This is a genomic window from Seohaeicola saemankumensis (genome assembly GCF_021021435.1).
Classification (GTDB): Bacteria; Pseudomonadota; Alphaproteobacteria; order Rhodobacterales; family Rhodobacteraceae; genus Seohaeicola.
On record NZ_JAINWI010000005.1, the window covers coordinates 56,018 to 113,688 of the forward strand.

At 59.3% G+C, this 57,671-nt stretch carries 55 protein-coding genes (2 of these 55 running past the window's edge); 34 read left to right on the forward strand and 21 right to left on the reverse strand.

Annotation, left to right across the window (positions count from 1 at the left end):
• The 3 genes in view from K7H22_RS03840 to K7H22_RS03850 are tightly spaced (at most 57 nt apart) and all read left to right on the forward strand, a layout consistent with a single transcriptional unit that may run on beyond the window.
• Positions 1-1,274, forward strand: the 3' portion of a protein-coding gene (locus tag K7H22_RS03840; RefSeq protein ID WP_230799420.1) for a methyl-accepting chemotaxis protein. The gene continues 715 nt to the left of window position 1, outside the view; 1,274 of the gene's 1,989 nt are visible here — the last part of the coding sequence; the start codon falls outside the window, past its left edge; the stop codon is at positions 1,272-1,274.
• Between the two features lie 57 nt (positions 1,275-1,331).
• The gene (locus K7H22_RS03845; protein ID WP_230799421.1) at positions 1,332-1,736 is read left to right on the forward strand and encodes a response regulator; all 405 of its coding nucleotides are present in this window, start codon (positions 1,332-1,334) and stop codon (positions 1,734-1,736) included.
• A gap of 38 nt (positions 1,737-1,774) precedes the next feature.
• Positions 1,775-4,933: an Hpt domain-containing protein gene (locus K7H22_RS03850; RefSeq protein ID WP_230799422.1), complete on the forward strand. Its 3,159-nt coding sequence runs from the start codon at positions 1,775-1,777 to the stop codon at positions 4,931-4,933.
• Positions 4,934-5,082: 149 nt separating this feature from the next.
• On the opposite strand, the gene fliS is transcribed toward K7H22_RS03850, so the two are convergent.
• Both fliS and K7H22_RS03860 read right to left on the reverse strand, forming a co-directional pair.
• Positions 5,083-5,472, reverse strand: a complete 390-nt coding sequence (fliS, locus tag K7H22_RS03855; RefSeq protein ID WP_230799423.1) for a flagellar export chaperone FliS — start codon at positions 5,470-5,472, stop codon at positions 5,083-5,085.
• A 96-nt stretch (positions 5,473-5,568) separates the two neighbouring features.
• Positions 5,569-6,273 carry a response regulator transcription factor gene (locus K7H22_RS03860; protein WP_330165829.1) on the reverse strand — a complete coding sequence of 235 codons (705 nt, stop codon included), beginning with the start codon at positions 6,271-6,273 and terminating at the stop codon, positions 5,569-5,571.
• 659 nt (positions 6,274-6,932) lie between these two features.
• On the opposite strand from K7H22_RS03860, the gene K7H22_RS03865 reads away from it, so the two are divergent.
• A complete protein-coding gene (locus tag K7H22_RS03865; protein ID WP_230799424.1) occupies positions 6,933-8,255 on the forward strand; it encodes an NAD(P)-dependent oxidoreductase in 1,323 nt (440 codons plus the stop codon).
• Between the two features lie 33 nt (positions 8,256-8,288).
• Entirely contained in the window at positions 8,289-9,593 is a 1,305-nt protein-coding gene (preA, locus tag K7H22_RS03870; protein WP_230799425.1) for an NAD-dependent dihydropyrimidine dehydrogenase subunit PreA, read from the forward strand.
• Between the two features lie 75 nt (positions 9,594-9,668).
• Here preA and K7H22_RS03875 read toward each other — a convergent pair whose 3' ends face one another.
• From K7H22_RS03875 to K7H22_RS03885, 3 genes are all read right to left on the reverse strand, one after another.
• Positions 9,669-10,742 (reverse strand): helix-turn-helix domain-containing protein, encoded by a 1,074-nt coding sequence (locus K7H22_RS03875; protein WP_230799426.1) that lies wholly within the window; start codon positions 10,740-10,742, stop codon positions 9,669-9,671.
• Positions 10,742-11,365 carry a hypothetical protein gene (locus tag K7H22_RS03880; RefSeq protein WP_230799427.1) on the reverse strand — a complete coding sequence of 208 codons (624 nt, stop codon included), beginning with the start codon at positions 11,363-11,365 and terminating at the stop codon, positions 10,742-10,744. The genes K7H22_RS03875 and K7H22_RS03880 overlap by 1 nt, the downstream gene beginning before the upstream one ends.
• A 167-nt stretch (positions 11,366-11,532) precedes the next feature.
• Entirely contained in the window at positions 11,533-12,189 is a 657-nt protein-coding gene (locus K7H22_RS03885) for a TetR family transcriptional regulator C-terminal domain-containing protein (protein WP_230799428.1), read from the reverse strand.
• Between the two features lie 232 nt (positions 12,190-12,421).
• On the opposite strand from K7H22_RS03885, the gene K7H22_RS03890 reads away from it, so the two are divergent.
• The 17 genes from K7H22_RS03890 to K7H22_RS03970 all read left to right on the forward strand — a co-directional run bounded on the left by K7H22_RS03890 (position 12,422) and on the right by K7H22_RS03970 (position 28,640).
• The gene (locus K7H22_RS03890) at positions 12,422-13,672 is read left to right on the forward strand and encodes a Zn-dependent hydrolase (protein ID WP_230799429.1); all 1,251 of its coding nucleotides are present in this window, start codon (positions 12,422-12,424) and stop codon (positions 13,670-13,672) included.
• Positions 13,673-13,753: 81 nt separating this feature from the next.
• Positions 13,754-15,214 carry a dihydropyrimidinase gene (gene hydA / locus K7H22_RS03895; protein ID WP_230799430.1) on the forward strand — a complete coding sequence of 487 codons (1,461 nt, stop codon included), beginning with the start codon at positions 13,754-13,756 and terminating at the stop codon, positions 15,212-15,214.
• Positions 15,215-15,307: 93 nt separating this feature from the next.
• Positions 15,308-16,093 carry an ABC transporter ATP-binding protein gene (locus K7H22_RS03900; RefSeq protein ID WP_230799431.1) on the forward strand — a complete coding sequence of 262 codons (786 nt, stop codon included), beginning with the start codon at positions 15,308-15,310 and terminating at the stop codon, positions 16,091-16,093.
• Positions 16,094-16,129: 36 nt separating this feature from the next.
• On the forward strand, positions 16,130-17,062 hold the full coding sequence (locus K7H22_RS03905; protein WP_230799432.1) for an ABC transporter permease: 933 nt from the start codon (positions 16,130-16,132) through the stop codon (positions 17,060-17,062).
• Positions 17,059-17,904 (forward strand): ABC transporter permease, encoded by an 846-nt coding sequence (locus K7H22_RS03910; RefSeq protein ID WP_230799433.1) that lies wholly within the window; start codon positions 17,059-17,061, stop codon positions 17,902-17,904. The genes K7H22_RS03905 and K7H22_RS03910 overlap by 4 nt, the downstream gene beginning before the upstream one ends.
• Positions 17,905-17,969: 65 nt before the next feature.
• A complete protein-coding gene (locus K7H22_RS03915; RefSeq protein ID WP_230799434.1) occupies positions 17,970-18,959 on the forward strand; it encodes an ABC transporter substrate-binding protein in 990 nt (329 codons plus the stop codon).
• Between the two features lie 320 nt (positions 18,960-19,279).
• Positions 19,280-19,930, forward strand: coding sequence for a maleylacetoacetate isomerase (gene maiA / locus K7H22_RS03920; protein WP_230799435.1), 651 nt, complete (start codon positions 19,280-19,282; stop codon positions 19,928-19,930).
• A gap of 83 nt (positions 19,931-20,013) precedes the next feature.
• Positions 20,014-21,048, forward strand: a complete 1,035-nt coding sequence (locus tag K7H22_RS03925; RefSeq protein WP_230799436.1) for a TRAP transporter substrate-binding protein — start codon at positions 20,014-20,016, stop codon at positions 21,046-21,048.
• An 86-nt stretch (positions 21,049-21,134) separates the two neighbouring features.
• Complete coding sequence (locus tag K7H22_RS03930; RefSeq protein ID WP_230799437.1) at positions 21,135-21,716, forward strand: TRAP transporter small permease; 582 nt, start codon at positions 21,135-21,137, stop codon at positions 21,714-21,716.
• Positions 21,713-23,038, forward strand: a complete 1,326-nt coding sequence (locus K7H22_RS03935; protein WP_230799438.1) for a TRAP transporter large permease — start codon at positions 21,713-21,715, stop codon at positions 23,036-23,038. Before K7H22_RS03930 ends, K7H22_RS03935 begins: the two co-directional genes overlap by 4 nt.
• A 97-nt stretch (positions 23,039-23,135) precedes the next feature.
• On the forward strand, positions 23,136-23,912 hold the full coding sequence (locus K7H22_RS03940) for a crotonase/enoyl-CoA hydratase family protein (protein ID WP_230799439.1): 777 nt from the start codon (positions 23,136-23,138) through the stop codon (positions 23,910-23,912).
• A gap of 4 nt (positions 23,913-23,916) precedes the next feature.
• Positions 23,917-24,402 carry a MarR family winged helix-turn-helix transcriptional regulator gene (locus K7H22_RS03945; RefSeq protein WP_230799440.1) on the forward strand — a complete coding sequence of 162 codons (486 nt, stop codon included), beginning with the start codon at positions 23,917-23,919 and terminating at the stop codon, positions 24,400-24,402.
• 15 nt (positions 24,403-24,417) lie between these two features.
• A complete protein-coding gene (locus tag K7H22_RS03950; RefSeq protein WP_230799441.1) occupies positions 24,418-25,290 on the forward strand; it encodes an amidohydrolase family protein in 873 nt (290 codons plus the stop codon).
• Positions 25,291-25,402: 112 nt separating this feature from the next.
• Positions 25,403-26,722: an NAD(P)/FAD-dependent oxidoreductase gene (locus K7H22_RS03955; RefSeq protein WP_230799442.1), complete on the forward strand. Its 1,320-nt coding sequence runs from the start codon at positions 25,403-25,405 to the stop codon at positions 26,720-26,722.
• Between the two features lie 15 nt (positions 26,723-26,737).
• Positions 26,738-27,109: a DUF5368 domain-containing protein gene (locus K7H22_RS03960; protein ID WP_230799443.1), complete on the forward strand. Its 372-nt coding sequence runs from the start codon at positions 26,738-26,740 to the stop codon at positions 27,107-27,109.
• A 73-nt stretch (positions 27,110-27,182) separates the two neighbouring features.
• On the forward strand, positions 27,183-28,172 hold the full coding sequence (locus tag K7H22_RS03965) for an SLAC1 anion channel family protein (RefSeq protein WP_230799444.1): 990 nt from the start codon (positions 27,183-27,185) through the stop codon (positions 28,170-28,172).
• Between the two features lie 27 nt (positions 28,173-28,199).
• A complete protein-coding gene (locus K7H22_RS03970; RefSeq protein WP_230799445.1) occupies positions 28,200-28,640 on the forward strand; it encodes a hypothetical protein in 441 nt (146 codons plus the stop codon).
• 100 nt (positions 28,641-28,740) lie between these two features.
• Here K7H22_RS03970 and K7H22_RS03975 read toward each other — a convergent pair whose 3' ends face one another.
• The 12 genes from K7H22_RS03975 to K7H22_RS04030 all read right to left on the reverse strand — a co-directional run bounded on the left by K7H22_RS03975 (position 28,741) and on the right by K7H22_RS04030 (position 40,553).
• Positions 28,741-29,784 (reverse strand): NADP-dependent oxidoreductase, encoded by a 1,044-nt coding sequence (locus tag K7H22_RS03975; protein ID WP_230799446.1) that lies wholly within the window; start codon positions 29,782-29,784, stop codon positions 28,741-28,743.
• Between the two features lie 75 nt (positions 29,785-29,859).
• Entirely contained in the window at positions 29,860-30,267 is a 408-nt protein-coding gene (locus tag K7H22_RS03980; protein ID WP_230799447.1) for a PaaI family thioesterase, read from the reverse strand.
• A complete protein-coding gene (locus tag K7H22_RS03985) occupies positions 30,264-31,304 on the reverse strand; it encodes a phosphotransferase (RefSeq protein ID WP_230799448.1) in 1,041 nt (346 codons plus the stop codon). The genes K7H22_RS03980 and K7H22_RS03985 overlap by 4 nt, the downstream gene beginning before the upstream one ends.
• Before the next feature lie 14 nt (positions 31,305-31,318).
• Positions 31,319-31,984, reverse strand: coding sequence for a histidine phosphatase family protein (locus K7H22_RS03990; RefSeq protein ID WP_230799449.1), 666 nt, complete (start codon positions 31,982-31,984; stop codon positions 31,319-31,321).
• On the reverse strand, positions 31,977-32,960 hold the full coding sequence (locus K7H22_RS03995; RefSeq protein WP_230799450.1) for an NAD(P)H-dependent flavin oxidoreductase: 984 nt from the start codon (positions 32,958-32,960) through the stop codon (positions 31,977-31,979). Before K7H22_RS03995 ends, K7H22_RS03990 begins: the two co-directional genes overlap by 8 nt.
• Positions 32,960-34,162, reverse strand: coding sequence for an acetyl-CoA C-acyltransferase (locus tag K7H22_RS04000; RefSeq protein ID WP_230799451.1), 1,203 nt, complete (start codon positions 34,160-34,162; stop codon positions 32,960-32,962). Before K7H22_RS04000 ends, K7H22_RS03995 begins: the two co-directional genes overlap by 1 nt.
• Before the next feature lie 18 nt (positions 34,163-34,180).
• Positions 34,181-35,110 (reverse strand): SDR family NAD(P)-dependent oxidoreductase, encoded by a 930-nt coding sequence (locus K7H22_RS04005; protein ID WP_230799452.1) that lies wholly within the window; start codon positions 35,108-35,110, stop codon positions 34,181-34,183.
• Positions 35,107-35,589, reverse strand: a complete 483-nt coding sequence (locus K7H22_RS04010) for a MaoC family dehydratase (protein ID WP_419248143.1) — start codon at positions 35,587-35,589, stop codon at positions 35,107-35,109. Before K7H22_RS04010 ends, K7H22_RS04005 begins: the two co-directional genes overlap by 4 nt.
• A gap of 2 nt (positions 35,590-35,591) precedes the next feature.
• Positions 35,592-36,422, reverse strand: coding sequence for an SDR family NAD(P)-dependent oxidoreductase (locus K7H22_RS04015; protein WP_230799453.1), 831 nt, complete (start codon positions 36,420-36,422; stop codon positions 35,592-35,594).
• 16 nt (positions 36,423-36,438) lie between these two features.
• Positions 36,439-37,581, reverse strand: a complete 1,143-nt coding sequence (locus K7H22_RS04020) for an acyl-CoA dehydrogenase family protein (protein ID WP_230799454.1) — start codon at positions 37,579-37,581, stop codon at positions 36,439-36,441.
• Positions 37,578-38,756, reverse strand: coding sequence for an acyl-CoA dehydrogenase family protein (locus K7H22_RS04025; RefSeq protein WP_230799455.1), 1,179 nt, complete (start codon positions 38,754-38,756; stop codon positions 37,578-37,580). Before K7H22_RS04025 ends, K7H22_RS04020 begins: the two co-directional genes overlap by 4 nt.
• Positions 38,757-38,921: 165 nt before the next feature.
• Positions 38,922-40,553 carry a long-chain-fatty-acid--CoA ligase gene (locus K7H22_RS04030; protein WP_230799456.1) on the reverse strand — a complete coding sequence of 544 codons (1,632 nt, stop codon included), beginning with the start codon at positions 40,551-40,553 and terminating at the stop codon, positions 38,922-38,924.
• A gap of 192 nt (positions 40,554-40,745) precedes the next feature.
• Here K7H22_RS04030 and K7H22_RS04035 point away from each other — a divergent pair, with 192 nt between their 5' ends.
• Complete coding sequence (locus tag K7H22_RS04035) at positions 40,746-41,711, forward strand: NADPH:quinone oxidoreductase family protein (RefSeq protein WP_230799457.1); 966 nt, start codon at positions 40,746-40,748, stop codon at positions 41,709-41,711.
• A gap of 4 nt (positions 41,712-41,715) precedes the next feature.
• On the opposite strand, the gene K7H22_RS04040 is transcribed toward K7H22_RS04035, so the two are convergent.
• The 3 genes from K7H22_RS04040 to K7H22_RS04050 are packed head-to-tail and all read right to left on the reverse strand — an operon-like array spanning position 41,716 to position 45,021.
• A complete protein-coding gene (locus K7H22_RS04040) occupies positions 41,716-42,543 on the reverse strand; it encodes an IclR family transcriptional regulator (protein WP_230799458.1) in 828 nt (275 codons plus the stop codon).
• The gene (locus K7H22_RS04045) at positions 42,540-44,252 is read right to left on the reverse strand and encodes a long-chain-fatty-acid--CoA ligase (RefSeq protein ID WP_230799459.1); all 1,713 of its coding nucleotides are present in this window, start codon (positions 44,250-44,252) and stop codon (positions 42,540-42,542) included. The genes K7H22_RS04040 and K7H22_RS04045 overlap by 4 nt, the downstream gene beginning before the upstream one ends.
• A gap of 4 nt (positions 44,253-44,256) precedes the next feature.
• Complete coding sequence (locus K7H22_RS04050) at positions 44,257-45,021, reverse strand: SDR family NAD(P)-dependent oxidoreductase (RefSeq protein WP_230799460.1); 765 nt, start codon at positions 45,019-45,021, stop codon at positions 44,257-44,259.
• 228 nt (positions 45,022-45,249) lie between these two features.
• Here K7H22_RS04050 and K7H22_RS04055 point away from each other — a divergent pair, with 228 nt between their 5' ends.
• The 4 genes from K7H22_RS04055 to gph all read left to right on the forward strand — a co-directional run bounded on the left by K7H22_RS04055 (position 45,250) and on the right by gph (position 48,777).
• Positions 45,250-46,212, forward strand: a complete 963-nt coding sequence (locus K7H22_RS04055; protein WP_230799461.1) for a class 1 fructose-bisphosphatase — start codon at positions 45,250-45,252, stop codon at positions 46,210-46,212.
• A 70-nt stretch (positions 46,213-46,282) separates the two neighbouring features.
• Entirely contained in the window at positions 46,283-47,362 is a 1,080-nt protein-coding gene (gene fba, locus K7H22_RS04060) for a class II fructose-bisphosphate aldolase (RefSeq protein ID WP_230799462.1), read from the forward strand.
• Between the two features lie 57 nt (positions 47,363-47,419).
• On the forward strand, positions 47,420-48,112 hold the full coding sequence (gene rpe, locus K7H22_RS04065; protein WP_230799463.1) for a ribulose-phosphate 3-epimerase: 693 nt from the start codon (positions 47,420-47,422) through the stop codon (positions 48,110-48,112).
• On the forward strand, positions 48,109-48,777 hold the full coding sequence (gph, locus tag K7H22_RS04070; protein ID WP_230799464.1) for a phosphoglycolate phosphatase: 669 nt from the start codon (positions 48,109-48,111) through the stop codon (positions 48,775-48,777). Before rpe ends, gph begins: the two co-directional genes overlap by 4 nt.
• Here the strand turns inward: gph and K7H22_RS04075 are convergent.
• Positions 48,758-49,312: a PAS and helix-turn-helix domain-containing protein gene (locus K7H22_RS04075; RefSeq protein WP_230799465.1), complete on the reverse strand. Its 555-nt coding sequence runs from the start codon at positions 49,310-49,312 to the stop codon at positions 48,758-48,760. The genes gph and K7H22_RS04075 overlap by 20 nt on opposite strands.
• An 86-nt stretch (positions 49,313-49,398) precedes the next feature.
• Here K7H22_RS04075 and K7H22_RS04080 point away from each other — a divergent pair, with 86 nt between their 5' ends.
• From K7H22_RS04080 to K7H22_RS04110, 7 genes are all read left to right on the forward strand, one after another.
• Entirely contained in the window at positions 49,399-50,682 is a 1,284-nt protein-coding gene (locus tag K7H22_RS04080; protein WP_230799466.1) for an acetylornithine deacetylase/succinyl-diaminopimelate desuccinylase family protein, read from the forward strand.
• A gap of 28 nt (positions 50,683-50,710) precedes the next feature.
• Positions 50,711-52,195, forward strand: coding sequence for an ABC transporter substrate-binding protein (locus K7H22_RS04085; RefSeq protein WP_230799467.1), 1,485 nt, complete (start codon positions 50,711-50,713; stop codon positions 52,193-52,195).
• 137 nt (positions 52,196-52,332) lie between these two features.
• Positions 52,333-53,280, forward strand: a complete 948-nt coding sequence (locus K7H22_RS04090) for an ABC transporter permease (protein ID WP_230799468.1) — start codon at positions 52,333-52,335, stop codon at positions 53,278-53,280.
• Complete coding sequence (locus K7H22_RS04095) at positions 53,277-54,122, forward strand: ABC transporter permease (protein WP_230799469.1); 846 nt, start codon at positions 53,277-53,279, stop codon at positions 54,120-54,122. Before K7H22_RS04090 ends, K7H22_RS04095 begins: the two co-directional genes overlap by 4 nt.
• Positions 54,119-55,711 carry an ABC transporter ATP-binding protein gene (locus tag K7H22_RS04100; protein ID WP_230799470.1) on the forward strand — a complete coding sequence of 531 codons (1,593 nt, stop codon included), beginning with the start codon at positions 54,119-54,121 and terminating at the stop codon, positions 55,709-55,711. The genes K7H22_RS04095 and K7H22_RS04100 overlap by 4 nt, the downstream gene beginning before the upstream one ends.
• 12 nt (positions 55,712-55,723) lie before the next feature.
• Positions 55,724-57,178, forward strand: coding sequence for an aldehyde dehydrogenase family protein (locus tag K7H22_RS04105; protein ID WP_230799471.1), 1,455 nt, complete (start codon positions 55,724-55,726; stop codon positions 57,176-57,178).
• Positions 57,179-57,206: 28 nt separating this feature from the next.
• A protein-coding gene (locus tag K7H22_RS04110; protein WP_230799472.1) for an SDR family oxidoreductase crosses the window boundary here: on the forward strand, positions 57,207-57,671 show its 5' portion. Its footprint extends 279 nt past the window's final position; 465 of the gene's 744 nt are visible here — the first part of the coding sequence; the start codon lies at positions 57,207-57,209; its stop codon lies beyond the right edge, outside the window.

Consider the following 57,671-nt stretch of genomic DNA (forward strand, 5'->3'; position numbering starts at 1 on the left):
TCGTGGCTGAAGGCACAAACCAGATGGTTCTGGGACATATCGAGACCAAGAAGAAGGTGCTTGCCTGCGTGTCGGAATTCGCCAAGGGCAATTTTGACGCCCAGATCGAGAAATTCTCGGGCGAGCGCTACTTTATCAACGATGGTATTGAGGCGATCCGCGAGAGCTTCAAGAAAGTCACGTCGGAGATCCTGCGTTTCTGTGACGAATTGGCAATCGGCAATCTGGATCAGCAGATTGATCTCGACGGGTTCACCGGCGACTATCGGACGATCGTGGATACGATGGAACGGGCCTTGGTGTCTTTGAACGAGACGATCTCGGCGGCCAGCCAGCAAATCCAGCAGATTGCGATCACGGTCGAACAGATGTCGCAATCGAGCCAATCGCTGGCGACGAACTCTCAGATCCAGTCGTCGTCAGTTGACGAGGTTTCGGCCTCAACCGAGCAGACCAACGCACAGGTCAAAGCCAACGCGGCCTCTGCGGATACGGCATCCAAGCTGGTCAGCGGCGCGGCTGTGGCAGCAGATGACGGCACCAGGAAGATCGCCGAGATGGTGCAGGCGATGGAAGGCATCCGCGGCTCGTCGCTGGATATCGCAAAGATCATCAAGGTGATCGACGAAATCGCCTTCCAGACCAACCTTCTGGCGCTTAACGCGGCGGTCGAGGCGGCACGCGCAGGCCAGCACGGGCGCGGTTTCGCAGTCGTAGCGCAAGAAGTTCGGAATCTGGCAGGACGTTCTGCCAAAGCGGCACGCGAGACTTCGGACCTGATTGATGATGCCTCGACCCGCGTGAAATCCGGTGTGCGGATTGCCGACGAAACGCGGCAGGCCTTTACTAAGATTGCCGGAGACATCGGTCAGGTCAAAGAGCTTGTGAATGACATCGCGATTGCCAGCGAGGAACAGGCCCGCGGCGTGACTCAGGTGACCGCGGCCATCGGCGAAGTGGCAAGATCGGCCCTGACGACCAGTCAGCAGGCTGACGAGTTGGCGGCAAGCGCCACCCAGATGTCGAGTGCCACCGAAATGATGCGCCGTGACTTCAACCGCTACAAGCTGCGCAAGGTCACCGCGCCTAAACCCAGCGCCACATCGCTTGAGGATCTCTCGCCCGAGATGCTGGCACAACTCCGCAGCATGATGATGGCACAATTCGGGTCGAACCATCCGGCCGGCAATGACCGGAGCAAGATGAACGGGACGCATGCAGCCGCGTCAAATGCCAACGTCGACCGCGATGAACGCGGATTTGCAGACTTCTGAACCAAACTGCCGCCGGGCTCCTCCCTGGCGGCCCCCGAAACCACGGAGAAATGACAAATGTCCTATAATGTAATGATCGTCGATGATGCCGCGATGATGCGCCTCTATATTTCAAGCTTTATCAAAGGTTTGCCGGATTTCAAAGTTGTGGCGCAAGCCGCCAATGGCCAAGAGGCGCTGGACCGTCTGGCCAATGGTGCCGAGGTTGACTTGATCCTTCTCGATATCGAGATGCCAGTGATGGACGGGCTTGAATTCCTGCGTCATGCCAAGCTGAAGACGCGTGCCAAGATCTGCATGCTGTCTTCTGTCGCGGTATCCGGCTCGCCTCACGCGGCGAAGGCACGCGAGTTGGGGGCCGATGGTGTGGTGGCCAAACCGTCCGGCACAGTGTCCCACGATCTTGAAGAGAAAACCGGCGATGAACTGGCAAGCACGATGCGTGCTGTCATGGCAGCCTGATCCGTCTTTTCCGAAACACCGGCAGAAAGTAATGCGGCATGTCTGACGAAATGGATGAAATCTGGGCCTTGTTCGTCGATGATGGCGCACAGGCAATGGATGCGATGGAAACCGCTCTTCTGGCGCTGGAAAAAGCCACGGGCGAGCAACAGCCCCCCCATATCTCGGCCTTGTTCAGGGCTGTGCATACTTTCAAGGGAAACTCGCGTGTTCTGGGATTGGGGGTCGTAGAAAGCCGCGCCCATCTGGCAGAGGACTTGATCGGTCTGGTTCGGGATAGCGGCGTTCCGCTTGATGCCGAAATCCATGCGCTGCTGTTGGAAACCGGCGACAAATTGCGCGACATGCTGGAAACAACCGGCACAACACGCGCTGATGCCGATCCTGCGGATACCGAAAACCTTGTGCAGCGGTTGCGCGACAAGATCGCGCGCTGCACTGCACCTGTTGATGCAGATTTGCCGGTAGCGGATGCCGTGGACATGGTTGCGCCTGTTGGGGAAATTGATCGGGATCCTGACGCCCCCGACGCCGCCCCAGAGGATGCTGCACTGACGGATGCGCCGTCGGGCGATAGCCCTGATACGAGAACTGATAGGATTGTCCCGATTGATGAACCGGCACCCGTGGCGCGCAAAGAAACTTCGCGCCTTGCCGATGATCCCGTCTATCGCAAGATTTTCGACGATATGGCAGCAGATGCCCTTGTGAAACTGACCACGGCCAGCATGAACGAGGATGCAGCCGAGGCCTGCAACGCTGTTACCCGCGTAATCCGTGATCTGGATCATGCGGCCACCCAACTGGGCCTCGATGAATGGTCGGCGATGCTGTGCGGTTTTGCAGACATGCCAGATCCGGTTGATGCCACCATCTTGATAGATGCCATCTCAAAACAATCCCAGACCGATGCATCAGGGCAAGCCGTCGCGCCGGCTACGGCACCCGATCGGGGTGGTTTTTTCTCGCAACTGGAAGAACCGCTATCCATCATCGCGCATATCGGCATAAGCCTGTCCACCGGCGAACAGATTGATACCAGCGCCAGGGAACAGGCGATTGCACAGATATGCCAAGCGGCGGATCGTTTTGGCTATGTACGTGTTTCTTTTGCAGCCGACCTGCTGCGTTCATCCCAAACTCCCGCCGCATATCGCCGACAGGAACTGAACCTTTACGAAGAGCTTGCTTCGGTCGAGGCTGTTCTGGGTCAGAACAGCGATGAAGACGGAATGAGCCCTGCGTCGCTTCTGGCCAGTTGGTGTGCGGATCATGTTTTTGACACGCTGGACGAGCTTGACCAGACGTTGGAACGGATGCGCCTTGGCAAACTGGAAGGCGGCGGCCAGCGGGAGTTGGAGCGTCTTGTGCGCCTCGTGCACCATGCGTGCCGCCACTACGACCTTGTTACCGCCTCGCAACTTGCGATGTCCCTGCTGGATCTGTTCGGACGCGGCCATGCGCATGGCAAAGGCCCTGACGCCATCCTGATGCGCATTGCGCGCGGCTTTATCGACACGCTGGAGCTTGTCTTCGACGCGCTGCGTGTCGGCGAAGCGCCGGATACCGAACGGCTGGAGCAGCTGTTTCAGGAAGCTTCTGAAGTCGGCTTCACAGGGGCCGGTGTGCTGACGGCTACAGCGGTCGAGCGTAGGCTCGGCTTGCCTGCGGAATTCCATCGGGTGCTGTCCCCCGAAAGCACGCGCGCAGCCGCCGAGGCGATAGCAGCGGGACGGCAGTTCTATATCCTGCGTGCCGATGTGAACGATGACAACGAACTGGCCGAGGCCCTGTTTGTCTTTATCGGGTCGGGTGCGATTCAGGCCATTACCAATGTGACCGTCTTTCAGGGGCAAAACACGCTGTTCGATTTCCTGATTTCAACCGCGCTGGACGAGATGGCTTTGGCTGAGGCAATGGCGAACATGGACCCCGGCGGCAAACGTCTTGTGATTCTGCGCCACCTGTCCCTGTCCGAGGAAGAGCAGGACGCAACCTCCGGCAACACAACGGATGCCGCCGAGCCAGGACTTGACACGGCGGCCGGTCTGGAACTCTCGACCGGTATACTTGAGCAGATCGGTGAGATCGCCGCCGGTCAGGCTATGGTACACGGGATGCTGTCCGAACTGGTCGAGGACGATCTGGCGCAATCCGTGGATTCGGTTCTGCGTCTTCACGGGCATGACCCACAACAGGCGCGCGCCGCTCTCAAGGGGCTTGCGGACACGGTGATGGACCGGCTTCGCAACATGGCGCAGATCGAGACCCAGCTTCTGGGCCATATGGCAGAGTTGCAACAAACCACCGCCGAATTGCGCGCGCGTCCGGTCGAAACCGTGTTGCGGCCTTTGGTTGCGATGGTTGCGACGCAATCCCGCCGCAACGGACGGGAAGCGCGGCTGACAACCGTCGGTGCGGAGATGACACTGGATATTGCTGTTCTGGAAAGTCTGAAGCGCTTGCTGAGACCATTGGTGATGGGGCGGTTATCCCTTGGTGATGCCGCACCGCGCAGGTTACATCTGTCGGTAAACCGCAGTGACGATCAGCTTTCGGTGACGCTGGACGATGATGGCCGCGAGCCTCTTGATGCAGAGGATTCCGCCAAACTGAACGCCGATCTCGGCCGTGTTGGTGGTCGTCTGCGCCATGTGCGTCTGCCCGATCTGGGGCAGCGTTATCACATTAACCTGCCGATGAACCTTGTGGTATTGGAAGGCATGGTGGTCGGGGCAGGAGCTACGCGATATGTGCTGCCCGTTGATGCGATAAGAACCATTCTGCAACCAGATCCCAAGGCGCTGTTCACGCTTGCCATAGACGGCGGGCAACGCATGTTGCGGCTAAGCGCTGACGAGGTGATCTCGGTGCGCGCCCTGCCCAAGGCAAAGGTTGACGAAGATATTCTGACCCTTGAGGATACCGCAACAGATGAAGACCTGTCCGTCATCGACGGAATGAACAAGGTTCACATCATTCTGGGGCGCGCAGGCCAAAGCGTGGCGATCCCCGTCGATGATCTTGTGGGGCAGCAACTGGTTCTCTTGCGTCCGCTCAAGGGCGTTATGTCCAAGCTAAAGAATATCTCGGGCGTGGCTTTGCTTTCGGGTGGCGATGTCGGGATGGTTCTCTCTCCTCGCGCCTTTTGCGCCGGAAGCGACGATATGCCGGAAGCAACACTTCTGGCGGGATAGCAGCCCGTTGCCAACGCCCCGATAGCAAAGCAGCCCTGCACTATACGTGGGACTGCTATCGGTATGTCTCGAACAGTGCAGGCAGCAGAAAAGAAAAAACCCGCCGCTATTCCAGCGGCGGGGATTTGGCGTTGAAACCGGTCGTCAGACTACGCGGGTTTGGCCATGCCGGACCATGCCTCGCGCAAGCTGCGGATGAATTGCGCGGCCTGCGTCAACCCTGCATCCGACCCTGCTTCGTTGCGGAATGCGCTGATCAGGTGCTGCCTGCAATATTCATAGACCTGAAACAGGGCAGGGGCGATCTCGCCGCCGCGCTCGAAATCAAGGCTGCTTTGCAGCAGGTAGATTGAGGACATCGCCTTGGTCATGGCGGAAGATGACAAAGGCCGTGAAGCCTCAGCAGCGACACTCAGCGTTTCCAGCGCTGCCTGCAGTTCCGTTAGGGCCACCCCGATCACCGCATGGGCATCATCGGGGATATTCTGATCGGCCTGCTCGGCGCGGCGATAAGATTTCTGGGCAAGCTGAAGGCTCATGTCATCCTCTGTTTTTCAGGTGCGGCTCTTGCCGCTTATTCTGAATTAACGGTCGGATGCGAATTTAATTTACATCTGCGTCACAAACTTGGCCCGTCAGGCAATCCCCAGATCACGCGCAAGCACGACAGCATGGGTGCGGTTTTGCGCACCCAATTTGCGGCAGATGGCGGTGACATGCATCTTTACCGTGGGTTCCGCCAGATCAAGTTCGTTGGCGATCTCCTTGTTGGCCTTGCCTTCGGCTAGATAGGTTAGCACTTCCATTTCCTTGTCGCTCAACTGGCCGTTCCGCAGGGCAGGTTGCGGTTGTGACTGCGCGCTGATCAACTCCAGCGGCAGGTAACGCTCGCCCGAGTTGATGAACTGGATCGCATTCGCAAGACTGCGGGCCGGCGTCGTCTTTAGGATGACGCCGGCAGCACCTGCGCCCATGATTTCTTGCAGCATCCGTGGCGTCGGGTTCGACGTGATGATCGCGACGGGGTTGCCCTCATTCAACCGCAATGCGCGTTTGAGTCCGGCAATACCGTTCATGCCAGGCATGTTCAGATCCAGCAACACAACGTCGAACGGGCCTTCCTTCTGGATAACCAGGGCCGCTTCATCGAAGGAATCCGATGTAGTGACATCCATCCCTGCCGAATCTGACAGGAACATGGCAAATACATCAAGGATCATCCGATGGTCATCAGCCAGCAAGACCCGCAAGCGCGCTGGCGAGGCGCTGTTGTTGGACCTGCCATTCTCCAGATCCGCGCGTGCGGTGTCCCGCATTGTGTTGCTCATACGACTGTTCATATTGTGGCTCCTTCCAGCGCAGGACTGACCCGAAAATATGCCGTGACGCCTAAGAAAAAGCACGGACCATCGCCAGTAAGGCGGTCGTCGCCAAACTGGTTAATGGTCTTCATATTATGCAAGGATTTTTGGCAATTTTGTCCGGATGACCGGACTGTTCGGACAATTACCCAATTGCAGTCAATCATTTCTTTACCCAGTACTAAGAGAGTTACTCATACTATTGTCAGCAAATAGTGGCGACATTTTGATCAGTCCACGGTTCGAACGTATGGCATTATTGTCTTTTGATACCTGCCCATCTGAAAGGCAGGTCTATGCGGTCAATTTGAAGCTGTTTCCTTCCGAAAAACCCTTTGAGTCCGTGAGTGTTTACTTTTCAGCGGACTCTTTGTCCGCCATCGACGCTTGCGAGCCACGTGCTTGCGGTGGCTGTCCGACATCACCTGAGCCGTTTGCAAGATCCGGACCGTTCAGACGGCGCACGACCGAGCAGATTGGCAAGTCTTCACCTTCTTGCACTCCGACAGGAAAACCGCGGCAGGGATGTTCTCTAACAATGGAAGTACTCTGTTCACAAACTGCCTAAATTTTACCAGTTGATAAAAAATAGAATCGTGGAATACTGATCCTAACAAGAGACAACAGGAGAGGTTGGGATGACTGGTAAAGCGCTGGCCGAAGGTATTGTGACAGGGCGGCTTGATCCGTCTGCATATGCCGATCACTTTTCAGACCTGCACCCGCCGCTTGACGATCACGAGGCGCTGGTCGCCGCTGATCGTTGCTACTTCTGCCATGATGCGCCTTGCATCACTGCCTGTCCGACCGATATCGACATTCCGCTCTTTATTCGCCAGATCGCAACCGGCACGCCCGAGGCTGCGGCGAAAACCATTTTCGAGCAGAACATCCTCGGAGGGATGTGTGCGCGCGTCTGCCCCACGGAAACCTTGTGCGAGCAGGCCTGCGTGCGCGAGAAAGCCGAAGGCAAGCCTGTCCTGATCGGCCAATTACAGCGCTACGCGACCGATAGGATGATGACCAAGGACATGCATCCGTTCAGCCGCGCCGCAGCCACCGGCAAGCATGTCGCGGTAGTTGGTGCTGGTCCCGCAGGTCTGGCCTGCGCGCACCGCCTTGCGATGTTGGGGCATGATGTCAGCGTATTCGATGCCCGCCCCAAGCCTGGCGGCCTGAACGAATATGGCATTGCCGCCTATAAATCGGTGGATGGTTTCGCCGAGGCCGAGGTGGACTGGCTTTTGAAGATTGGCGGTATCACCATCAAGACCGACGCGGCTTTGGGCCGTGATCTGACCCTGACGGAATTGCAGGCCGACCATGACGCGGTATTCCTCGGTCTGGGTCTTGGCGGCGTCAATGCTCTGGGTGTCACAGGCGACGACAAATCAGGTGTGCTGGATGCGGTCGATTTCATCGCCGATCTACGGCAGGCCGAAGACCTTTCGCAGCTTCCCGTGGGACGCGAAGTTGTAGTCATCGGTGGCGGTATGACGGCGGTGGACGCTGCCGTGCAGGCAAAGCTGCTGGGCGCGCTGAATGTGAGCCTTGTCTATCGTCGGGGACGCGAGCGCATGAATGCCAGTAAGTTCGAGCAGGATCTGGCCGCCTCCAAGGGTGTGCGGATCATCACCAACGCCAGCCCCGTCGCGGTGCATGGCAACGGTGCGGTGCGCGAGATCGAGTTTGAATATACCGATGACGATCTGGCCCCCACGGGGCAGACATTCCGCCTTGCCGCCGATCAGGTGTTCCGCGCTATCGGCCAGACGCTGACAGGCGACGGTTTGCCCGCGACCGAGCGCGGCAAGATCGCTGTGACCGGTGCAGGCCGCACCTCGGTTGCGGGGGTCTGGGCGGGCGGCGATTGCGCGGCCGGCGGCGACGATCTGACCGTGACAGCCGTGGCCGAGGGCCGCGATGCGGCAATGGATATTCATACAACACTGATGGGGTAAAGCCTCACAGCGTCCTACAGGGAGACCAGCAAAATGGCCAATCTCACCACCGAATTCGCAGGGATCAAATCGCCTAACCCCTTCTGGCTGGCATCCGCGCCGCCCACTGACAAGGAATATAACGTCCGCCGCGCGTTCGAGGCCGGTTGGGGTGGGGTCGTGTGGAAAACGCTGGGTGAGGCTGGCCCCCCCGTCGTCAACGTCAACGGCCCGCGCTATGGCGCGATCTGGGGCGCAGACCGCCGCCTTCTGGGTCTCAACAATATCGAACTCATCACCGACCGCCCGCTGGAGGTGAACCTGCAGGAGATCAAATCCGTCAAACGCGATTATCCGGACCGCGCGATGGTCGTGTCACTGATGGTGCCCTGCGTCGAGGAAGCGTGGAAAGCCATCCTGCCCTTGGTCGAGGAAACTGGCGCCGACGGGATCGAGCTGAACTTCGGCTGCCCGCATGGTATGTCAGAGCGCGGCATGGGCAGCGCCGTGGGGCAGGTGCCTGAATATATCGAAATGGTCACCCGCTGGTGCAAACAGAACACCCGCATGCCGGTGATCGTGAAGCTGACGCCTAATATCACCGATATCCGCAAACCCGCCGCCGCAGCGCATGCGGGCGGGGCGGATGCGGTCAGCCTGATCAACACGATCAATTCGATCACCTCGGTCAATCTGGACCTGTTCGCGCCTGAACCCGTGATTGACGGCAAGGGCGCGCATGGCGGCTATTGCGGACCCGCGGTGAAACCCATCGCGCTGAACATGGTGGCCGAGATTGCCCGCTCGCCGGAACTGGCGAACCTGCCCATCAGCGGTATCGGTGGCGTGACCACGTGGCGCGATGCGGCGGAATTCATGGCGCTGGGCGCGGGCAATGTGCAGGTCTGCACGGCGGCCATGACCTATGGTTTCAAGATCGTGCAAGAGATGATCTCGGGCCTCAGCCAGTGGATGGACGAGAAAGAGCTGACAGCCACCTCGCAGATCGTGCGCCGCGCCGTGCCGAACTGCTCGGACTGGCAGCACCTGAACCTGAACTATGTGGCGAAGGCCAAGATCAATCAGGATCTCTGCATCAGCTGCGGCCGTTGCTTTGCCGCCTGCGAGGATACCAGCCATCAGGCCATCGCCATGTCCGAGGATCGCGTCTTTACCGTCAAGGATGACGAATGCGTGGCCTGCAACCTGTGCGTCAATGTCTGCCCCGTGCAGGACTGCATCACGATGGAGGCCATGACGCCGGGCACCGTCGATCCCCGCACCGGCAAAGTGGTCGAGGCGGATTACGCCAACTGGACCACCCACCCCAACAACCCCGGCGCTGTAGCGGCGGAGTAAGTTTCCTCTCCCCGAGGACAACCTGACGCGGTCACCGCACCTCCCCGGTGGCCGCGTTTTTTATTGGGGGGGGGCTTATTTTACCAACTTCAACTCTGGGCGCCGTGGCTCATTGGCCGCGCCCAGTTGAATTGGTGATAGCCGAAATAGAAGAGCTTCAATCTCTTCCAATGGAATCCGGAGGTCTTTAGCAATGTCGTTTTTTGTCATACCCTTAGACCAAAGAGCCGACAGAACTTTTGCCAAGACGGTCGAGACTTCTCGGTCTATCCCATCAGGTTCACCACTTCGGTATCCACGGTTTCCAAGCTCGATCATAAGTGAACGATAATTCCACTCGCTAATGTAACCTAGTGAGTTGAGTCGATACGCTAAGGCCATGGCCGATACTTTCCACCGCTTCTTTGCAACTATGATTTGATTAGCAGAGAAAAGGTGTGCGTAGTCCATCATATCATTTTCTGGCATTAAGAAAGCTGATGCGAAACGGTCGGCTTGGGTCTCTGCTTCCTTATCTGTTCTTGAGTCCGCGTGATGATGCAAAACGAGATGGCCTAGTTCATGGGCAGTGTCGAATATTGACCGCTCAGCAGTCTTCTCTTGATTTAAGAAAATGTAAGGGTGATCCCCACGCCAGAAGGAGTAAGCGTCAACGTTCTTGGTTGCCTCTGATAATGACAAGACGCGCACGCCTTTTGATTCAATTAGTTTGAGCACATTGCCAATAGGCTTGTCTCCAAGTCCCCAGTGCTGACGCAAAAGACGTGCCGCCACGTAAGGACGACGGCGCTCTTTGCTTAGGTCTATGAGGTCTGCGACTGGTAGATTGAACCTGTTATTGATCCACTCATAAAGTTCAATACCCAGCGACCCCGCTGCTTCTGCGGCACGTCGTTCTTTAGCTTTCATACGAGCAAGGCTTCTGAAACTCACAGCGTCGGTATCAAGCCGTTCAGGTGCCTCTCGATAGAAGAACTCCACGGGATAAGATAGCGCACCCGCGAGACGACGAACTGTTGATTCATCGGGTGCATGACCGTTTTCATACTTGGAAAGTGAAACCGCAGACACGCCGACACGCTCTGCTAGATCTTTAGCAGTCAGCATCCGTCTTTCGCGGGCTGTCTTTAAGCGCTCAGAGTTGAACATCATATCTCTTTGAAGGAAACGACTATGTCGAATTCCTCGGTAGGGTTGTTCTCGTCATCTATAAAGGCTTCCCACTCGCTGTCAGGCGAGTAGATATATATGCGTTCATGCCACGCAACGTATTTGCCTTTTTCGATAATCGGGCACGACAGCTCCACACTTCCGTCAAGACCGACCATAGCGTAGTAGGTGCGGATGCCGTCATGGACTCCAGTAAGTGGACCCGGTTCAATACCGGCATGTTCAAATAGTGTCAGGGAGGATAGTGCTTCGGCACCACTTCCCTTCTCAGAGCGGGGCATTGGCGGCATGTGTGCGCAACACTTATCCACGTTTTGAAACGCTATGCGCACGCTGCGATCCTTGCGCACGACAGACTCGACGCCGCAAGCCCTGTCAGTGACATACTCCGCTCCAACTGTTTGTTGGCGAAGTTCGCTGACGCCGTGAATATAGGACAACATGCCAGCCGCATTGAGTGGCATAGAGGGGCTGGCATCTTCCGCATAGGCACGTGCAGTTCTACCTATCGCGCTTATTTGTTCTCGCGTAAGCCCAAAATCGGCGAGGCGGGCTTCCACATCGGCAAGAGTAGAGACGACGACTGTGTTGAATGATGGCAATGCAAGACTCCTTTAAGAATTCTGACATCATATGATGTAGAAATTCTTAAAGGCAAGCAAATAGTGTGTGGTAAAGGCTAAATTGTTCCAACTCCTCCAGCCTCCACAGGCCAACCAATTGAAATCATTGGCCCCGATAAAGGTGCCACAGTGGGACACCCCCCCCCTCAAACCGTCAGCATCCGCCTATACATCGTCTCCAGATAGCCCGCCGCCCCCGGAAATACCCCGCCTTCGGGCATCAGGACGTTCACCTGCGCCTCGAAATCCGCGTAGTGCTGGGTGGTGGCCCAGATCGAGAAGATCAGGTGGCGCGGATCGACGGGGGCGATCCGGCCCGCCTCGGCCCAGTCCGCGATCAGCGTGGCTTTGGCATCCACCAAGGGTTTCAACCGCGCTTCCAGATGCGGGGCCATGCGGGGCGCGCCCTGCAGGATCTCGTTGGCAAAAAGGCGGCTTTCACGCGGATAGGCCTGCGCCATGTCCAGCTTGCGCCGGACATAGGCAAGGATCTCGTCCAGCGGATCACCCTGCGGGTTCAACTGCTCCAGCGGATCAAGCCATGTCTCCATCAGCTTGTTCAGCAGAGTGACATGGATCGCCTCCTTCCCGTCGAAATAATACAGGATGTTGGGCTTGGACAATCCGGCCTCGGTCGCGATCTGGTCAAGTGTAGCCCCGCGAAAACCATGCGTCGAGAACACCTCGAGCGCGGCATCGAGGATCAGCTTGCGATTGCGCGTCTGGATTCGACTGCGTTTGACAGCCGGTGCCGCAGGCGATCCTTTCGGGCCTCTGCCATCTGGTTTCACGGTGTCCTTCATCAGCCCTCACATTGCTGCGAAATTCATCAACGGTGGGCGTCGCGGCAAGCTGCTTGGCCACGCCCTCAAGACAAATCTTGACACAGGTGCCACGGGTTGCAATCGTCAATTTACCATTTGGTAAAAAACAAAGCGGCAGAGTTACCTTTTCGCAAAGAGACAAATCCTTATGGATACAGCTTCTTTGGCAGGTCAAGACCGTGCGATGAATAAATGAATGCGGAGACATATCATGCCAGCCCCCGGAGAAAACCTCAGGATTGACCCAGACCGTCTTTGGGACAGCCTGATGGAGATGGCGAAAATCGGCCCCGGTGTCGCGGGCGGCAACAACCGCCAGACCCTGACCGACGAGGATGCCGAAGGGCGCGCCCTGTTCCAGACATGGTGCGAGGATGCGGGCTGCACGATGGGTCTGGACACGATGGGCAACATGTTCGCGCGGCGCGAGGGGACGGACCCCGACGCGCTGCCGGTCTATGTGGGTTCGCATCTGGATACGCAGCCAACGGGTGGCAAGTATGACGGTGTGCTGGGCGTTTTGGGCGGGCTGGAAGTCCTGCGGACACTGAACGATCTTGGCATTCGCACGCGCCATCCCATCGTTGTTGTGAACTGGACCAACGAGGAGGGCACCCGCTTTGCCCCCGCGATGTTGTCATCAGGGGTTTTCGCAGGTGTGCTGGCAGAGGATTGGGCCAAGGACCGCGTCGATGCCAAGGGCAAGCGGTTTGGCGACGAATTGAAGCGGATCGGCTGGGAAGGCGACGAGCCTGTGGGCCAGCGCAAGATGCATGCCTATTACGAGTTGCATATCGAACAGGGGCCCATTCTGGAAGCCGAGGATAAGGATGTGGGCGTCGTCACTCACGGTCAGGGGCTGCGCTGGGTGCAATGCACGGTCACCGGCAAGGGCCAGCACACCGGATCAACACCCATGCGGATGCGCCGCAACGCAGGCCGCGGCCTCGCGCAGATCACCGAACTGGTGCACGAGATCGCGATGAAGCACCAGCCCGCGGCTGTCGGTGCGATCGGGCATATCGACGTCTATCCCAACAGCCGCAACGTGATCCCCGAAAAGGTGGTCTTCACCGTCGATTTCCGCAGCCATGTTCTGGAAACGCTGGAAGCGATGGTGGCCGAGTTGCACGAGAAAGCGCCCGGTCTCTGCGAAGCGCTGGGATGCGAGCTTGACGCCGAGATCGTGGGGGCCTTCGATCCACCCGCCTTTGACGAGGGATGTGTCACCGCGATCCGCAGTGCTGCGGAGCGTTTGGGCTATAGTCATATGGACGTTATCTCGGGGGCCGGACACGATGCCTGCTGGATCAACCGTGTCGCGCCGACCGCGATGATCATGACACCTTGCGTCGATGGTTTGAGCCATAACGAGGCGGAAGAGATCACCAAGGACTGGGCAAGGGCGGGCTGTGATGTATTGCTGCATGCGGTGGTCGAGACAGCGGGCGTTGACGCCTGAGGCGGCCTGCGGTTTTGGATATTTGAAGCAAGAAGAAGCAGGGGCCGCAGAGCCCCGCATCCTGCGACAGGGAGTATGGAAATGACGAAAGTAATCAAAGGTGGGATGGTCTGCACGGCGGATCGGACTTGGAAAGCAGATGTCCTGATCGAGGGCGAGGTGATCAAGCAGATTGGCGAGGATCTGAAGGGCGACGAATATATCGACGCCGAGGGCGCGTATGTCATCCCTGGCGGGATCGACCCGCACACGCATCTGGAAATGCCTTTCATGGGCACAACGGCCGCCGAGACTTTCGAAAGCGGCACATGGGCGGCGGCGACAGGTGGGACCACGATGATCGTGGATTTCTGCCTGCCTGGTGCCGATGGCAGCATCAAGAACGCGATCAATGAATGGCACCGCAAGAGCGCGCCGCAGATTTGTTCCGATGTCGGCTATCACATGGCGATCACCGGCTGGAACGAGAATGTCTTTTCCGAGATGAAAGACGCGGTTGATATGGGTGTGAACAGCTTCAAGCATTTCATGGCCTATAAAGGCGCGTTGATGATTGAGGATGACGAGATGTTCGCCTCGTTCAAGCGTTGTGCCGAACTTGGCGCGCTGCCGATGGTCCATGCCGAGAATGGCAATCTGGTGGCCGAGATGCAGCAGAAATTCTTTGATCAGGGGATCACCGGCCCCGAGGGGCATGCCTATTCCCGCCCGCCCGAATTCGAGGGCGAGGCCGCGAACCGTGCCATCACCATTGCTGATGCGGCGGGCGTGCCTTTATATATCGTGCACGTGTCTTGCGAGCAGGCGCATGAGGCGATCCGGCGGGCACGGCAGAAGGGGATGCGGGTTTACGGCGAGCCGCTGATCCAGTTCCTGACGCTGGACGAGTCCGAGTATTTCAACAAGGATTGGGACCATGCCGCGCGGCGCGTGATGTCACCGCCTTTCCGCAACAAGGCGCATCAGGACAGTCTTTGGGCGGGTCTTCAGGCCGGATCCTTGCAGGTTGTGGCCACCGATCATGCTGCGTTCAGCACCGCGCAGAAACGCGCGGGGCGCGACGATTTCCGGATCATCCCCAACGGATCGAACGGGCTTGAGGAACGTCTGGCAGTACTTTGGACCGAAGGGGTCGAGACGGGGCGTCTGACACCCAATGAATTCGTGGCGGCCACCAGCACGAATGTGGCGAAGATCCTGAATATCTATCCCAAGAAGGGCGCGATTGTGGAAGGCGCAGATGCCGATATTGTCGTCTGGGATCCGAAGATCAGCAAGACGATCTCGGCCTCGAACCACCATTCGGTGTTGGATTACAACGTTTTCGAGGGGTTCAACGTTAAGGCGCAGGCGCGCTATACCTTAAGCCGTGGCGAAGTGATCTGGGCATGGGGCCAGAACAGCCAACCGCAACCGGGGCGGGGGCGTTTTGTGCCGCGTCCGGCCTTTCCTTCGGCCAACGTGGCGCTGAGCAAGTGGAAGGACGTGACCGCGCCCAAAATGATAAAACGTGATCCGCTGAATATTCCGGCAGGGATCTGACTTTCCCGAGGGCGCATCCAGATTGTTGAGGGATCGGGCTTGATCCGGTAGCCCAAGGCCAGCCAGAGTTCAGGCCAGCAGGAGATAACAGATTTGACTACCGCACCCGTGATCAGCTCCAAGGGCCTTGATCTGACATTCCAGACCGGCGACGGGCCTGTCCATGCGCTAAGAGACATCTCGCTTGATATCGAGAAGGGCGATTTCGTCAGTTTTATCGGGCCATCCGGCTGCGGCAAGACAACATTCCTGCGGGTGATGGCCGATCTGGAGCAGCCGACAGCGGGCGATATCACCGTGAACGGCACTTCGCCCGAGGCGGCCCGAAAGGCGCGGGCCTATGGCTATGTTTTTCAGGCGGCAGGACTCTATCCGTGGCGGACCATCGGCGGCAATATCCGTCTGCCGCTGGAAATCATGGGCTATGACCGCGCCGATCAGGACGCGCGGGTCAGCCGTGTTCTTGAACTGGTGGAACTGGGCGGGTTCGAGAAGAAATATCCGTGGCAATTGTCAGGCGGGATGCAGCAACGCGCCAGCATCGCACGCGCGCTGGCCTTTGATGCCGATATCTTGTTGATGGACGAGCCTTTTGGCGCGCTGGACGAGATTGTGCGCGACCACCTGAACGAACAATTACTGAAACTTTGGGCGCGGACCAACAAGACTATTTGCTTCGTGACCCACTCCATCCCGGAGGCCGTGTATCTGTCGACAAAGATCGTGGTCATGTCGCCACGACCGGGACGGATCACCGATGTGATCGATAGTCCCTTGCCAAAGGAGCGCCCGCTCGAGATCCGCGATAGCCCCGAATTCATCGAAATCGCCCATCGTGTCCGCGACGGGCTGCGCGCGGGGCATGCTTATGACGTGTGACAGCGCTTTGGGTAAAGAACCGGAAAGGGCGCAGGAATGAGAAACGCGCTGCCGGTTCTGACGGTTCTCTTGGCCATCGTGGCAATCTGGTATGCTGCTGTCGCCCCGATGAATATCCGTGTGGCGCTGGATCAGGCGCAGCGCACTGGCGCTGTGCTGGAGCCGGTAACCGCGCTGGAGCGGCAGGAGGTTTCGGTCTGGATGCTGATGGCCCGCAATGCCGAACATCTGAGCACGACCTATGCGATGGACCGCCCCCGTCTGCCGACGCCTGTGCAAGTGGGAACGGAACTTTGGAATACCACGGGGGATATGGTGCTGAACGGTCGCGGCATGTCGAAACGTTCACTGGTCTATCACGGCTGGATCACGCTGCAATCGACACTTTGGGGCTTTGCCTTGGGCACGACACTGGGCATTCTTGGCGCCGTTGCGATCGTCTATTCGCGCGTGGTGGATATGAGCCTGATGCCTTGGGCGATCATCAGCCAGACGGTGCCCATCGTGGCGCTGGCCCCGATGATTATTGTCGTAGCCTCGCAGTTGGGTATTCAAGACCGGATCGTGCCAAAGGCAATAATCTCGGCCTATCTGTGTTATTTTCCGGTGCTTGTCGGTATGGTCAAGGGCCTAAGGTCGCCGGCACATGCGCAGCTTGATCTGCTCAAGACCTATAACGCGTCGGGGTTTCAGGCCTTTCTCAAGCTGCGCCTGCCCTCGTCGGTGCCCTATCTGTTCACCTCTCTCAAGGTGGGGATTGCTGCAGCACTGGTGGGCACCATCGTGGGTGAATTGCCGACAGGGGCGATCAGCGGCCTGGGCGCGCGCATCTTGATCGGTGACCAGTTCGGCACACCGCTTGCGATCTGGGCGGCACTTTTGGCGGCAGCCATTCTTGCGGGTCTGCTGGTAACGTTGCTGGACGTAACCCAGAAGATCACCCTGCGCCGGATGGGAATGTCAGGATGAGTTGGCTTGTCTTTGCCCTTCTCTTCTGGATCGGCGCCTGGGCGTTGAACGCCGCGCTTGCGAACTCGGCCTACAGCGGCACCCGCCCTGTGCGGATATTCGTGCCGGTGCTGTTCGGTGTGACCCTGCTGGTGTTGTGGGAAGGGTTGGTGCGCGGGCTTGGCGTATCGCCCGTGATCCTGCCTGCGCCCTCGGTTGTGGCACAGACCTTCGCGCGTTCTACCGGTATCCTGTGGGAGGATTTCCGCCAGACCGTTCTCAAAGGTGCGCTGAGCGGCTTTGCTATTGGCAGCATGGCAGCTTTTGTCGCTGCGATTTTGATCGACCGCTCTGCCTTTCTGACGCGGGGTCTGTTGCCGGTCGGGAATTTTGTGGCGGCCCTGCCAATCGTCGGGATTGCCCCGATCCTTGTCAGTTGGTTCGGCTTTGACTGGCAGTCCAAATCCGCTGTTGTCGTGGTCATGGTGTTCTTCCCGATCCTTGTGAATACGGTGCAGGGCCTGCGCGAGACGGATACGATGCAGCGTGATCTGATGCGAACCTATGCGGCGGGCTATGCCCAGACATTGCTGAAGCTGCGCCTTCCGGCAGCGATGCCGTTCGTTTTCAACGGGTTGAAAATTGCCACGACTCTGGCGTTGATCGGAGCTATCGTTGCGGAATATTTCGGCTCTCCCACGCGCGGGATGGGATTTCGTATTTCAACCGGTGTCGGCAGTCTTTCGATTGATCTGGTCTGGGCCGAGATTATCGTGGCCGCCATCGCGGGCACCACGTTTTATGGTATCGTTGTGACGATAGAGAAGGCGGTTACCTTCTGGCATCCGTCCCAACGCAAGTGAACAAGCAGTCAACAAGAAGCCATTGAGGCCGAGTCAAAAAGACATTCAACAAGGAGTATGAAAACATGAAGAAAATGATGACTGGCGCGACGCTTGTCGCGGGAATGATCGCAGCTCCCGCATGGGCGGCGGATGATGTGACCTTGCAGTTGAAGTGGGTCACGCAGGCCCAGTTTGCGGGCTATTATGTGGCCCTCGACAAGGGGTTCTATGAAGAAGAAGACCTGAACGTGACTGTCTTGCCGGGTGGTCCGGACATCGCGCCGACGCAGGTGATTGCGGGCGGCGGTGCCGATGTGATGGTCGACTGGATGCCGGCGGCACTCGCCGCGCGGGAGAAGGGGCTGCCGCTGGTCAACATCGCGCAGCCGTTCAAATCGTCCGGCATGATGCTGACGTGTTGGAAAGATACCGGGATCGCCACGCCGGAGGACCTTAAGAACCGCACGCTGGGCGTCTGGTTCTTTGGCAATGAATTCCCATTCATGAGCTGGATGAGCCAGATGGGGATTTCTACCGATGGCAAAAGCGAGAACGGTGTCGAAGTGCTGAAACAAGGCTTCAACGTTGATCCGCTGATCCAGCGTCAGGCCGACTGCATTTCGACAATGACGTATAACGAATACTGGCAGGTCATTGATGCAGGCGTGACACCGGAAGAACTGGTGACCTTCAAATACGAGGATCAGGGCGTCGCGACCCTTGAAGACGGTCTGTATGTTCTGGAAGAGAGCCTTGAAGATCCTGCATTTGTCGACAAGATGGCCCGCTTCGTGCGCGCGTCGATGAAGGGTTGGAAATACGCCGAGGAAAATCCTGATGAAGCGGCAATGATCGTTCTGGACAATGATCAGACCGGCGCGCAAACCGAAAGCCATCAAAAGCGTATGATGGGCGAGGTCGCCAAGCTGACGGCCGGTTCCAATGGCGCGCTGGACCCTGCCGATTACGAGCGGACGGTCGCGACCTTGCTGGCTGCTGGCGAAGAGCCGGTGATCACGAAGGAACCCGAAGGTGCATGGACCCATGTGATCAGCGATGCTGCGCTGAACTGATCCGTAAATCTTGATCTAAGATTCGGAAGGGCCAGTCTGCAGGACTGGCCCTTTTGGTTGTCCGGGATGAAACCGAGCCTAATCTTGTCCTTGACACTTCCTGCTTGACAGGTGCCGCTTGTCCTCGCAAAGTCAACCAAGCGGTCGGTTTTGATGTAAGCGCTCCAGCGTGGCGCGATAGCCAAAGAACTGCTTGGCCAACTGTCCGAAATACGATACTAGATGCAAGTAGTGCATAACTATAAGCATACGTCCTAATAGCGGGAACCTTTGGGAGGAGGGCTCATGAGACAGATGATCGTCGCAGCCCGGCCTGAGGGATGGATATGAAGTTTTACGGCTATTACCGCAGTTCGACATCCTACCGTTGCCGTATTGCGTTGAATCTCAAGGGGGTTGGCTACGAATTCGAGTCAGTCCATCTAAAGCAGGGCGCACAGAAATCACCTGAATTCGCGCGGATCAATCCGCAGAAACTACTGCCGGTCCTGATCACGGATGACGGGGCAGATCTGACACAATCATTGGCGATTCTTGAATGGCTGGATGAAACCTATCCGGACCCCGCCCTTTTGCCGACTGATCCGCTGCAACGCGCGCGCGTCCGCGCCTTCGCACAGGTGATCGCCTGCGAGATTCACCCGCTACAAAACCTGCGCGTGCTGGGCTATCTGGCTGATGAATTCGGGGCAAATGCGGAGGTCACCAAGAAATGGCTGACCCGCTGGCAACTGGAAGGACTGGAATCCTGCGAGAATCTGTTGGCGCGACGAGATAAACAGACCGCATACTGTTTTGGCGACACACCGGGGTTGGCCGACATTTGCCTCGTCCCGCAAGTTTTTTCCGCAGCACGCTTTGGCGTGGATATCAGCCACCTAAAGCGTGTCACGGAAATTCACGCGCGCTGCGAGGAGCTGCCGGCTTTCGCCGACGCGCATCCGGCCCGTCAACCGGATTTCGAACCCTGAGGAGGGGGAGGCCGGCTAACCAAGACCCGATCCCGGAAAAAAGCCGGGACCTTACGTGCAACATCCTTTGGGAGGATCAAGACATGACAATTCTGAAAATGGCTCTGCGTAGCTTTGCTTCCGCCGCTGTTCTGGCGGGGATGGGGGTTGCTGCTCACGCGCAGGAAGTAACATTGAAGCTGCACCAGTTCCTGCCCGCACAAGCCAATGTGCCCAAGCTGGTTCTGGATGTTTGGGCCGACAAGGTCGAAGCCGACAGCGATGGTCGCATCAAGATCGAGCGTTATCCCTCGATGCAGTTGGGCGGCACGCCACCCGAATTGATCAACCAGGTGATTGATGGCGTAGCTGATATCATCTGGACCGTTGCTGGCTACACCCCCGGCCGTTTCCCGCAGGCCGAGGTGTTTGAACTGCCTTTCATGATGACCAATGCCGAGGCCACAAGCCGCGCCTATTGGGAATTCGCAGAAGCCAATATGCTGGACACCGAATACAAAGACTTCAAAACACTGGCTGTCTGGGTCCATGGCCCGGGACTGATCCATTCCAAGGACCCGATCACAACGGTTTCCGACCTGAATGGTGTCAAGCTGCGCGCGCCGACACGCACGACAACATCCATGTTTGCGGCATTGGGCGCGACGCCGATCGGTATGCCGGTGCCTGCTATTCCGGAATCCCTGTCCAAAGGCGTGATCGATGCAGCGGTGATCCCTTGGGAAGTGACTGCTTCGCTGAAAGTGGCCGAACTCGTGAACAACCACACGGGTTTCGGCGACGAGTCCCTCTACACCACCTCGTTCATCTTCGCGATGAACAAGGAAAAGTACGAAAGCCTGCCGGATGATCTGAAAGCGGTAATCGACGACAATTCAGGTCTGGAATTCTCGGCCCTTGCCGGCAAGACCATGGCTGGCGCGGACGAGCCGTCGATGCAGCTTGCGAAAGACCGTGGCAACAACATCATCACACTGACACCCGAGCAGGTGGCCGAGTGGAAAGAAGCCGCGGCTGGCGTCGAAGCATCATGGATCGAGGATATGAACAAAGCCGGATATGACGGTCAGGCTGTTGTGGATCAGGCCAAAGCCCTGATCGCCAAGCACAGCAACTGATTCAAATCGGTCTGCCGCCCCCGTGACGCTTGCGCTACGGGGGCGGAACCGCTGTTTGAAATGGCAACTGAAGGAGCCTCGTCCCGATGCACGGATTTATGAATGGTCTGGCCAGATTCATGGCAGTGGTGGGCGGGCTTGTCCTGACTGCGCTGATCCTGCTGATCTGCATCTCGGTTCTGGGGCGGGCAATCAACACGCTGCTGCATTCCGGCCCTGTTGTGGCGGTGCTTGGTGATTTCGCAAATACCCTTCTGGCAACCGGTGTGGGGCCGATCCTTGGCGACTTCGAACTGGTCGAGGCGGGTGTCGCTTTCGCGATCTTTGCGTTTATTCCCTTCTGTCAGGTCACCGCTGGTCACGCGACTGTGGATATCTTCACCTCTGGTTTGTCAGTTCGCGTCAACCGGTTGATCCAGATGGTCGTTGATATCGTTTTTGCAGCGGTGCTGATCCTCATCGCGCTCCAGCTCTACGAGGGCATGCTGTCCAAGATGCAGTATCGTGAAACAACATTTCTGATCCAGTTTCCTGTCTGGTGGTCCTACGCCGCCAGTCTGGTGGCAGCCATTGTCGCTGCTGTTGTCGGCGTCTATGTCGCCTTTGTCAGGCTGGCTGAGTTTTTCGGAAACCGCACTATCATGTCCGTCGGAGGGGCAGATCATTGACCAATCTTGAACTTGGGATAGCGTCCTTTCCAGCCCTGCTGATCCTGATCTTTTTGCGTTTACCGATTGGTCTGGCCATGTTTCTTGTGGGGCTGTTCGGCCTCTTTTTCGTGACAGGCAGTTTCAATATGGGTTTTGCACGGCTCAAGTCCGAAACCTATTCGACTTTCTCCAGCTACTCGCTGTCCATCATCCCGATGTTCCTGTTGATGGGCCACTTCGCCACGCTGGGCGGCATGTCGCAATCGCTGTTCAAAGCCGCCGAAAGCTGGCTTGGGCATCGCAAGGGGGGTGTTGCCATGTCGGCCGTCGGGGCCTGCGCCGGTTTTGGCGCGATTTGCGGATCGTCGCTGGCGACCGCTGCCACGATGAGCCAGGTCGCCTTGCCGGAACTCAAGCGCTATGGCTATTCGGGCGGCTTTTCCACCGCCACGCTGGCGGCAGGCGGCACACTTGGCATCCTGATCCCACCCTCGGTCATTCTGGTGATCTATGCGATCCTGACCGAACAGAATATCGCCAAGCTGTTCCTGTCGGCCTTCATTCCCGGAATTCTGGCGGCCATGGGCTATATGATCACCATCGCGATCTACGCCCGCCTGCATCCGGACGAGGCGGGCACCCCACGCGAGCGTATGCCCTATGGCCAAAGGCTGCGGGCGTTGGGCGAAGTCTGGCCCGTGCTGACCGTTTTCGTCGTCGTCGTCGGCGGCATCTATCTTGGTGTGTTCACACCGACTGAAGGGGCCGCAGTGGGGGCGCTGGGCACAGGGCTGATCGCCTTTGCCAATGGCGGGTTGAACCGGCACAGCTTGGTGGAAAGCTTCATGGCTACGGCGCGGTCAACCGCGATGATCTTTTTCATCGTGTTGGGGGCTGCGTTCTACAACGGCTTTCTGGCGCTGTCGCAGGTGCCGCAGGAGTTGTCGAACTACGTGGTCGGCCTTGGCCTTAGCCCGTGGATGGTGCTGACGATGGTGCTGCTGCTGTATCTTGTCTTCGGCGCGGTGATGGACAGTCTTTCGATGATCCTGCTGACGATTCCGATCTTCTTTCCGATCGTCGTCGCGCTGGATTTCGGCATGACCACCGAAGAGGTTGCAATCTGGTTCGGTATTCTTGTGCTGATCGTCGTCGAGGTCGGATTGATCACGCCGCCGGTCGGGATGAACCTGTTCGTCATCAACTCGATGGACCGGTTGACCCCGATGATCGAGACCTACAAATCGGTGATGTATTTCGTTGCATCTGATATCATCCGCGTCATCATTCTGGTGCTCTTCCCCGGTATCACCTTGTTTGCCTTGCGGATGATGTACTGAATTGACGTCCGGTCCCGTCTTTATCGGCGGGATCGGACTCGACACTTAAGAAAAGTCGTGACCAGATAGTTATGACACATAGCCAAAGGCGGACCAGATGAGCCAATCCACGATGCAGACACTCAAACTCGAGATTGACGGGCCTGTCGCCACTCTGACCATGAACCGTCCCGACAAACGCAACGCGATGAACGACCAGCTTCTGTCAGAACTGGATGTGTTCTTCACCAAGCCTCCCGAGAACGTCAAAGTCGTGATCCTGAGCGGCACCGAGGGGCATTTCTGCTCGGGTCTGGACCTGAGCGAGCATGTCGCGCGCGACGCGGAAGGCACATTGCGCCATTCGCGTGGCTGGCATGCTGTGATGGACAAGATCCAGTTCTCCGGCCTGCCTGTAGTCTCGGCCATGTTCGGCGCGGTGATCGGGGGCGGTCTCGAACTGGCAACCGCAACGCATGTGCGGATCGCCGAACCGTCGGTGATTTTCCAACTGCCCGAAGGGAGGCGCGGTATATATGTCGGCGGCGGTGCTTCTGTCAGGGTTGGCCGTATTCTCGGGGCTGACCGGATGATCGAGATGATGCTGACCGGACGCAAATACAATGCAGACGAAGGGCTGCGCCTTGGTTTGTGTCACTATGCTGTGGGCCCCGGTCAGGCGATGGACATGGCGCGAGATCTGGCAGGCAAGATCGCCAGCAATGCGGGCCTGTCCAACTATATCATGATCCACGCCCTTGCCCGGATCGAGGATATGTCCAAGGCCGACGGCCTGTTCACCGAAAGCCTGTGCGCGGCATTGACCCAGACCAGCCCTGATGCGCAGGAGGGGCTGAAGGCCTTCCTGCAAAAGCGCAGCCCCGAGTTCAGGTAACGACATGAGCCGTACCCCCGTCACAAAACCCGCCGAACAAACGCCGCCCAAGTCTGATACAGTCGGTCTGGATCGTGGGCTGCGCCCGCTGGTCGGCTATACGATGAAGCGCGCAACCAATCTCATGCAGACGGATGCCGCCCGTGTGCTTGAACCGCTGGGTTTGCGGATCACGACCTTTTCCGCCCTCTCTGTCATCTGCGATACCCCCGATGTGACGCAGTCGCAACTGGCCGCAAGCCTGAACATGGAGCGCTCGAACACGGTTCTGATCATCGACGCCCTGGAAGAGGCTGGATTGATCGGTCGGCACCGTGTGCTGACCGACAGGCGGTCTTTCGCGCTGCGGGCCACCCTTGCAGGCGTCAAGCGCAGACGGGCCGCCCTCGCGGCTCTCGAGGCGCATGAAGATGTCATGCTTGGCGGGCTGACAGCCAAAGAACGGAACACTCTGGTGGCGTTACTACGCCGCATCAACCAGCCTGAATAGCGAAAGGATTGGCCCATGATCGACCTCGACAAGATCCGCGCCATCGACATACATACCCATGCCGAAGAACCCTGCGGCTGCCATTCCGACGATGGTTATGACGATCTGCAATCAACGATGGCCAAGTATTTCGGCGCGCCGTGGTCGCATCCGCCCACGATGCAGGAAACTGCAGCCCATTATCGCGAACAGAACATCGCGGCCGTGATTTTTCCCGTCGATGCCGAACGCGAAACCGGCTACCGTCGCTACAAGAACGAGGAGGTGGCAGAGATTGCCGCCCAGAACGCGGATGTGCTGATTCCCTTTGCTTCGATCGACCCGCATAAAGGCAAAATGGGCGAGCGCGAGGCGCGCCGTCTGGTCGAGCATTACGGGATCAAAGGCTTCAAATTCCATCCGACCTTTCAGGGCTTTTACCCCAATGAACGCTTCGCCTATCCGCTTTACGAGGCGATCCAGGAAGCCGGCGCGATTGCCTTGTTCCATACCGGGCAGACCGGTGTTGGATCGGGGATGCCCGGCGGCAATGGGATGCGGCTGAAATACTCCAACCCGATGTATCTGGATGACGTAGCGGTGGATTTCCCCGATATGAAGATCATTATGGCGCATCCGTCCTTCCCTTGGCAGGAAGAGGCGCTGGCCGTGGCGCAGCACAAGCCGAATGTCTATATCGACCTGTCCGGCTGGTCGCCCAAATATTTCCCGCCGATTCTAGTGCGCTATGCCAATTCGATCCTGAAAAAGAAGGTTCTGTTCGGTTCTGACTGGCCGATGATCAGCCCGGAACGCTGGCTGTCCGATTTCGAGAAGATCGACATCAAGGACGAATTGCGTCCCGATATCCTCAAGAACAATGCCGCGCGCCTCCTTGGTTTGATGTGACGGGGGACAGGCTATCGGTCCACAAAATCACGAGGATTTCTTGCTTATTTGATCCATCTCAAATCCGTCTTTCCTGACGTATGCTAATATTTGCATATATCAGGAGAATCCCATGTCAGATACGACTCACTTGCGCGCTTCGCGCCGCGCCTTTCTTGGCCTCGCTGGAGCGGCAGCGGCCCTTGTAACTACAACCGCCGCACCGGTGCAGGCCGCACGGGTCAAAACATCGGCACGGATTGTTATTCTGGGAGCTGGCGCTGCCGGCGCGGCTCTTGCCAACCGTCTGGCCCTGCGTCTGGACGGTGCAAAGATCACGCTGATCGACGGGCGACCCGAGCATTGGTATCAACCCGGCTTCACGCTGATCGCGGCCGGCCTCAAACCTGCGCGCTATTCGGTAACGGGCACGACGGACTGGCTTCCGAAAGAGACGACCCTGATCGCTGAATACGCAGCCGAGATTGAGCCCGAGGCGAGCCGTATCATCACAGCTTCGGGGCAGTCTGTTCCCTATGACTACCTTGTGGTGGCGACGGGCCTCACGCTGGACTGGGCCGCGATCGAGGGGTTCTCGCTGGATATGGTCGGGCAGAACGGGATCGGTGCAGTCTACGCGGGGCCGGATTATGCCGCCAAGACATGGGCCGAGATGGACCGCTTTACCTCGATGGGCGGGCAGGCGCTTTTTACCCGCCCCGCGACCGAGATGAAATGCGCGGGCGCCCCGCTGAAATACACGTTCCTGACTGACGATTACGCCCGCAAGAAAGGCAATCGCGGCAAGGTCGAGATTACCTATGCCGCCAATAACAAGTCCCTGTTCGGCGTGCCCATCGTCAGCGAGAAGGTCCGCATGCTGTTCGGGGATCGCGGCGTGAATGTGGTACATGACCACGTCATGACGGCGATTGATCAAAGCCGCAAACTGGCCAGTTTTACTACACCGGATGGTCCAGCCGAACTGCCTTATGACTTCATCAACGTCATCCCGCCACAGCGCGCACCGGACGTGATCCGCAACTCGACGCTGCCTTGGGCCGACAAATGGACCGATCAGGGCTGGGTTGAGGCCGATATGAGAACCCTGCGCCACCCGCGTTTCAGCAATGTATTTGCGCTTGGTGATGTGGCAGGCGTTCCCAAGGGCAAGACTGCGGCTTCGGTCAAATGGCAGGTGCCGGTGGTCGAGGATCATCTGGTTGCCCAGATCGAAGGCAAGGAAGGCACCGCCGCCTATGACGGATATACTTCCTGCCCGCTGATCACCCGTGTCGGGCGCGCTATGCTGGTCGAATTCGACTACAACAACAACCTTGTGCCCAGCTTCCCCGGCATCATCGCCCCGCTAGAGGAGCTATGGATCAGTTGGCTGATGAAGGAAGTCGCCCTCAAGGCCACCTATAACGCCATGTTGCGCGGCAAGGCCTGAGAAAGGATCAACACTATGAAAGAACTCACATTCGATACCCTGCTGGCCGTCTTTGAAGAGATGTTTGGCCCCGCCCTGTTCTGGATCATGGTTGCTGTCGCTGGCGTGATCACTCTGGCCTATCTTTATGTGCTTGTCCGCGACCGTGCATTGTCGATGCGGAAATTCCTTCTGGCGCAACTGTCGATGCCTTTCGGCGCGATTGCTGCGGTGGTTTTCGTGCAATGGATCACAAGCTCGGGGTTCCGCGATATCGGTGGACCCGTCGATGTGATCGTGCTGCTTGGCGTGGCAGCGGCGGGTGCGGTGGGGCTTGCGATCCTTGTCTACACCTTGCAGGCCCTAGTTCAGGGCAAACAGGACGGCTCTGCTGCGGGTAGGACGTGACATTGCCGTTGCAACCTGTTGTGTTCCCATCGAACAGGCCTTCCACGGGCCCGAAAACAGGACAGGACACATCATGACAGCATTGTCTGAAACATCGGCAGATCAGGCAAAAAACCACAGCCGGCTAGAGCATTTTCCCGTGACTTTTTTCGCGATTGTCATGGGGATGGCGGGTTTGTCGCTGGCACTCGGGGCTGCAGAGCAGGCTTATGATCTTGGCGCGCTGGCCTCTGGTCTGGCATTCGGCGCGGCGACGGTGATTTTTGTGATGGTCAGCGCCATCTACACCGTCAAGCTGCTGCGCCATCCCCATGCTGTGCGGGCGGAATGGAACCATCCCGTGCGGCTGGCCTTTTTTCCGGCAATTTCCATCTCTTTGCTTCTGCTGGCTACGCTGACGCGGCCTTATTTTTCCAGTCTTGCCGAAACGATGTGGCTTGTCGGCATTGCCATGCAAGGCGTGCTGACGATTGCGGTCATTTCAGGCTGGATCGGTCATCGCGCTTTCCAGACCCCGCATCTGTCGCCTGCATGGTTTATTCCGGCGGTGGGTAATGTGATCGTCCCGATTGCCGGTGTGCAAATGGGCTATACCGAGATCAGCTGGTACTTTCTGTCCGTGGGCCTGATCTTCTGGATCGTGCTGTTGACCCTTGTGATGAACCGCCTGATCTTTCACGATCCTATGCCCGGAAGGTTGCAGCCAACGCTGGTTATCCTGATCGCACCTCCGGCAGTCGGCTTTGTCGCATGGGTCCATCTGACCGGCGAGGTCGATGCCTTCGCGCGTATCCTGATGAACGGGGCCTACCTCTTTACGCTTCTGGTGGCCGTTCAACTGCCGCGCATTGTCAAACTGCCTTTCGCTTTGTCTTTCTGGGCGCTGTCATTTCCCTTTGCCGCGGTCACGATCGCAAGTTTCTTGTTTGCCCGCCATACCGGATCAGCGGCGCATCATCTGTTGGGCACCGGTCTTCTGGCTGTTCTGGCAGTCATCATCATCGCCCTGCTGATCAGAACCCTCCGTGCCATCCGCGCGGACGAGATCTGTCAACCTGAGTAATTATCCCAACCTCCAAAGGACTTTTCCGTGAAAAGCACACTGACCGCCCTCGCGCTTGTCGCGGGGACCGCCCTCGGCTTGCCTGCACAGGCGCAGGACCAGAAGAACCTCGTGACAATTCTCACCGCCGAGGATGCCCAGAGGCAACTGATGGCGATGGTGCTGACCATAAACACCGTTCAAGCCGGCGCGACAGCACTGATCCTGCTTTGTGGTTCTGCCGGGGATCTCGCGATGAAAGATGCGCCTGCGTCTGCGACAGAAGCGCAGGTGCCGATGGGGATGAGCCCGCAAGGTCTGATGCAGACCATCATGAAAAAGACAGGGACCAAGGTCGAGGTCTGCGCGATCTGCCTTCCCAACAAAGGCGTGGGTGAAGATGCGTTGCTGGACGGCATCACAGCCGCCAGGCCGCCTGTCGTGGCCGGTGCGCTGATCGCTGACAATACTGTCGTGATGAGCTTCTGAGCCAAGGCCGAACGGGGCGCTCTGATCAGATGCGCCCCGTTTCTTCTTGCCTCAAATATCCCCGCGCGGCGCGCATCCGCCCTAGCGCTTGTGATCAGCCCTAGACGACCTTGACCACAGCTTTGCCGAAATTCCCGCCCTTCAGCATCCGCATGAAAGCGGCTGGGGCGTTTTCCAGCCCTTCGGTGATATCTTCCTGCACCGCGATCTTGCCCTTGGCGACCATCGGTCCGACTTCGGACAGGAACGCGGGGAAATGGTCGAAATGATCCGAGATGATGAAGCCATGCACATGCATCCGGTTCACAAGGATCGTGCGCCAGAGTTTCGGCAGATTGTCCTTGCCGGGGCTGTCGCTGGCCCCGCCCAGACCGCCCAGATCATACCAGCTGATCATGCCGCAGACGGGGATGCGCGCGCCGACATTCATCAGGGGGATCACCCCTTCCAGAACCTTGCCGCCGACATTCTCGAAATAGATGTCGATACCTTTGGGGCAGGCCTCGGCAAGCGCTGCGCGCATTTCTCGGCCATCCGAATAGGCGCGGTGGTCAAGGCAGAGGTCAAAGCCGAACTTTTCAACCGCCAGCTTACATTTGTCAGCCCCTCCCGCGATTCCGACAACCCGCAGCCCGCGCGCCTTGGCGACCTGGCCGACCATAGAGCCGACCGGACCGGTGGCTGCGGCAACAACCAGTGTTTCGCCTTCTTTCGGGCGGCCATACTCTGTCAGGCCGAACCAGCCGGTGAAGCCGGGCATGCCCAGCACACCAAGCGCCGCCGTGACAGGACCATGGGCCGGGTCAAGCTTGCGAAGTTCCCGTGCGGGAAGGCAGCCGTGACTAGCCCAGCCGAACATGCCGAATGCGATATCACCCGGTTGGAAATGTTTGCTGTTCGAGGTGATCACCTCACCCACGGCCCCGCCTTCCATCGTGCCGTCGATGGGCACGGGCTTGGCATAGGATTTTGCATCATCCATACGGCCCCGCATATAAGGGTCTAGCGACATATACTGCACCTTGACCAGCACCTCGCCTTCACCGGGGACGGGCATCGGGGCGTCCTCATAGCGGAAATCCTCGGGCTGGGGTGATCCGTCGGGACGGCGAGCAAGGGCGATGCGTTTCATCATCTCGGTCATGTCATTCTCCTTTTTGGGACGCACAACCCGAAGCGGATCGCGCATGTTCGTTCTGTCATGCAGATATTCAGTGCATCAGCGACTGCGGTAGCGGAACACGCCTGTGCCGGTGGCGATCACGATGCCGGTTTCGTCCTTGACCATGCCTTCGGCAAAAAAGGTCTTGCGCCCGCCACCTGTCTTGCGCCCCTCGCCGATCATCAGATTGCCTTTTGCCTGTGCCATGAAGTTTACGGTCATTGACAGGGTCATCGCCATCTGGGTTTGGTCCGGATCGCCGGTATAGCTACCGCAGAACCCCATCACCGTATCCAGAAGCATCGCATGCACCCCGCCATGCGGGATGCCGAAGCGGTTCATCAGGAAGGGGGCCAAGGGAAGCTCGAAGCGGCTATAGCCTTCGGACCAGCCGGTCATTACGAAGCCCAGATGCGCCTGCAGCGGATAGGCCTCTTCGACCAGTGCAGGATCCAATGAGGTCATGGCTTGCCCCTTTGTGCAGCGTCCAGTCCGCTTTGGGCAAAGGTGGGCACGAAACTGCCCAGCTTGCGCGCACGTTCGGGGTTCGAGGCATTGCCGTCCACGGCCCTTTTGAGCACGCCTTGCAGGATACTTCCCATGCGGAAGAAGGCGAAAGCCAGATAAAAGCCGAAATCGTCGATGCCCGGCAATCCGCGCCGCGCGCAATAGGCGGCAATGAAGTCCTCATCGCTCATGAGGCCTTCGGCGGCACGGTCAACACCGGCCAGACCGCGCCCTTCATTGCCGGGCGGCATGGCCCATTGCATCAGTACGGCGGCCAGATCGGCGTAGGGGTGGCCGGTCGTGGACAGTTCCCAATCCAGAACGGCCACGCAAGCAGGCCGGTCTTTTGCGAAAAGCATGTTGTCGATCCGGTAATCGCCATGCACCAGCGTGCGCTGTCCGTCATCCGGCGGAATATGCGTATCAAGCCACGCGATCAGCTCTTCCATCGCGGGCACGTGCTCCATCTCAGAGGCGCGGTACTGTTTGGTCCAGCGGTCGATCTGGCGACGGTAGTAATTGCCCTCGGGACCGTAGTCATCCAGACCACGGGCGACCAGATCAACATCGTGGATCGCGGCAAGGACACGGTTCATCTCGTCCTGCACGGCGCGACGGTCTTGAACGGGCACACCGGGCAGTCGCGGATCGTCGAAATGGCGGCCTTCGATCTCCTGCATGACATAGAAGGCCGAGCCGATCACGTCGGTGTCCTCGCAAAGCACATGCATCCGTGCCACTGGCACATCGCTGTCGGCCAGAGCTTTCTGGACACGGAATTCGCGTTCAACCGCATGGGCGGATTTCAGTAGAAGTCCTGGTGGCTTGCGGCGCAGGACGTAGTTGCCCTCGGGCGTGACCAGCCGGAACGTCGGGTTGCTTTGCCCGCCTGCGAATTTCTCGGCGGTGATCGGGCCTTGGAAGCCTGGCAGATGGTCCGACAACCAGCGGGCAACCGCGTCGGTGTCCAGATATGCGGCGGCATTGTTAGTCATCGCCCTGTCCTTTCTCAGCTATAGGTCAGCATCTGCGCGGCATTGGCTGCGGTGATATGTGGGGTCTCGTTGAACGTCCCCAGATGTTCCCCGCGCGGGGTGACCACGATACGACAGACCGAGCAATTCTTGATCTGCAACTGCAACCGGATCATAGCATCTGCAGGCGCACCCATCACCTCTGCCACGGTCTGGCCAATCGCTCCGCCGGATGTGACGACAATGACCTGCTCCGGCTTGCCTGCGGTGGCTTGCGCGCGCGCGTCGCGGACCCTTTCGGCAAAGGCGGCATAGGGTTCGGGCGGATCCATGATCTCGCCGCGCTGCCATTCCAGCACGGTTTCGCGCAGCATCTTGAAATGCAAACGCCTGTCGCTGTGCAGGGTCGTGGGCCGCTCCTTGCCGCGGTAGCGCGCATTCAGCAGACCGCCGAAATCGAATTCGTTGAAACCGGGCAGAATACCGGGCGCGGTCGGAAAACCCAGCGCGGTATTGATCCCCTCCCAAGTCTCGCGGTGCCGCCGTTGTGCTCCGATGAAGACCGCGTCGGGTTCAGCACCCAGCGCCTTGAGCGCAAACCCCAACGCGCGGGACTGTTCATGCCCCAGTGCGGACAGCTTATCATAGTCAGCTGCCCCGAAACTGGCCTGCGCGTGCCGGATAAGCCAAATCTCAGGCATTCAGGATCTCGCGCATTTCGGCCTTGGCTGCATCATATTCCAGCGCCAGACGGTCCACCAAGGCGCGGGCGGGCACGACCTCCTTGACCGCGCCGATCCCCTGACCTGCGCCCCAGATTTCCTTCCACGACTTGGGCTTGGAGCGGCCTTCGCCGAAATTCATCGACGTGGCGTCGGCGGTTTCCAGATTGTCAGGGTCCATGCCCGCGCGCATGATTGACGGCTTGAGGTAGTTGCCATGCACACCTGTGAAGAGCGAGGAATAGACGATATCCTCGGCTCCGCTCTCGACGATCATCTGTTTATAGGCAGGGTCGGCATTCGCCTCTTCTGTCGCGATGAAGGGCGAGCCGATATAGGCCAGATCCGCACCCATCGCTTGCGCCGCCAGTATGGAACGGCCTGTCGATATGGCCCCCGATAGCAGAACCGGCCCCTCGAACCATGTCCGAATTTCCGAGACCAGCGCCAAGGGCGACTGCGCGCCAGCATGGCCGCCTGCACCTGCAGCGACGGCGATCAGACCATCCGCACCTTTTTCAACCGCCTTCTTGGCAAAGCGGTTGTTGATGATGTCGTGCAACGCGATGCCGCCGCAATCATGGGCGGCTTCATTCACCTCGACCCGGGCACCAAGGCTGGTGATCCAGATCGGCACCTTCCATTTATGGCAGATCTCGATATCCCGCTCGAGCCGCGCATTCGAGCGATGCACGATCTGGTTCACCGCATAAGGGGCGGCGGGGAAATCGGGGTTGGACTGGTTGTAGCGGTCCAACTCCTCGGTGATCCGCTTGAGCCAAGCTTCCAACAGGATTGGCTCGCCTTCAGCTTCCCGCGCGTTTAGCGCTGGAAAGCTACCGACGATTCCTGCCTTGCATTGTGCGATCACCAGATCGGGGTTGGAGATGATAAAGAGGGGCGAGGCGACTGCGGGAATCCGCAGCCCCTGCAATTGCTTGGGAAGCTGACGCATCAAAGCACCTCGAACAGGCCTGCGGCCCCCATGCCGCCGCCTACGCACATGGTGCAGACGACATGTTTTGCGCCGCGTCGTTTACCTTCGATCAGCGCATGGCCGACCATGCGCGCGCCGGACATACCATAGGGGTGCCCGATAGAAATGGCCCCGCCGTTGACGTTCAGCAATTCGTTAGGAATGCCCAGACGGTCGCGGGAATAAAGGACTTGCACGGCGAAAGCCTCGTTCAACTCCCACAACCCGATATCGTCCATCTTGAGACCGAATTTCTTGAGCAGGATCGGCACGGCAAAGACCGGACCGATACCCATTTCATCCGGCTCGCAACCCGCGACAGCCATGCCGACATAGCGACCAAGCGGTGACAGCCCGCGCCGCTCCGCCTCGCGCGCTTCCATGATGACAGCGGCGGATGCACCATCCGACAACTGGCTAGCATTACCTGCGGTGATGAAATCGCCTGCCGGAATTTCCAGCCCGTCCTTGTGAACAGGGGACAGTTTTTGAAGATCGGCCAGCGTGGTCGACGGGCGGTTGCCCTCGTCCTTGTCCAGCGTTACCTCGACATCGCTGACAGCCCCCGTGGTCTTATCCATGACCTTCATCACAGTGGTCAGGGGCACGATCTCGTCATTGAACTTGCCCGCCTCTTGCGCGGCGGCCGTGCGCTGCTGGGATTGCAGGGCATAGGCGTCTTGTTCTTCGCGCGTTACACCATAGCGCCGCGCGACCATCTCGGCGGTTTCCAACATGGACATGTAAAGCGCCGGCTTGTGTTCCTTGATCCACGGATCGCCCATGCGGAAACGGTTCATCTTGTCGTTCTGCACAAGGCTGATGGATTCCAAACCGCCGCCGATGGCGACATCCATCCCGTCGGAAATGACCTGCTTGGCGGCGGTCGCAATCGCCATCATGCCCGAGGCGCACTGACGGTCCAGCGACATGCCCGCCACGGTGACAGGCAAGCCCGCACGGATCGCGGCCTGACGGGCGATATTGCCACCGGTGGAGCCTTGTTGCAGGGCGGCGCCGACCACAACATCCTCGACCTCTGGGCCTTCAAGCCCTGCACGCTTGACCGCGTGGCTGATGGCATGGCCGATCAACGCCTGACCTTGGGTATCGTTGAAGGCACCGCGATAGGCTTTGCCAATGGGGGTGCGGGCGGTTGAGACGATGACTGCGTCACGCATGGTATATTCCTTTCAGGTTCAATCGTTCCACGGCAGCGGCAGGCCACGGGCCTCGGCTGCCATGCGGGCATATTTACGGGTCTGGGCAAAGGCGTCCTGCATCTCGGCCTGACCACGCAGATCGCGGATCTGGCCCATCGCGGCCATCACGCCTTCGGGTGACAGCGCATCGCCTTGCAGGGCAACACCTGCGGTTTCGGTGATCTTGGTCTCGGTGAAGCACCCTGCGCCCGCGCCAAGGATCATGCGCGAGGGCGCATCATCGCAGACCAAAGCCAGCAGACCGGGAGTGATCATATCGGGCTGCAAAAGCTCCAACGCCTCAGGTGGCAACAGATTTTCCGTCATCCGAGTCGCGGCGGTGGGGGCCAGCATATTGACCCGGATATCGTATTTGGCCCCTTCCAGCGAAAGCACGTTCATCAACCCCAGAAGTGAGGATTTCGCAGCACCGTAATTGGATTGGCCGAAGTTGCCATACATACCTGACCCAGAGGTGGTATAGATAATGCGCCCGTAGCCGCGCTCGACCATATGCCGCCACAGCGCGTGGGTGGTATGGACCGACCCCATCAGATGCACGTCCAGCACCCTGCGAAAATCCTCCATCGTGGATTTCGCAAATGTCTTGTCGCGCAGGATGCCTGCGTTGTTGACCAGAATATCCACATGGCCGAATTCGGCCAGTGTCTGATCCACCATCGCCTGCACTTGCGCGGGGTCCGTCACATCAGCCCCGTTGGCGATAGCGTGACCACCCATGGCGCGGATTTCGTCCACAACAGCACGGGCGGCGTCCGATGATCGACCCGTGCCATCTGTCATGGCTCCGAGATCGTTGACCACGACCTTTGCGCCACGCTCTGCCAGACCCAGCGCATGACAGCGACCCAGACCGACACCAGCGCCGGTGACAATAGCGACGCGACCGTCAAACCGGATGCTCATGAGGTATCCTTTCCGAAATAACGCCGCCCCAGCCATTCTGCAACCAGCGCGGGTTTGTCCTGCCCTTCGATCTCGACCGTCACGGCAAGGGTCGATTGCACCTCGTCAGGGCGGATCTCGACGAAATCTGCCAGCACGAAACGGCCTCTGATGCGTGCGCCCACCTTGACCGGCGAGACAAAGCGCATCTTGTTCATACCGTAGTTGACACCCATCGTGACCCCTTTGATCGAGGGCATTTGATATACCATCGCCGACAGCAGCGAGAGGGTCAGAAACCCATGCGCGATGGTGCTGCCAAAAGGCGTTTTTGCAGCAGCTTCGGGATCGACATGGATGAACTGGTGGTCATGAGTGCAATCAGCGAACTGGTTGATCTGCTCTTGCGTGATGGTGAACCAGTCCGAGACGCCGATCTCGGTGCCGACCATCGCCTCGAATGCGGCGCGGCCGACGACATTGGTGGCAGGCATGGTCATTGTCAAAGATCCTCGTTGAACAGGCTGCCGGGGGCGTTCGACTGCATCCCGCCCGACAATGGCAGGATCGCACCCGAGAGATAAGCCCCACCGCGCCCGCAAAGATATTGCAGCGCGCCTGCGATATCTTCCGGCACACCCACGCGCCCCAGCGGCACGCCTTGCGCCGATTTTTTACGGCCTTCCTCATCCGCAAGGGCAAAGGCCGTCATTTTCGACACGAACGGGCCGGGAGCGATAGCATTGACGGTGATGCCCATTGGCGCAAGGTCATTCGACAAAACGCGCGTCATATGGTGCACAGCGCCTTTGGACACGGCATAGGAATAAGTCATCGTGCCCTTGGGAATATCACCCATGACCGAGCCTACATTGACCACGCGGGCGGGATCGTCACCGGTTTTGGCGGCCAACAACAGCGGCAGCAGGCTTTGCGTCAGGTGGAACATGCCGGTTACATTCAGGCGCAGCAGCTTGTCCCATGCGTCATAGGGGTGTTCGCCAATCGGAGCGCCCCACGTGCGGCCCGCGTTGTTCATCAGGATATGCAACTTGTCAGTCCGGTTCCGGACTTCGCCCACAAGGGCCGCAATGCCGTCCTCGGTTGCAACATCACCGCCGAACCCTTCGACAGAGCCTGCGAGTCCCAAGCCGTTGATCTCGGCCGCGACAGCCTCGCAGGCCTCGGCCTTGCGGCTGGCGATCAGGACGCGCGCACCGGCGGCGGCCAGCCCCTCGGCGGCCATCCGCCCGATGCCGGTTGCCCCGCCGGTCACAAGGGCGACTTTGCCGGCTAGGTCGAACAGGTGCGAAGGTGTCAGTGTCGAGGTCATATTTTGGTCCTTTCCATCAAATACCACGCGCGGCGCCGATCACCGCAGCATGGTAGCCATAATCGCCCAGCCATTCGGCCCCGACGCGGGCGCGTTTTATGAAAAAGCCGATGTCATAGGCATCGGTCATGCCGATGCCGCCATGCATCTGCACAGCTTCGGATACGGCCAGTTTCGCGGTCTGCGCGGCACGTGCTTTGGCCAGAGACACGGCAAGCGCCGCGTCATCGGGCGCATTGTCCAGCACACGGCCAGCATTCGCGATTGCGCTGGCTGTCACCTCGATCTCGGACCAAAGATGTGCGGCGCGGTGCTGGAGCGCCTGAAAACTGCCGATGGTGCGGTCGAACTGCTTGCGTTCTTTCAGATAACCAAGCGTGATCGCTGCGGCGCCACCTGCCAGACCAGTCAGTTCAGCAGCGAGAGCGGCCTGGCCCGCCTGAAGCCCCGGACGCAAGGCTACCAACCCGTTGTCCAGATCGCCAATGATATCGTCGCCTGTTACCGCGACCGCGTCAAAGACAAGCCGCGCATGATCGCGGCTGTCGATGGTCGACAGCGCCTGCCGGTCCAGTCCGGCAAGGCTGGCGTCAAGATCGAACAGGGTCAGGCCTTCGGGATCGCCCGCCGCACCCGATGTGCGCGCCAGAACCAGCACGCGGCTTGCAGTTGTGCCGTCGGCCACAAAAGCCTTTGTGCCGGTCAGACGGAACGTATTGCCTTGCCGTTCGGCCTGCATCGCTGTGGCCGCGGGCGCGAACTTCGGGCCTTCGTCGAGGGCCAGCGCATATGTTGCCCGTCCTGCTGCAATGGTTTGCAAGGCACCTTGTGCGGCGGGGCCTGCCTGTCGCAAGACAGTGGCCGCGATCACAGCGGATGACAGGAAGGGCGATGCCGCCAATACGCGACCCATTTCCTCGGCCAGAATGCCAGCTGCGCGGTGCCCCATATCCGCGCCACCGGCCGTTTCGGGCACCAGAACACCGGTCCAGCCCATTTGCGCCATGTCTGCCCAGAGTGCCGGATCATGGGCGCGGCCAGCATCACGGTTGGCGCGCAAGGCAGATACGGGCGAGGCTTCCGCCAAGAAACCACGCGCGGCGTCGCGCAGCATGACCTCGTCTTCGGTATCAATCAGGGTTTGTGCGGCGTCTTTCATTGGCCCGGCATCTCCAGAACACGTTTGGCGATGATATCCAGCATGACTTCCGAGGTGCCGCCTTCAATAGAATTGGCCTTGGTCCGCAACCATTCCGGCGCAAGCCCACCATGCGCTCCGTCCCATTCCAGCCCGTCGCTGCCAGCGGTCGCCATCATCAGTTCGTAGCGGCGCTTGTTCAATTCGGTGCCGTAGTATTTCAGCATCGCACTGGCATTGCCCACCCCGCGCCCCGCCTCGGCCTGATCCTTGTAGCGTTCCATTGTCAGGCCAAAGGCCAGCGTGTCCACTTCGGTCTGCATCGCCTCGGCGCGCAAAACAGGATCGGCCAGCAATTCGCCCTCTTGCATGGCAATTATCTGTGCGACCGAACGCGCACCCAGTAGTCCCTGACCCCCGCCACCGATCATCTCGCGTTCATGGGTCAACAGATATTTCGCGATATCCCAACCGCGGTTCAGTTCGCCGACAAGCTGTTCCTTGGGGACTTTGACGTTGTCAAAAAATGTCTCGCAGAATGGCGACTTGCCCGAGATCAGGCGGATCGGACGGGTCGTGATGCCGGGCGTGTCCATATCCATCAGCATGAAGGATATGCCCTTGTGCTTGGGCGCGTCGCGGTCGGTGCGGACCAGCGCAAAGATCCAGTCGGCCTGATCCGCATAGGATGTCCAGATTTTCTGGCCACTGACTAGCCAGTGATCCCCCATGTCCTCGGCCCTTGTTTGCACATTGGCCAGATCAGAGCCAGCGCCCGGTTCCGAATACCCCTGACACCAACGGATTTCGCCGCGCGTTATCTTTGGCAGGTGTTCAGCCTTTTGTGCATCATTCCCGAATTCCAGCAAGGCAGGGCCCAGCATCCACAAGCCGAAGCTTTGCAACGGTGGTGGCGCGCCGGCTGCGGTCATTTCCTCGCGGAAGATTTTTTCCTGTGCGCGGCTCAGGCCTCCGCCACCGAATTCCACAGGCCAGCGCGGTGCGGTCAGGCCGCGCTTGACGGCGCGCTCAAGCCAGATCCGTTGATCGTCATTTGCAAAGCTCCATTTGCGACCGCCCCAGACAATCGAATTTTCGTTGAATGCGCGGCCCAGCAGAGAGGCAGGGCAATTGTCCTTGATCCATGCGGAGATATCGGCGCGGAACGCGGCCAGAGCTTCGGTTGCGTCGGACATATCACCCCTCCCTTGGTTTTATGTTCGCAATGCGGAAATGAATTTCACAGATGCAAGGCAACATCATATTGCAATTACCGTCAAGCGCACCTCGTCAGTGGTCAGACCTTCCGTTGCGTGATGAACGGTGCAGCGCGTCTGACCGCACCGCACCACGGTTCATGCTCAGCGCAAATCCGGCAGTTTGTAATCCGCAAATTGCTGGCGCAATGTCAGCTTCGACACCTTGCCTGTGGCGGTCAGCGGCAGTGCGTCCACCCAGACGATATCATCGGGTAATTGCCACTTGGCGAAATGCCCTTCCATATGGGTGTGAATATCCCCAAGGCCGGGTTTGTCACCGCCTGCCGCCACTGCGATCAGAACCGGTCTTTCGTCCCATTTCGGATGGGGCATCGCGATGGCGGCGCAGCTTGCGATGGCAGGATGCGACATGGCCACGTTTTCCAGATCAATCGAGCTGATCCATTCCCCCCCTGACTTGATCAGATCCTTCGAGCGGTCCTGAATCGACAAAAATCCGTTAGGATCAATCGAGGCGATATCGCCGGTCCCGAACCAGCCTTCGGAATCAATGACCTTTTTTGTAGCTTCCTCGTTTTTGAAATATCCCGAGACCACGGTATTGCCGCGCACATATAACTCGCCCACGGCCTTACCGTCATGGGGCTGGCGGGTGCCGTCATCCCCTACGATCTTGAGGTCCACACCAAAGACACGGCGGCCCTGCTTGGCCTTCGCGTCGATCATCTTGTCAAAGGGAAGCTGCCTGACCCATGTAGGCATATTGCCGTGGGTGCCGATCGGGCTCATTTCGGTCATGCCCCATGCATGGCCGACATTGACGCCCAGTTTCTCGAATGCCTCGATCATCACGCGGGGGGCTGCCGATCCGCCAACGATCACATCGCCAAAGCCTTTGGGCAGACGACCTTGTGCCTTGATCTCGGCCAGAAGTCCCTGCCAGACGGTCGGCACGCCCCATGCGGAATAGACGCCTTCATTATCCATCAGCTTGAAAACGCTGGGCCCGTCCAGCGCAGGCCCCGGCATCACCATCGACAGCCCCACCATCGGGGCGGCATAGGGCAGACCCCATGCGTTGACATGGAACAGCGGCACCACGGGCAGCACCTTGGCTCCTTCGGGGAAGGCTGATCCCATCACCAGCGAGATCATCAAGCCGTGCAGCAGGGTCGAACGGTGCGAGTAAAGCGCGCCCTTGGGATTGCCAGTGGTGCCTGAGGTGTAGCACAGGCCGGATGCGGTATTCTCGTCAAACACGGGCCAGTCGAAACTGGTGGGCTGGCCTTCCAGCAAGTCTTCGTAGCACAGCGCGTTCAACCCGTTTTCCGGCATATGCGCGCGGTCGGTCATGATCACATAGATCAGGTCTTGCGGCAGTTGGTCCTTCAGCCCTTCAAGGATCGGCACAAAGGTTAGGTCAACGAACAATACCTTGTCGCCGGCATGTTCGACAATATAGGTCATCTGCTCGGCGCTCAGGCGCGGGTTGATCGTGTGACAGATCGCACCTGTGCCGGAAATCGCATAGTACAACTCGAAATGGCGGTAGCCGTTCCATGCCAGTGTCGCGACTCGGTCGCCTTTCTCGATACCCATTCCCAAAAGGGCATGGGCCAGTTGCGATACCCGCGCCAGCGTTTCAGGATAGGTCTGGCGGTGCACATCACCTTCGGTCCGTACTGATACGATCTCGGCCTTAGGGTGCGCCTCGGCAGCATAGGTCAGGATGTCGCTGATCATCAGCGGCCTGTTCATCATCATGCCCTGCATTTGGTTCTCCTCCCATTCGCGTTCATGTTGACCGGAGCCTAGCGTTAAGATCGGCTTTGCCAAAGGCAAAACACACAGACAGGACATAGGTTTTCCGCTGCGTCATTCTGCCTTGGCGCTTGAAGGCTGCAATCCGCCTGCCTAGGCTGGTGCGAACTGCATACTGCGGCCCCGTTCACCAAGGAGAAAGCCATGAAAGCGATTATCTGTAATGCCTTCGCCCCTTTGGACCACTTGGAGTTCGGAGATGTTCCCGACCCGCAGGCGACAGGTGATCAGGTCGTGATCCGTGTTGAGGCGGCAGGGGTGAACTATCCCGACGGGCTGCTGGTGCAGGGTCTCTATCAGATGCGGCCCGAACATCCTTTCGTGCCGGGGATGGAAGCGGCAGGCGTAGTTGAAAGCGTAGGCCCCGAGGTCAAGCGCCTCAAGGTCGGGGACAGGGTGGCCACGATCTGTTCGCTGGGCGGCTATGCCGAACAGGTGGGCGCGTCGGAAAAGCTGGTCTTTCCAATCGGCGATATGGATGCAGCCGATGCCTGTGCCTTGCTCGTGGCCTTTGGCACCTCGCATCATGCGCTGAAACAACGCGCGGCGCTCAAGCAGGGTGAAACGCTGGTTGTTCTGGGGGCTGCAGGGGCCACGGGCGTGGCGGCGATCCAGATTGGCAAGATTATGGGAGCGCGGGTGATCGCTGTCGCATCGAGCGACGAGAAACGCGCCATCGCGCGCGACAATGGCGCGGATGAGGCGATCGGATATGAGAACCTCAAGGATCGGTTGAAGGCCATGACGGGGGGCAAAGGCGTCGATGTCGTCTTTGATACCGTCGGTGGTGATGCCTTCGACGCTTGCGCGCGGTCGATGGGCCGCAACGGGCGTCTGTTGATCGTGGGCTTTGCAGGTGGCGAAATTCCGAAGTTTCCCGTCAATCTGGCGTTGGTCAAGGAATTCAGCGTGGTCGGCGTGTTCTGGGGCAACTTCACGCGCAACGAACCGCAGGTCTACGCGGAAAACATGCAAGAGTTGCTGGGTTGGTATCGGGCGGGAAAGGTCAAGCCGCTGATCGAAGGGCGCTATCCACTGGCCGACGCGGCAGAGGTGCTGACTCGCGTGCTGGGGCGCGGTGCAGTCGGCAAGATCGCACTAATCCCCTGAGGGGTCATGCCCCAATCCGGCCCACCTTCTGCACCATCTCCAGCAAGCGCGGGCCAAACTCGGTTTCTATCCGTTCCCGCGACAGGATATAGGCGGGGCCACCAAGGTTGAAGGCCAGCATTGGCACATCGCCCTGTGGCGAGCGATAGGGAACGGCGACCGAATTCACATCGGATTGCCAGCCTCCGATATTGGCGTAAAACCCGCGCGTCCGGATCTGTTCTGCGGCATCCGCGATCTCGTCACGGATGCGGGGCCAATGCTCGGGTGCAGTGCGTTCGCGGATCATTTCGATAATCTGCTCGCGCTCGGTCTCGCTTGTGCCCGCGATATAGGCCCGCCCCATCGCAGAGCGTGCCAGCGATATCCGCGACCCGACATTGAGCTGGAGCGAGATCATCCCCCGCACGGCCCGCGCGCACGCGACATAGGTCATGGAATGGTCATCACGACCACCAAGTGCCACCATCACGCCGTCGCCGCAATCGTCGGCCAGTTGCTGCATCAGAGGTTGTGCGGTCTCGCGCACCTTCAGCCCGCCCAGACAGGCATATCCAAGGCTGAGGACAGGCACGCCCATGCGGTAGCGCCCCGTGCCCTCGTCGTAAACCAGATAGCCCAGTTTCAGCAGCGTATAGGTGAGCCGCGATACTGTCGAATTCGGCAGGCCGGTCCGGTCTGCCAGATCACGGTTGCCAAGGCCCGAGCGGTCCTGCGGTGTAAAAGCGCGCAGGATGTCCAAACCGCGATGCAGGGCCGTCACGAACTGGCGGTCATCGCCATATTCCTTCTCGTCCACTTCCGGCGTTTGCTCGGCTGTTCTTTTCCTCACGGCTCTGTTCCTGTCTTGCTTTTGCTTGGTGGTGCAAACTCGGCTTCGGTCAGAGCGCGCCACAGCACCTTTCCGGTCCCCGATTTCGGCAGGCTGTCCACAAACTCCACCTTTGTCGGGCACTTATACGCAGCCATCTGGGTTTTGCACCAGTCTATCACATCCTGTCCCGTCAAATGGTCGCGGGCAGCGGATGATGTAACGACACAGGCTTTCACGGTCTCGCCGCGTCTCGGATCGGGGCTGGCGATCACGCAGGCCTCGACAATATCGGGATGGCGATGCATCAGCGCTTCCACCTCGGCGGGCCAGACCTTGAAACCGGAGGCATTGATCATCCGCTTGACGCGGTCGACCATAAAGAAATAGCCGTTCTCGTCATAAAATCCCAGATCGCCGGTGCGGAAGAACGGCTTGCCGTCGATTTCCAGAAACGCTTCTGCGCTGGCTTCGGGATTGTTCCAGTAGCCCAGAAACACCTGCGGGCCATGGGTAACGATCTCCCCGACCTCGTTTGGACCAAGCTCTTTGCCAAAGTCGGTGCCGTCCGTGACCGCAAGAATACGGCTGTCTACGTCGAACATCGGGATGCCAAGACACTGTCGCATCGGCGCATGTACGGGGTTTGTATGCGTGGCGGCCATGGTTTCTGACAGGCCGTAGCCTTCGATGTAGTCCAGCCCGGTAATCGCGTGCAGTTTGTTCGCCACCGCCTCGGGCATGGACGCGCCGCCGCCGCCGATGGATTTCAGGCTGGACAGGTCGTAGCTGGCAACATTTGGGTCGTTCACAAGGTCAATCGCCATTGTGGTGATCGAGCGCCAGCGCGTTACGCGGAAACGCTGTATCAGACGCGCCGCGTGGGTGCGGTTCCAGCGAAGCAGGATAACGATGCAGCCGCCCTTGATGACAGGGCCGTTCATCACACCCTGCATGCCGGTCACGTGAAAGAAGGGCAGTGTGGCCAGATGGACATCTTCCTTCGTCGAGGGATTCCAGACCTGCCCGCCCCACGCGGTATCCATCACGGTGCGATGGCTGTGCATGCAGCCCTTTGGCTGACCTGTTGTACCCGAACTATAGGGAATCACCGCCAGATCATCCGGCCCTGCCAGATGCGGGCCTGGCCTATGCCCTGCGTCCAGGGCATCCTGCCAACGGGTCAGGCCCTGACCTTCGACATCGGCGGCGTTCAGGTTCGCAAGCGCCTCGGGCAGGGGAACATCCTGCATCGGCGTGGTCATGTCGGCATAGGTCGCTACCAGCACATTGTCCAAAAGGCCGGCAGCGATCAGCGGACGGGAATCTGCTAGCCCTTCCTGTCCGCCCAGCATCAGCCGCGCACCGGTGTCGCGCGCCAGATGCTCCAGTTCGGCCCCCTTACTCATCGGATTGACTGGCACCACGACCGCATCCGCCCGCAAGGTCGCGAAATAAGCGATCACGAAATGCGGGCTGTTCTGCACACATAGAAGAACGCGGTCACCCTTGCCGATCCCCGCTTTGACCTGCATCCAGCCGGCAAGTTTTTCAACATCGGCAAGCATGGCCGCATAGGTCCATTCGCGGCCATAGAAGACCAGCGCCTTGCGGTCGGGATGGCGCGCGGCTGTTTCGGCCAGATTGGCAAAAAGTGTGCGTTCAGGCGCGTCCAGCGACTTGGGGACACCTGGTGGCCAGACAGTGTAATGGCGGGTCATCATCGGCATAAGTTCAAACTTTCATCCCTGGAAGGTTCAGTGAGGCGGTATTGCCCCCATCGACGGGCAGGGCCTGTCCGGTGATATAACTGGCGTCATTGCTGGCCAGAAAGGCGATCACGGCAGCGACCTCTTCGGGTTTTCCGTAGCGGCGCAATTCGCAGCGGGCACCCAGCCGGTCTTCCTTGCCCGCGCTGCGCGCATAGTCGAAAATCGGCTGCGTCATACCTGTCTCGATCAGGCCGGGGCAGACCGCATTGACGCGGATGCCATAGCCTCCAAGATCGCAGGCGGTCGTCTGGGTCAGGTTGATAACACCCGCTTTCGAGGCGGAATAGACATTGCCGCCCGCACCCGACCGGATACCCGCGACAGACGCCGTATTGACGATAGCGCCATGGCCGGCGGCAATCATTGCAGGCGCGGTATGCTTGATGAAATGCGCCGTACCGAACAGGTTCACCCCCATCACACGCATCCAATCGGCGCTGTCGATCTCTGTGATCGGCGCATGGGTGCAGGTGATCCCAGCATTGTTGCACAGCACGTCGATCTTGCCGAACCTGTCCAGAACGGTATGGATACAAGCCATGACAGCCGCTTCGTCGGCCACGTCACAGCGCAAGGCCAGATGCGGCCTGTCCTGATCCGGAAGCGTGCAATCATGCAGATCAACCATCACGACGCAGCCCCCTTCCGAGGCAAGTCGATACGCGGTGGCCTGACCGATCCCCCCCGATGCGCCGGTGACCAGCGCAACCTTGTCCTTAAATCTCACCCGGTCCTCCCGTCCCGTTTTACCAAGGCTTGCACAAAGACAAGGCTGGATCAACTGTGCGAAATTACTTTCCGCAGGTCGGGACTGCTTCGGCATGGCAGGAATTTGCACCAGAATCCCGCTCAGACAGGATATTGGATTTTCCTTGCGCGCAACTTCGGATAATCAGGGGCCGAACCGGCAAGCCGCACAAGCTGTGCCTGCAGAATGCGAGGATTCGGAACCAACATGGCCGAGAATGATACAGTCCTGTCCAGCGAATTGATCCCCGACGATCTCGCGCCGATCATGTCGGCCCTGTGCACCGTGGGTATCGATCTGTCGCGGATCATCGCGCGGGGCCCGCTTGGGCAGTCACTGGGTCATGCTGTGGGCGAAAATGCGGGCGGCGACGGACAAAAAGCGCTGGATGTGCTGGCGGATGACATGTTCGCGGCAGCGCTGCGCGCCACATCCGTGCGCTGGTATGCGTCCGAGGAACAGGACACCGTGGTGCCTCTCAACCCCGAGGGACGGTTCGCCCTTGCGATTGATCCGCTGGACGGGTCATCCAATATCGACGTCAATGTCTCGATCGGTACGATCTTTTCGATCTTCGAGGCCAAGACAGGTGCCGAGGCCAGTTTCCTGCGCCCCGCATCGGAACAGGTGGCTGGCGGTTATATTATCTTCGGCCCGCAGTGTTGCCTTGTCGTGACATTCGGCAAGGGAACGCTGATGTTTGTGCTGGACACAGCAACAGGGCAGTTCGAATTGGTTAACGGGGCGCTACAAACACCGGCGCAATCGCGCGAATACGCGATCAACGCATCGAACCACCGCCACTGGGCAGCGCCGATCCGCAACTATATCGAGGACTGTCAGGCCGGCAAAACAGGCCCGCACGGGCAGGACAGCAATATGCGCTGGGTTGCCTCGCTTGTGGCCGAGGCGCACCGTATCCTGACGCGCGGCGGCATTTTCCTATACCCCGGCGATGCGCGTCCGGGCTATGAAATGGGCCGTTTGCGTATGGTCTATGAAGTGGCACCGATCGCCTTTTTGATCGAACAGGCGGGCGGTATGGCGACCGACGGACAAAGGCCGATCATGGAACAGGCGGCAGACGCGTTGCACGCGCGCATGCCACTGGTCTTTGGTAGCCCCGAAAAGGTGCGCCAGGTGGCTGGATATTTCGATGCAGTGGGCTGAATGGCCGGGCTGCAGCCTATACGGGCGCCGCACGGCGCAATGACATGTCGACCTTGAGGGACTTATTCAAATGGCACTGATTACACTTCGTCAACTTCTGGATCACGCAGCCGAGCATTCCTATGGTGTGCCCGCTTTCAACATCAACAATATGGAACAGGGTCTGGCGATCATGCGCGCGGCCAAGGCGGTAGACGCCCCCGTGATTCTGCAGGCGAGCCAAGGCGCGCGCAAATATGCAGGCGACATCATGCTGCGCCACATCGTGCAGGCCCTCTCCGAGATGTATCCGGGTATTCCGGTTTGCATGCATCAGGACCATGGCAATAACGACGCCACCTGCCTGAGCGCGATCCGTCACGGTTTCACATCCGTGATGATGGATGGCAGCCTTGAGGAAGATATGAAAACGCCTGCATCCTTCGAGTATAACGTCGAGATTACGCGCCGCGTCACGCAGGCCGCGCATTATGTTGGCGCCTCGGTCGAGGGCGAATTGGGCGTTCTGGGCTCGTTGGAGACCGGAGAAGCCGGTGAGGAAGACGGATCGGGCGCTGTCGGCAAGCTGAGCCATGACCAGTTGCTGACCGATCCCGATCAGGCGGTCGACTTCGTGATGAAAACCAAATGTGACGCGCTGGCCATTGCCTGCGGCACCAGCCACGGTGCGTACAAATTCAGCCGCAAACCGGATGGCGAGATCCTTGCCATGTCCACGATCGAGGCGATCCATACCAAGTTGCCCGATACGCATCTGGTGATGCACGGCTCCAGTTCAGTGCCGCAATATCTGCAGGATTTGATCAACGCCCATGGCGGGCAGATGCCCCAGACCTATGGCGTGCCCGTCGAGGAGATCGAGCGCGGCATCAAGATGGGCGTCCGCAAGGTCAATATCGACACCGATTGCCGCATGGCGCTGACCGGCCAGTTCCGCAAGGTCGCGATGGAAAAGCCGGGCGAGTTCGATCCGCGCAAATTCATGATCCCCGCGATGAAAGAAATGGAAGACCTGTGCCGCGACCGCTTCGAGCGCTTCGGCACGGCGGGTCATGCCAGCGCGATCAAGGTGATCAGCATGGACGATATGGCAGCACTTTATGCGGCTGGAAAGCTGGACCCGCGCGCAGCGGGCAGCAAGGCGGCATGATCGCGGCGGTCTGGCTGGGATATTTGAAGCAAGAAGAAGCAGATTTGGAGAGACGGTATGAGCTTTAACCGGTCCATCAAGATCGCGCCGTCGATCCTTTCGGCGGATTTTGCCAATTTCGGTGCCGAGATCCGCGCGATCGAGGCGCAGGGCGCGGACTGGGTGCATGTCGATGTGATGGACGGGCATTTCGTGCCGAACCTCACATTCGGCCCGCCTGCAGTGGCGGCGTTCCGGCGGCATGTCACCACGGTGATGGATGTGCATCTGATGATCTCGCCGGTGGACGCCTATATCGAGGCCTATGCCACGGCTGGCGCGGATATCATTACGGCGCATGTCGAGGCGGGTCCGCATATCCATCGCACCATGCAGGCGATCCGTGCGAACGGGGCCAAGGCTGGTGTCGCGCTGAACCCCGGCACGCCGGCTGAAGCCGTGGGATATCTGCTGGATATGGTGGATATGGTCTGCGTGATGACGGTGAACCCCGGTTTCGGCGGGCAGAAGTTCATCCATAGTCAGATCGACAAGGTCTCCAAGCTGCGCGCGATGATCGGGGACCGACCGATCCATATCGAGATTGATGGTGGCGTCACCCCTGAAACAGCGCCTCTGGTTGTGGCTGCAGGGGCGGATGTTCTGGTGGCGGGATCGGCTGTGTTCAAGGGCGGATCGGTCGACAACCCTGATACATATGGCCAGAACATGCGCGATATCCGCAACGCAATACCATCGGCGCGCGGGTGAGTGCGATTGTCTTTGACCTGGACGGCACGCTGATTGACAGCGCGCCGGATATCCGTGCGGCGATCAACCGAACACTTGTGGATGCGGGCCATGCCCCGCTTGATCTGCCCGAGGTGATCTCGTTCATTGGTCGCGGTCTGCCAAATCTTGTGGAGCGCGCGATGGGCATGCGCGGCATCGACATGGCGGATCATGCGCGTCTGACAGATACGACTCTGATGCATTACAATGCTGCGTCCAATAATCTGACGCGGGTTTATCCTGCCGTTATCCCTGTACTGACTCAGTTGCGGGCCGACGGGCACCGTCTGGGCATCTGCACAAACAAACCCGAAGAGCCTGCGCGCAAGGTGCTGGATCACTTCAAGATGGCGCATCTGTTCGATGCGGTTGTGGGCGGTGACCGCCTGAGCGTCAAGAAACCCGCTCCAACGCCATTGCGATACGCCTTTGCTGCTTTGGGCGAAGCGTCCAGTCTCTATGTGGGCGATAGCGAGGTCGATGCCGAAACTGCGCAGAATGCTGGGGTGGACTTTGCCTTTTTCACGCAGGGCTATTGCCACATCCCGCATGACAAGGTGCCGCAACGCTGGCGTTTCGACCATTTCGACACGCTGCCGGATATCGTGGCCGAGGCCTTTGCCGTCACTGGCCAAGATCGCTGAACCGCGCCAGCAGCAGCCCTGTATTGCGGACCTGATATTTCCGCATGAGACGGGCGCGCACATCCTCGATTGTGCGCGGTGAAAGCCCAAGGACTTGTGCAATCTCCTTGCTTGTCTTGCCACGCGCAAGCCATGTCACCACCTGTCGTTCCCGTGGTGTCAGGGCAGGGCCTTCGCGCCGCCCTTCGAGGGGCGCAAAACTCATCACGATGCGCGCCAGCGGATCATCGGGGGTAAGGGTGCGGGCACGAAAGCGGCACCAGACCGCATAGCCCCCCGCATGGCGCAGCATACGCTCGTCCGAATAGGCCCCGCTCTGGCGCATCGGCTCCAGCCCGATATCGCGGATCTGAATGAACTCGGCCTCCGTGCCATAGAGCATACGGAAACTCTGGCCCAGAAGCGCCGTCGCAGGATAGCCTGACAAATCGCAGAAGGTGGCGTTGCACCGCTCGATCACGCGGTGGCGCGTCATCACGATGCCGACGGGCGCGTGATCAAAGGCAAGGCGGGTAATCTGGTCCAGTTCGTCCAAAGCAGCACCGTGGTTTTACGGTATTGATACCGTAGTTGCGGCAAAGCATGCTGCATCTGCCGAAGCAAGAAAAAAGGATGCATCCGATGCCCCTGTCAGACAGGTTGGACGAGGCCGTGATGGCGCGGCGCGATGATCTGATCGCGTTGACGCAGGATCTGATCCGCATTCCGACGCTCAATCCTCCGGGCAACAACTATCTGGAGATTTGCGAATATCTCGACAGGCGGCTGTCTGCCTCGGGCTTTCAGACAGAAATGGTGCGGGCATATGGCACCCCTGGCGACAGTGACAAGTATCCGCGCTGGAACATCGTGGCGCGACGCGAGGGCGTCTACACAGGGGAATGTGTGCATTTCAACAGCCATATCGACGTAGTCGAGGTCGGACGCGGCTGGACGACCGATCCGTTCGGAGGCGAGTTGAAAGACGGCAAGATCTACGGGCGCGGAGCCTGCGATATGAAGGGCGGGCTGGCTTGCAGCATCATCGCGGCCGAGGCGTTTCTGGCTGTCTGTCCCGATTTTGCTGGAGCCATCGAGATCAGCGGCACGGCAGACGAAGAATCGGGCGGTTTCGGCGGCGTGGCCTATCTGGCCGAAAAGGGATTTTTTAGCCCCGAACGGGTGCAGCATGTCATTATCCCCGAACCGCTGAACAAGGACCGTATCTGCTTGGGGCATCGCGGGGTCTGGTGGGCCGAGATCGAGACGCATGGCGAGATCGCCCACGGTTCCATGCCCTTCCTTGGCGATTGCGCCGTGCGCCACATGGGGGCGGTCATGTCCGAGATGGAAGATACACTCTTTCCAGCGCTGGCGCTCAAACGCACGGGTATGCCGGTGGTGCCTGACGGGGCCAAACAGTCGACGCTCAACATCAACTCGGTCCATGGAGGCGAGAACGAGCAGGAGGATGACTATACCGGTCTGCCAGCGCCGTGTGTGCCGGACAGTTGCCGCATGGTGATCGACCGGCGTTTCCTGATCGAGGAGAATATCGACGAGGTTCGCGAGGAGGTGATGCAGGTCTTGCGCAACGTCGCCGAACGGCGCGCGACTTTTCGCTATGACGTCACCGAATTGCACAGTGTTCTGCCAACTATGACCGAAAAATCTGCCCCCGTTGTGCAGGTTGTAGCCAAGGCGATTTCCGACACGTTGGGACTTGAAGCAGAATATGTTGTTTCTCCAGGGACTTACGACCAAAAACACATCGACCGTATTGGCAAGCTGAAGAATTGCATTGCCTATGGCCCCGGCATTCTGGACCTTGCGCATAAACCGGATGAATATGTCGGTGTGGATGATATGCTGGATTCTGCAAAGGTGATGGGACGGTCGCTGATCGCACTACTGGCGCGCGCATGAACGCGCCGCAAAACAGGGAGATTTCGGAATGGAACATGTGAACGTGACGCGCGGCATGGCGAGTATGCTGGCGCTGGTGGCCGGCGTGGGCATGGCGCAGGCAAAGACGGATATCGTCGTCGGTATGCAACTGGAGCCACCGCATCTTGATCCGACAAGCGCCGCCGCAGGCGCCATCGACGAGGTACTTTATGCCAATGTGTTCGAGGGCCTGACCCGTTTTGGCCCCGATGGTGCGGTCAATCCCGGACTGGCCGAAAGCTGGGAGATTTCCGAAGATGGCACCGTTTACACGTTCAAGCTGCGCGAGGGTGTCACCTTCCATGACGGTAGCACGATGGACGCCGAGGATGTGAAATTCAGCCTCGACCGTGCGCGCGCGGCGGATTCCGCGAACGCCCAGAAGGCGCTGTTTGCCGGAATAACTGACGTCGAGGTGGTGGACCCGCAAACCGTCAAGGTCACGCTGGAGGCTGCAAACGGATCCTTCCTGTTCAACATGGCTTGGGGCGATGCGGTGATCGTGGCACCGGAAAGCATCGAGAATATCAAGACCAATCCGGTCGGAACCGGCGCATTCAAGTTTGACAACTGGGTGCAGGGCGACCGGATCGATATCGTCAAGAACCCCGATTACTGGGGCGAGCCTGCCAAGCTGGACCGCGCCACCTTCAAGTTTATCAGCGATCCGACTGCAGCATTCGCGGCGGTGATGGCCGAGGACGTGCATGCTTTCGTGGGCTTTCCCGCACCCGAGAACCTGCCGCAATTTGATGCCGACCCGCGCTTTCAGGTGCTGATCGGCTCGACCGAAGGCGAGACAATCCTGTCCACCAACAACAAGCAGGCACCGTTTGACGATGTCCGCGTCCGCAAGGCGCTGGCCCATGCGATTGATCGTCAGGCCATCATTGATGGCGCGATGTTCGGCTATGGCACACCGATCGGCACACATTTCGCACCGCATCACCCTGACTACGTCGATCTGACAGCCAATTCCGCCTATGATCCCGAACTGGCCAAATCACTGCTGGCCGAGGCAGGTTTCGCGGATGGTTTCACCACCACGCTGAAACTGCCGCCCCCCGCCTATGCGCGGCGCGGAGGCGAGATCATCGCATCACAGCTGCGCGCTGTGGGGATCGAGACAGAGATCAGCAACCTTGAATGGGCGCAATGGCTGGAGCAGGTCTTTACCGGTAAGGATTTCGGCCTGACCATCGTCAGCCACACCGAGCCGATGGATATCGGCATCTATGGCAATCCGGAATATTACTTCCAGTATGACGATGCGGATTTTCAGCAGATCATGACGGATCTGACGGCCGAATCCGACCCTGCGGCCCGTAGCGCCCTGATGAAACAGGCGCAGGAGAAAATCTCGGCTGACTATGTGAATGGCTATCTTTTCCAATTGGCCGCCCTGCGTGTGGCCAATGCCAAGGTTGTCGGTTTGTGGGAAAACATGCCCACACAAGCCAATGATCTGACCGCTGTCTACTGGCAGGAATGACCGGTCACTGACCTGCGGAAGCCCCTCGCGCGGACTGCGCGCGGGGACGCCTCCGGCGGGGATATTTTGAGCAAGAAGAAGCAGAGGGCGCCCGGGCGGCAGGCGGATCGGCCACGTCTGGGCGGGATACGGGGCGAATGCTGCGCTATGTGCTGAAACGGCTGGTCTCGCTGGTGATCTCGCTGGCTGTGGCAAGTCTGGTGATCTTTCTGGCGATCGAGGTCGTGCCTGGCGATCCCGCGGCCTATATGCTGGGAATGAATGCCCAAGCCGACACGCTGGCCGCTTTGCGCGACCAGTTGGGACTTAACGGATCGGTATTCGAGCGCTACACCTCATGGGTGGGCGGGATGCTGGTCGGTGACTTTGGCACGTCCTACACCTATCGCACACCAGTGGCCGAGATGATCGGTGACCGGATGTGGATCAGCCTGCCACTGGCGGCTTATGCCCTGACCTTAAGCACCGTGATCGCTTTTCCGGCGGGTGTCTGGGCGGCATCGCGGCGCGGTTCTGCCGCTGACATGGGTGTCATGGGCGTGACCCAGCTGGGCGTGGCGATCCCGAATTTCTGGTTTGCCATGCTGATGGTGCTGGTCTTTGCCATCAATCTGGGCTGGTTCTCCGCAGGCGGTTTTGCTGGATGGGAACAGGGGTTTCTGGCCGGTATGAAAAGCTTGACCCTGCCTGCCATCGCGCTGGCGCTACCGCAGGCCAGCATCCTGACCCGTGTCATGCGCTCAAGCCTGCTGGACACATTGTCCGAGGATTTCATCCGCACCGCCCGCGCCAAGGGGCTGACGCGTCGGCAGGTTCTGTGGCGCCATGCACTGCGCAATGCGATGATTCCGGTGCTGACAATCATCGGGATGCAGTTTTCCTTCCTGCTGGCCGGTGCGATCATCATCGAGAATGTGTTCTTCCTGCCCGGACTGGGGCGATTGGTGTTTCAGGCGATTTCGGCGCGCGACCTGATCGTGGTGGAATCCGTCGTGATGCTTCTGGTCTTTGCCGTGATCATGGTCAATTTCGCCGTCGATCTGGCCTATGCTGCGGTTGATCCACGCCTGAGGGGACGGCGATGAGCGCGGCTGTCTTGCGAGTGGCGCTGGGCAACCGGACGCTGGTGATCGGTTTGCTGCTGTCACTGGTCTTCGTGGGCGCCGCGCTGGTCAGCTTTGCCTGGGTGCCGCAGGATGTGGGCTTGATGAATATACCCGAACGGATGAAGCCACCCTCGGCAGCGCACCCGCTGGGGACGGATCATTTCGGGCGTGATATCCTGTCAATGATCATGGTGGGTGCGCGCACATCTATCGCCGTGGCGGTAGTGGCCGTGGTGATCGGCATGGGCCTTGGCGTACCGCTGGGCCTTGCGGCGGCGGTAAGACGCGGCAGTCTGCTGGACGAGGTGATCATGCGCGGAAATGATCTGGTCTTTGCATTTCCCTCACTGTTGATCGCCATCATGATTACCGCTGTGTTCGGCCCCTCGGCGCTGAATGCGATCATCGCCATCGGGATATTCAACATCCCCGTCTTCGCGCGTCTGACGCGCGGCGCGGCGCTGAGTTTGTGGACCCGCGATTATGTGATGGCGGCGCGCGTGGCCGGCAAGGGTGCGGTCAGGATCAGTGCCGAACATATCCTGCCCAATGTCACCAATCTGCTGATTGTGCAGGGGACGATCCAGTTCAGTCTTGGAATTCTGGCCGAGGCAGCTTTGTCTTATGTCGGGCTTGGCGCGCAGCCACCGATCCCCAGTTGGGGGCGGATGCTGGCCGACAGCCAGACGATGATCTCGATCGCGCCGCATATGGCGATTTTTCCCGGCATGGCGATCCTGCTGACGGTGCTGGGGCTGAACCTGATGGGCGACGGATTGCGCGATCTGTTCGACCCGCGCATCAGGAGGGACCGCAGATGAGCCTGTTGCAGATCGAGGGATTGAACCTGTCCATCCATAGCTTTGATATCCTGCATAATGTGTCGCTGACCGTTGAGGCGGGTCAGATCGTGGGGGTCATCGGCGAAAGCGGGTCCGGTAAATCCATGACCGCGCTGGCCGTGATGCAATTGCTACCGGAAGGGGCGCGAGCAGCCGGGTCTGTGCAGCTGGACGGGCAGGATGTGCTGCGCCTGTCCGAGGCAGAGCTGTGCCATTTGCGCGGGCGGACCATGGGAATGGTCTTTCAGGAACCGATGACCGCGTTGAACCCGATCCAGACGATCGGCGATCAGGTGGCCGAGACCATCAGGGTCCACGAAAAAGTGTCGAAAGCCGAGGCGCAGGAGCGGGCGCGGGTAGCTCTGGCCCGGGTGGAACTGCCCGAGGACCGCTTCCCAATGTCACGCTATCCGCATGAGCTTTCGGGCGGACAGCGCCAGCGGGTCGTGATCGCCATGGCGATTGCCTTGCGGCCCAAACTTCTGATAGCGGATGAACCGACCACAGCGCTGGACGTGACGACGCAGGCGCAGATCCTCAAGCTGCTCAAGCGGCTGGTACAGGAAGACGGGATGGGTCTGCTGATGATCACCCATGATCTGGCCGTGGTCGCCGATATGGCGGATCATCTGGTGATCATGCGGCATGGTTCAGTGGTGGAAACTGGCCCCTCGCCTGATCTGTTCCGCACGATGCAGCATCCCTACTCGAAGGCGCTGCTCGCGGCGTCGACGCATCAGCCCGACCGCGCGGCACAGCCGCAAGAGGTGCCGCTACTGGAGGTGCGCGGTGTGATCCGCGACTATGCAACCGCACGCAGGGGAATCTGGGGCAAGCCGGGCACGTTCCGTGCCGTGGACGATGTCAGCTTCCAGATCCGGCGCGGGGAATCCTTGGGGTTGGTGGGTGAATCCGGTTGTGGCAAATCCACCCTGACACGCGCCATTTTGGGGCTGGAAGAGGTGCAGGCGGGCGAGATCCTGCTGGATGGGCAGTCCGTCTTCACCGGACACAAGGCCAATCGCGCGGTGCGTCGCCGCATGCAGGTGGTGTTTCAGGACCCTTACGGCAGCTTCAACCCACGCCACCGCGTGGACCGTCTGGTCAGCGAGCCGTTCTATCTGCTGGATACTCCGCCACAAGGTGCTGCCCGTGATGCGGCGATTGCCGAGGCGCTGGAAAGCGTGGGGCTGACGGCGGATGACCGGCATAAATACATCCACGAGTTTTCCGGCGGGCAGCGCCAGCGGATCGCGATTGCGCGGGCGCTGATCATCAGACCCGACCTGATCATTCTGGACGAGGCGGTGTCGGCGCTGGATGTTTCGATCCGCGCCCAGATTCTGGACCTTCTTGCCGATCTGGGGGACCGCATGGGCCTGACCTATCTGTTCATCAGCCACGATCTATCGGTTGTAAGGCAGGTCACCGACCGTGTGCTGGTGATGCAGGCGGGCAAGATCGTCGAGCAGGGCGATACCGCTTTGATTTTTGATGCGCCGACCCATCCCTATACACAACAACTGCTTTCGGCGACGCCCCGTCTGCCGGATACGCATGCCGCCTGAGGAGGAACGACAATGAGCGATGATCTGGGACTGTGGTTCGACCCGTCCAAATGCCTGATCGGTGGGCAGTGGGTGGCGCCCTCGGGTGGGCAATACCTGCCACTTGAGAATCCATCGACCGGCGAGGTGATCGGCCAGATCGCGCGCGGTGCCAGTGCGGATATCGACGCGGCCGTGGCCGCAGCCGAGACGGCGCGACATGGACCTTGGGGAAGGATGAGTGCGGCAGAGCGTGGTCGCATCCTGATGACGCTGGGCCGCATGGTGCTGGAACGCGTTGACGATCTGGCGCGGATCGAGGCGATGGATGTGGGCAAGCCGCTCAAGCAGGCGCGCGCCGATGCGGTGGCCTTGGCGCGCTATATGGAGTTCTACGGCGGCGCAGCGGACAAGCTGCATGGCGAAACCATCCCCTATCTGGACGGCTATACCGTTTATACTTTGCGCGAACCGCATGGGGTAACGGGCCATATCGTGCCTTGGAACTATCCAATGCAGATCATCGGGCGGTCGGTCGGGGCGGCGCTTGCCACGGGCAACGCCTGCGTGTTGAAACCGGCGGAGGACGCCTGCCTGACCGCGCTTGCCTTTGCCGAGATGGCCAAGGCTGCGGGCCTGCCCGACGGGGCGCTGAACGTGGTGCCGGGGCTTGGCAGCGAGGCGGGTGCGGCCCTGACCGCGCATATAGGCGTGCATCATATCAGCTTTACCGGATCGGTCGGGACAGGCGTGATGGTGCAGGAAGCTGCCGCGCGCAACGTGATTCCTGTGACGCTGGAACTGGGGGGTAAATCCCCGCAGGTGGTGTTTGAGGATGCCGACATCGCGGCGGCGCTACCGTTTCTGGTCAATGCGGGGATACAGAACGCAGGGCAGACCTGTTCCGCATCGTCGCGTATTCTGGTGCAGCGGGCGATCTATGATCAGGTCGTCGAGAAGATGGCCGCGCGCTATGATGCGCTGAAAGTGGGCCGTGCGATGGATGATCTGGATGTGGGGCCGCTGATCTCGGCCAAGCAGAAAAGCCTTGTCAGCGGCTTTATCGACAAGGGTGCTGATCTGCAGGTCGCCGGACAGGGCCAGTTGCTGAACGCACCTAACGGCGGCAATTACGTCAAGCCTACGCTGTTCGCGGGCGTCAGCCCCGATCACTGCCTTGCGCGGGATGAAATCTTTGGCCCCGTTCAGGTGATCATCCCCTTCGACGACGAGGAAGAAGCGGTTAAAATCGCCAACGGCACTGATTACGGCCTGGTCGCCAGCGTTTGGAGCCAGAACGGCGCGCGCCAGATGCGGATGGCGAAACGTATCCGCGCGGGGCAGATTTTCATCAATAACTACGGTGCAGGCGGCGGTGTGGAGCTTCCTTTCGGCGGCATGGGCAAATCCGGCCATGGCCGGGAAAAGGGCTTCGAGGCGATGTATGGATTCACCGTTCTGAAAACCGTCGCGGCTTTTCACGGCTGATCCTGCAACAAACACAAAGGACACAAATATGAGACTTTCAGGAAAGACAGCGATCGTGACCGGCGGCGCCAGCGGCTTTGGCGCGGGTATTGTGCGTAAATTCGCAGATGAAGGCGCGCGCGTGCTGGTGGTGGATATCAACGCCGACGGTGCGGCGTCGATGGCCGAAGAGGTCGGCAACGGGGCTTTGTCCTTCGGCTGCAATGTGGCCGATGGCGACAGCGTGGCAGAAATGGCCGCATATGCGATCAAGGAGTTCGGGCAGGTTGATATTCTGGTGAACAATGCGGGCATCACGCATTTGCCCAAACCCATGGAAGAGGTAAGCGGGGAAGAATTCGACCGTGTTTTCGCGGTGAATTGCAAATCGGTCTATCTGACGGCGCGTGAACTGGTGCCGCATATGAAGGCCGCTGGCGGCGCGATCTTGAATGTCGCATCGACTGCAGGCCTCAGCCCGCGCCCCAGACTGAACTGGTACAATGCCTCCAAG

Coding starts and splice junctions, on each gene's coding strand:
- K7H22_RS03845 (WP_230799421.1), top strand. CDS start 1,332: ATGTCCTATAATGTAATGATCGTCGATGATGCCGCGATGATGCGCCTC.
- K7H22_RS03850 (WP_230799422.1), top strand. CDS start 1,775: ATGTCTGACGAAATGGATGAAATCTGGGCCTTGTTCGTCGATGATGGC.
- fliS (WP_230799423.1), bottom strand. CDS start 5,472: ATGAGCCTTCAGCTTGCCCAGAAATCTTATCGCCGCGCCGAGCAGGCC.
- K7H22_RS03860 (WP_330165829.1), bottom strand. CDS start 6,273: ATGAACAGTCGTATGAGCAACACAATGCGGGACACCGCACGCGCGGAT.
- K7H22_RS03865 (WP_230799424.1), top strand. CDS start 6,933: ATGACTGGTAAAGCGCTGGCCGAAGGTATTGTGACAGGGCGGCTTGAT.
- preA (WP_230799425.1), top strand. CDS start 8,289: ATGGCCAATCTCACCACCGAATTCGCAGGGATCAAATCGCCTAACCCC.
- K7H22_RS03875 (WP_230799426.1), bottom strand. CDS start 10,742: ATGTTCAACTCTGAGCGCTTAAAGACAGCCCGCGAAAGACGGATGCTG.
- K7H22_RS03885 (WP_230799428.1), bottom strand. CDS start 12,189: ATGAAGGACACCGTGAAACCAGATGGCAGAGGCCCGAAAGGATCGCCT.
- K7H22_RS03890 (WP_230799429.1), top strand. CDS start 12,422: ATGCCAGCCCCCGGAGAAAACCTCAGGATTGACCCAGACCGTCTTTGG.
- hydA (WP_230799430.1), top strand. CDS start 13,754: ATGACGAAAGTAATCAAAGGTGGGATGGTCTGCACGGCGGATCGGACT.
- K7H22_RS03905 (WP_230799432.1), top strand. CDS start 16,130: ATGAGAAACGCGCTGCCGGTTCTGACGGTTCTCTTGGCCATCGTGGCA.
- K7H22_RS03910 (WP_230799433.1), top strand. CDS start 17,059: ATGAGTTGGCTTGTCTTTGCCCTTCTCTTCTGGATCGGCGCCTGGGCG.
- K7H22_RS03915 (WP_230799434.1), top strand. CDS start 17,970: ATGAAGAAAATGATGACTGGCGCGACGCTTGTCGCGGGAATGATCGCA.
- maiA (WP_230799435.1), top strand. CDS start 19,280: ATGGATATGAAGTTTTACGGCTATTACCGCAGTTCGACATCCTACCGT.
- K7H22_RS03925 (WP_230799436.1), top strand. CDS start 20,014: ATGACAATTCTGAAAATGGCTCTGCGTAGCTTTGCTTCCGCCGCTGTT.
- K7H22_RS03930 (WP_230799437.1), top strand. CDS start 21,135: ATGCACGGATTTATGAATGGTCTGGCCAGATTCATGGCAGTGGTGGGC.
- K7H22_RS03940 (WP_230799439.1), top strand. CDS start 23,136: ATGAGCCAATCCACGATGCAGACACTCAAACTCGAGATTGACGGGCCT.
- K7H22_RS03945 (WP_230799440.1), top strand. CDS start 23,917: ATGAGCCGTACCCCCGTCACAAAACCCGCCGAACAAACGCCGCCCAAG.
- K7H22_RS03950 (WP_230799441.1), top strand. CDS start 24,418: ATGATCGACCTCGACAAGATCCGCGCCATCGACATACATACCCATGCC.
- K7H22_RS03955 (WP_230799442.1), top strand. CDS start 25,403: ATGTCAGATACGACTCACTTGCGCGCTTCGCGCCGCGCCTTTCTTGGC.
- K7H22_RS03960 (WP_230799443.1), top strand. CDS start 26,738: ATGAAAGAACTCACATTCGATACCCTGCTGGCCGTCTTTGAAGAGATG.
- K7H22_RS03965 (WP_230799444.1), top strand. CDS start 27,183: ATGACAGCATTGTCTGAAACATCGGCAGATCAGGCAAAAAACCACAGC.
- K7H22_RS03975 (WP_230799446.1), bottom strand. CDS start 29,784: ATGACCGAGATGATGAAACGCATCGCCCTTGCTCGCCGTCCCGACGGA.
- K7H22_RS03980 (WP_230799447.1), bottom strand. CDS start 30,267: ATGACCTCATTGGATCCTGCACTGGTCGAAGAGGCCTATCCGCTGCAG.
- K7H22_RS03985 (WP_230799448.1), bottom strand. CDS start 31,304: ATGACTAACAATGCCGCCGCATATCTGGACACCGACGCGGTTGCCCGC.
- K7H22_RS03990 (WP_230799449.1), bottom strand. CDS start 31,984: ATGCCTGAGATTTGGCTTATCCGGCACGCGCAGGCCAGTTTCGGGGCA.
- K7H22_RS03995 (WP_230799450.1), bottom strand. CDS start 32,960: ATGCGTCAGCTTCCCAAGCAATTGCAGGGGCTGCGGATTCCCGCAGTC.
- K7H22_RS04000 (WP_230799451.1), bottom strand. CDS start 34,162: ATGCGTGACGCAGTCATCGTCTCAACCGCCCGCACCCCCATTGGCAAA.
- K7H22_RS04005 (WP_230799452.1), bottom strand. CDS start 35,110: ATGAGCATCCGGTTTGACGGTCGCGTCGCTATTGTCACCGGCGCTGGT.
- K7H22_RS04010 (WP_419248143.1), bottom strand. CDS start 35,589: ATGACCATGCCTGCCACCAATGTCGTCGGCCGCGCCGCATTCGAGGCG.
- K7H22_RS04015 (WP_230799453.1), bottom strand. CDS start 36,422: ATGACCTCGACACTGACACCTTCGCACCTGTTCGACCTAGCCGGCAAA.
- K7H22_RS04020 (WP_230799454.1), bottom strand. CDS start 37,581: ATGAAAGACGCCGCACAAACCCTGATTGATACCGAAGACGAGGTCATG.
- K7H22_RS04025 (WP_230799455.1), bottom strand. CDS start 38,756: ATGTCCGACGCAACCGAAGCTCTGGCCGCGTTCCGCGCCGATATCTCC.
- K7H22_RS04030 (WP_230799456.1), bottom strand. CDS start 40,553: ATGCAGGGCATGATGATGAACAGGCCGCTGATGATCAGCGACATCCTG.
- K7H22_RS04035 (WP_230799457.1), top strand. CDS start 40,746: ATGAAAGCGATTATCTGTAATGCCTTCGCCCCTTTGGACCACTTGGAG.
- K7H22_RS04045 (WP_230799459.1), bottom strand. CDS start 44,252: ATGCCGATGATGACCCGCCATTACACTGTCTGGCCACCAGGTGTCCCC.
- K7H22_RS04055 (WP_230799461.1), top strand. CDS start 45,250: ATGGCCGAGAATGATACAGTCCTGTCCAGCGAATTGATCCCCGACGAT.
- fba (WP_230799462.1), top strand. CDS start 46,283: ATGGCACTGATTACACTTCGTCAACTTCTGGATCACGCAGCCGAGCAT.
- rpe (WP_230799463.1), top strand. CDS start 47,420: ATGAGCTTTAACCGGTCCATCAAGATCGCGCCGTCGATCCTTTCGGCG.
- K7H22_RS04080 (WP_230799466.1), top strand. CDS start 49,399: ATGCCCCTGTCAGACAGGTTGGACGAGGCCGTGATGGCGCGGCGCGAT.
- K7H22_RS04085 (WP_230799467.1), top strand. CDS start 50,711: ATGGAACATGTGAACGTGACGCGCGGCATGGCGAGTATGCTGGCGCTG.
- K7H22_RS04090 (WP_230799468.1), top strand. CDS start 52,333: ATGCTGCGCTATGTGCTGAAACGGCTGGTCTCGCTGGTGATCTCGCTG.
- K7H22_RS04095 (WP_230799469.1), top strand. CDS start 53,277: ATGAGCGCGGCTGTCTTGCGAGTGGCGCTGGGCAACCGGACGCTGGTG.
- K7H22_RS04100 (WP_230799470.1), top strand. CDS start 54,119: ATGAGCCTGTTGCAGATCGAGGGATTGAACCTGTCCATCCATAGCTTT.
- K7H22_RS04105 (WP_230799471.1), top strand. CDS start 55,724: ATGAGCGATGATCTGGGACTGTGGTTCGACCCGTCCAAATGCCTGATC.